This is a genomic window from Pseudomonas sp. AM14(2022) (genome assembly GCF_036346455.1).
Lineage (GTDB): Bacteria > Pseudomonadota > Gammaproteobacteria > Pseudomonadales > Pseudomonadaceae > Aquipseudomonas > Aquipseudomonas putida_A.
In genome coordinates, this window is sequence record NZ_JAOTNY010000012.1 from 109,163 (window position 1) to 166,698 (window position 57,536).

Genomic DNA, 57,536 nt, shown 5'->3' on the forward strand with positions numbered 1-57,536 from the left:
TTATCTGGGTTTCAGTCGTTCTTTCTGTCATTTATTGGATGTCGTAGTGAAGGTAATAGGTGGCTGATGTGGAAGGCGTGGTGCTGAGCGAGAAGATGCAAAGAGAGGCCGATCGGCTGCTGGCGCAGATTGTCCGGGCCGATTCGATGATCATCGCTGTGAAGGCGGGAGCACGGGCGGATGGCTTCGTGCTTGGACTGGAAACCGGCGGGGCTTTGCGCGCCGGCGATGCTGAAAGGCTGTACATCATTTTCGAAGCCGCCTTGGTGGAGCGGCTGAAAACGCTGACGCACAGTTGATCAATCGATGGGTTTAATCAGATCCGGGCCCTGATTCCGAACATTCCCCACGGCCCGATCAACCTTGAACCACTCGAAAACCTCTGTCGGTTCGCCCTGGTGCAGAACCATCTGTTCGGCGCGTTCTTTCGGCGTGGCCGGATCCAACCATTCCCGTGCGAGTTCAGGCGATAACGCCACCGGCCGCCGGTCGTGGATATCGACCATTCCCCCGGCGCTGTCGGCTGTAATGATCACAAAGCCGTCGTGCTCGCCCGGGTCGTGCTCTTCGTTCGGATATTGGCCGATGGCGGCACACAGGATTGGTGACTGGTCCCGGTGCCTGATCAAATAGGGCTGCTTTTTCGGCCCGCCTTCGTCGACCCACTCGAACCAGTTGTTGATGGCTATGATCGCCCGGTGCGGCCAGATCGCGCGGAAGAACGGACCGTGGGCGACTTTCTCGACCCTAGCGTTGATCGGTGCGGCGCGGTCTTTTGCCCAGTGCGGTCGCCATCCCCACCGAACCATGTCCGCGTGCAAGAATTGGCCTTCTTGGTGAAAAAGGGCGAGCTGGGCTTCGGCGCGGCGTTGTACCGCTCGAAACGCTGATCCCCGGTCGAATTGACCAGGGCGTTCGGCATGCTCAGCGCTGCCACGAAGTCGTGAATGCCACTGTACTGGGATAGTCGTCCGCATATTGCCCGATCCTCGCATGGTTTCTTCAGCGTAGACCCGCGGGCGCGGGCTTCGTCACAAAACCTTTTCCGGAGCAGGTTGGGCAGTCTTCCCGGGCGCCAAACTGATCGAGGCAGGCAGGGCACATGCAGAAGGCCGCCGACTCAATGTGAGGTCGCACCTTTTCAAAAGCGCGTAGGTCTCGCTCTTCTTTGGCGATTTGAGCCGCATCAACCAGAGCGCGGTAAGCGTCTGGATCATCCATTGGCTTGTAATCAACCCCGCGAACAACCCGCTCGGTTTCAACGAGCTGGTACCGGCGCCCATTCAGTTCCAGAAACAGGCCCGAGATTGTCCCGATCTTTCGGGAAAGCCCCAAGGTCAGCCGCACTCCGTCCGCGCCAGAGTAAACCTTGCCGTCGTAGGGAAACGAGGCGCCGCGTGGTTCGTCGCTTTCGAAGTTGAAGATGGAACGGCTGATATTGCCAAGCAGCCTACCGGTGTCGACCTGCACGACATCGTAGGTCGACGCTCCGCGGTACTGGCCCGGCGAGTTTTGCAGCTCTTCTACAGAATGCCAGTAGGCGGCATCTGCCATCTCGTTCATATCGAACTGCTCAAGCTGGTCGATCAGTCCCTCTGTATGCAGGGCGTCCGCCATTTGATGAAGCGTTTCCCGGTGTGCCTCCGGGTTCTGCATGCGAAAGTCCTGGTCGTCTAGAGTCGCGCGCCATTGCTGGAGCCGAAGGGATTTGGCTTGGTCGAAATTCATGGAAGGAGATTCGCTGCACAGGAACTGTATGCATGTACAGTAATCGAGGAGCGCTATGTGAGCGAGGGGAAGGCGACGAGCTGTAAAAAGCGCTGGGTGCCTTGATCAAAAAAAGTTGTACATATAGATTAATTTTGTACGGCTTTTTTGGGCAAAAAACATGACACCGCTGGATAGGCTTTTGAATTGGCATGCAGAATGGTCGATTTCGAATGCAACCATAAGGTGCAAGCGCTGTGGCGCTTCTCAGCAAGAAAATGCTAAATCGGAGCGATTTGAGCATTCTTCGACCTGCACTCTTTACGGCTCAAGCATCAGTCCTTGGCAAGCGCTTTACGAAGTGACATCGGCCTTTCACCGGGTTGAGCCGGTCAATCAGGAGCCATCAAGACCGCCAGGCTCATCTTGATAAATTCCTCATTCTTGTCGATTGTCCAGAGTGCGCCACGCACGTTCTCGGCTACTTCTGCCGATCCGCGCTGTTCGACCCAGTTGGACAGCTCCATGATGGCGGCTTCGAGGGCGAGCTGGTTTTCGTTGATCTTGAAGAGCAGGGAAGGGAGCAGGTCGGAGTTGGGCATTTTGGTTTCCTTGGCAGCCAAGGAATCAGCGTAGCACCGTGTTACATGAAGAGTGTTTTAACGATTGGCAGGACGCCGGAGAGGGGGGGGAATCGGTCGGAGTTATGGAACGCGTCCACAAAAGTTATGGAACACATACCGAAAGGCAGAAATTTTCGTAAGCGCCAGAAACGACAAAGCCCTGAATAATCAGGGCTTTGTCGTATCAAATATGGCGGAGGCGATGGGATTCGAACTCATGGACCTGTTACAGTCGACGGTTTTCAAGACCGTTGCCTTAAACCACTCGGCCACACCTCCGTTTGCGTTGCGGGCGCCATAATACCTGAATGAAACACACTGTCAAACTCTGTGCATGGCTTGTTACAGAGCGTCTGTTATGATCTTTGCCACTGAACGTTTCAAACCAACAGGAGTGTCGCCATGCGCGAACAGGATTACGCAGTTCACAACAGCGTGCAGGCTGAGCAGCTAGAGGTTAGCCGCGTCCTGCGCAACACATACGGCTTGCTGGCGCTCACCCTCGCATTCAGCGGTGTGATGGCTTTCGTGGCGCAGCAGATGCGTGTCGGCTACCCGAACATTTTCGTGGTGCTGATCGGCTTCTACGGGCTGTTCTTCCTCACCAACAAACTCCGTGATTCCGCGTGGGGCCTGGTGTCCGCCTTTGCGCTGACCGGTTTCATGGGTTTCCTGCTCGGCCCGATCCTCAACCGTTACCTGGGCATGCAGGGCGGCGCAGAAGTGGTCAGTTCGGCATTCGCCATGACCGCGCTGGTGTTCGGTGGTCTCTCGGCCTATGTGCTGATCACCCGCAAGGACATGAGCTTCCTCGGTGGTTTCATCACCGCCGGTTTCTTCGTGTTGCTGGGTGCAACGCTGGCGAGCATGTTCTTCCAGATCAGCGGCCTGCAACTGGCGATCAGCGCCGGTTTCGTGCTGTTCTCGTCGGTGTGCATTCTGTTCCAGACCAGCGCGATCATCCACGGTGGCGAGCGCAACTACATCATGGCAACCATCAGCCTGTATGTATCGATCTACAACCTGTTCATCAGCTTGTTGCAGATCTTCGGCATCATGAGCCGCGACGACTGATCGCTGTTGTGAAATAACGAAAAACCCGCTTCGGCGGGTTTTTTGTTGTCTGCGAAAAGCGGATCAGTTGATCACGATGCTGCCATCGGCCTGTTGCTTGTAAATCGTGTAGGGCAGCAGAAACGTATCCAGCACACCTGAGACTGCTGCATCGACCACCAGGCCAAGGGAGGCGTTATTGTAATTGAACGCGTCGACGTCATCCGGCTTTTCGGCGTGCAGCATGCAGAAGTCGTAGGTTGCACCGCTGTAAATGCGCGGAACAGCGCCGCAGTAGCTCTTCTTGGTCTTCAGCTGGTCCACAGAAGCCTTGTCGCTGAGCACGACGGTCTGCACCGTCCCGCACCCGCTGAGCATCAACACTGTCAGCATCACTGCCTGAATTCTCATTACCGCCCAATCCTTTCGCCGGGAAAACCTCAATCTACGCCGCGCAGGCGCAAAAAGCACTCACGCCATCGGCGGTAACCGGCGTTTGACCGGGGTTTTCTTGACGATCGCGGTGTTGGTTTCGGCCAGCGTATTGAGGCGGTCGAGCAGGGTGTCCAGCTGTTCCATCGAACGCACATGCAATCGGGCGATGAAGCAGTCCTCGCCCGTGACCTTGTCGCACTCGGTGAACTCCGGGATCGACATGATCTGCCGTTCCACCTCCTGCAATTGCCCCGGCAGTGGTCGCACCCGGACGATGGCCTGGAGTTGATAACCAAAGCATTTGGGGTCGATCTCGACGGTATAGCCCTTGAGCACGCCGCGCTCCTCCAGGCGGCGCAGGCGTTCGGCCACGCTGGGTGAGGACAGGCCGCTGATTTGCGCCAATGCCTTGAGCGAGCGACGCGAGTCGTCCATCAAGGCGCTGATGAGGATCTGGTCGATATCGTCGGTCATGGGGCAACTCCGGTATTAGGCATTTGAGGGCAACCACCCACGATAAAAAAGGCAGAAATCGAGTTTAGCCTGCTTTTTGCGCTGGAGGCGCTCGTGGTCGGCTTGGCATACTTTTGCCACGCTTTCGTCAAACGCTTAGGGAGATCGATGATGGACAACACAATCCGCCGTGGTTCATTGGAAATGACCGCCGCCATGCTGATTTCCGGGACCATCGGCTGGTTCGTGCTGGTGTCCGGGCAACCGGTGCTGGATGTGGTGTTCTGGCGTTGCGTGTTCGGCGCCGGCACCTTGCTGCTGATATGCGCGGCGTTCGGCTTCTTGCGTCCGGGCATTCTGACCCGCACCACGTTCCTGCTCGCGGTGCTCAGTGGGGTGGCGATTGTCGGCAACTGGGTGTTGTTGTTCGGCTCCTATTCCCGGGCCTCGATTGCCATCGGGACGGCGGTCTACAACGTGCAGCCGTTCATGCTGGTCGGCTTGGCGGCGCTGTTTCTCGGCGAGAAAATCACCTTGCAAAAGCTGTTCTGGCTGGCGATTTCCTTTCTCGGCATGCTGGCGATCGTCAGTGCCCATGGCGGGCAGGGCGAGGGCGGTAGCGAATATCTGCTGGGGATTGCGCTGGCGTTGGGGGCGGCGTTGCTCTACGCGATGGCGGCGCTGATCATCAAGCGACTGACCGGCACGCCGCCGCATCTGATCGCGCTGATCCAGGTCTGCACCGGAGTGCTGTTGCTCGCGCCGTTCGCGCACTTCAACGGCCTGCCGCAAACCAACGGAGCCTGGGCCAGTCTGGTGACGCTGGGCATCGTCCACACCGGCCTGATGTACGTGCTGCTGTACGGTGCGATCCAGAAACTGCCGACTGCCCTGACCGGTGCGCTGTCCTTCATCTACCCGATTGCGGCGATTTTCGTCGACTGGTTCGCCTTCGGCCATCGCCTGCAGATCCTGCAGTGGATCGGGGTGGCAGCGATTCTGCTGGCCGCCGCCGGGATGCAACAGGGCTGGGGCCTGAAAGCCCGGCGCCAGCTCAAATCGGTTTGATCAGATCCTTGAACAGGCCTTTGAGCTGTTGATTGCCGGCATCCACCAGATGATTGTCGTCAAAGTACAGCGGCACGCCGTCCATGGAGCCCATGCAATTGCCGTTGGGGCACAGGTACGGCGTCGGGTCGATCACCGTCGCGTTGCAGCGGCTGGCGGCGGCTTCGATGGTTGCGATGGCGATGCGGTTGCGCTTTTCATAGGCCTGCAACGGCAAGGAAATGTCTGTGTTTTGCCGGAACAAGCGCTGATTCAGATTCAAGCCCTTGTAGACGCTGAAAGGCATCTCCGGGATCGGTTTGACGATGTACACCGGATGGTTTTCCGCGATCGAGCAGACCGTGCTGACGTACTCTTCGGTATACGCTTCGGCAAACGTGGCCTGGCGCTCGGGAAAGGAAATCCGGTAGCTGTTTTCCCGGCCTGAATCCGCGTACAGCGCCGCACGGCTGAACAGCACCACCGGCACCCCGGCGTACGCGGTTTTCAGTTGTTGCAGCTTTTCCTGATTGAAGCCCCGGCACTGGCTTTCGACGGTCTTGTCGTGCATGGCGAAGTGCGTCAGGGTCGGGCAACCGCCCCGTGACCATGACAGTGCCGCCTGAGGATTTTCCATCTGCACCGCCGCTGCGGTGGATTGCGCATGGCTGTCGCCGTACAGAATCACCGACACATCACCCGTGCCCAGTTTGCAATCCGCCGCCGCATAGGCATTCGGGTAGCACTCCTGCGGATACAGCTTGCTGGTGTATTCCGGCTGACCAAGTTCGACCAGTGCCGGGCGCCAGTCGGGGTGTTGCTTGACCAGCGACGACGTCGTTGCCGACACGGCCACCACCGCTACCGTCAGTGACGCGAACTTGATCACTGTTCGAGTAGCGCTCGTACCTTTTTTCACCTTCGATTCCACCAGATAGAAGGACAGGGTGCCGAGGGCGAACGAGGCGATGATTGCGCCAATCACATGCGGCCAGCTGCTCAACAGCCCGCACAGGTAAAGCAGTACCACCAGCGGCCAATGCCACAGGTACACCGAGTAGGAAATGCTCCCGACAAATTGCAGCGCAGGATTGCCGCTGAACATCGACCGGGTGTTGGCGTGAATCACCAGCATCGTCCCCAGCACCGGCACCAGTGCCAGGTAGCCCGGCCACAGATCCGCCTCAGAAAAAACCAGCACGCTGACGGCAATCGCCAGCAGGCCGAATCCTTCGCAAATCGCGCCGCCGCGCTGGCTCAATCGTAGTGGAAACAGAAAAACCAGGCCGCCAGCGATCATTTCCCAGGCGCGGGTGGGCAGCATGTAGAAGGCGAACGTCGGGTTGACGCGGGTCACGATGATGGACGCCAGCAGCGAAATCAGCGCCACGGCCAGCAAGGCAAAGCGAGTTTTATCGGTGCCGAAGAACCGGTGCAGCCCCATGATCAGCACGGGGTAAAGCAGGTAGAACTGCCATTCGACCGACAGCGACCAGGTATGCAGCAACCAGTTTTCATGCAGCGGCGCCGCGAAGTAATTGCCGCTTTGGGCAAAGCTGAAGTTCGAGCTGAACAGCAGACTGCTCTTGATCGTACGGATGGTTTCGCGCAAGTCATCCAGCGGCAGATAAAAGTAGCCGAAGATCAGCAGCGCAACGCACAGGACCAGCAGGGCGGGAATGATGCGGCGGGCGCGGGAGGCGTAGAAACCGAGGAGGGAAAAGTTCTGCTGCTGCACGCCATTGACGATGATGCCGGTCATCAGGAAGCCGGAGATGACGAAGAACACGTCTACGCCGACGAATCCGCCTTCAAACCCTGGCACCTTGAAATGAAACAGCACGACCGCGAGCACGGCCAGTGCCCGCAGGGCGTTGATACTCTTCCTGAATTGCATTTATGCGTCCATGTCACATCCATTGTGCGGCGCATTGTAGTGATGATGTCGGCTTTGTTACATGGGTTTTTTCCAACGGCTCAGATGTTCCAGCGTGGCGCAGTCATCGCCAGGCGTTGGCGCAGCTCGCCAATGTTCGCGACCAGTTGTCGGGTCAGTAACCGGTAACCGTCCAGCGTGTTGTAGACCGGGGTGTCGAGGCTCGCGTCAGGCAATTCCAGCGGGCGCTCCAGACGTTGCGTGGCGCCGGATTTCAAGGCCCGGGCCATGCCGATCAGTTGCACGCGGATCACCCGGTGCTCGGCCCGCAGTGCCGATTGCAGGTGTGCCATGGCGTCGGGGTCGTTGGCATCCGGGCGGGTGTTGCCGAGGATTTCCAGGGTACTGACGCACATTCGCAGGTTGCGTTGAATCGCGTCCAGCTCGGTCATGGAGATTTTCACTTCCTTGGACACCGAAGGCATCAGCGAGCGCAGTTGCACCATCACTGTGGTCACCCGGCCCATCAGCTTCAGATGTTCATCGGCGCTGACCGGTTGGCCGCTGATGATCCGCCCGTACAACGTGGCGCAGTCGCGCAAGGCATCGGCCAGGTTGTAGCGCCACGAATACACGGCGTACAGCGGCAGGGCGAAGGAAAATGCCAGGGCCAGGGCGATGCCGATCAGGATGTCGACCCCGCGCCACAAGCCGTCAGTGATCGGGTTGTCGCCATGTCCGGCAACGATGAACACGGTAATTGCCGAGAGCAGAGCGGTGTACCCGCCCTTGCCGATCGCGTGATAGGAGAAGAACCCGCAGACCACCGCCATGGCAAAGTAGGTCAGCCACGGCAGGCCCAGCCATGCCTGTTGCGCTACCAGCAGCAGACCGACGCCGGCACCGATCAGGGTGCCGGTGGCGCGTTCGGCGGCTTTCTTGCCGATGTTACCGTGGTGTTGCAGGCCGCCGATCACCACCAGCATGGTCACCGAAGCCCACTCGCCGTGGGGCAGGTTGATGCCGGTGGTCAGTAGGATGGTCGCCAGCAGCCCCAGCGCTACCCGCACCGCGTGAATCAGTCGGGCGTTCTGATAGCGGCGGTACGGGTCCAGCAACGGACGCAGGATTCGCCGCAGCAGCGGTGGCAGTCGTTGGGTGCTGAAGGTGCTCAGTGCAAAGTCCTCGTCAGAAGATGTAATCGGTGGTCAGGAAGCTCGAATCGCGGCCGCGAATGATTTCGCTGATCAGGTCCTTGTTGCTGTCCTGGAACTTGGTTGCCACCAGTGTGCGGATCGAAAACACCCGCAGGGCATCGTGTACCGACAGCGTGCCTTCGGCGGAGTTCTTGCGCCCGTTGAACGGGTAGGTGTCCGGGCCGCGCTGGCACTGGGCGTTGAGGTTGATCCGCCCGACCTGGTTGGCGAAAGTGTCGACCAGTCGGCCGATCGCCACCGGGTTGGTGCCGAACAGGCTCAGTTGCTGGCCGAAGTCCGATTCCAGCACGTAATCGATCACGGTATCGAGGTGACGGTACGGCACGATCGGCACCACCGGGCCGAACTGTTCTTCGTTGTACACGCGCATCTGCGGCGTCACCGGGTACAGCACGGCGGGGTAGAAGAACGACTCGCGACTCTCGCCGCCATTCGGGTTGACCACTTGTGCGCCCTTGCTCTGCGCGTCGGCCACCAGACCGTGCAGGTAATCGACCTTGCCCGACTCCGGCAGCGGCGTCAGTGCCACGCCGCTGTCCCATGGCATGCCCGGCTTGAGGGTGGCGAGTCTGGCGTTGAATTTTTCGATGAAGGCGTCGACCACGTCCTCGTGCACAAAGAGGATCTTCAGCGCGGTGCAGCGCTGGCCGTTGAACGACAGCGAACCGGTGACCGCTTCGCTGACCGCATTGTCCAGATCGACTTCCGGCAGGACGATGCCGGGGTTCTTCGCATCCAGGCCCAGCGCGGCGCGCAAGCGGTGTGGTTTCGGGTGCAGTTTTTTCAGGTCGCTGGCGGCCTTGTTGGTGCCGATGAAGGCGAAGATGTCGATCTTGCCGCTGGCCATCAGCGCGCTGACGGTTTCGCGGCCGCTGCCGTAGATCACGTTGATCACGCCGGTCGGGAAACTGTCGCGGAACGCTTCGAGCAACGGGCGGATCAGCAACACGCCGAGCTTGGCCGGTTTGAACACCACGGTGTTGCCCATGATCAGCGCCGGAATCAGCGTGGTGAAGGTTTCGTTCAGCGGATAGTTGTAAGGCCCCATGCACAGTGCCACGCCGAGCGGCACGCGGCGGATCTGGCCGAGGGTGTCCTGTTCCAGTTCGAAACGGCTGGAGCGACGGTCGAGTTCTTTCAGTGCATTGATGGTGTCGACGATGTAGTCGCAGGTGCGGTCGAACTCTTTTTCCGAGTCCTTGAGGTTCTTGCCGATCTCCCACATCAGCAGTTTGACCACGGCTTCGCGCTGCTGGCGCATCCGGCCGAGGAACGCTTCGACGTGCTGGATGCGTTCGGCCACGCGCATGGTCGGCCACAGGCCCTGACCACGATCGTAGGCACGCACGGCGGCGTCGAGGGCGGTGAGCGCGGTGTCGGCGTCGAGCAGTGGGGTGCTGCCGAGAATCACTTGTTCATCGCCGTTTTCGCCGTGCAGATACACCGGGCTGCGCACGGTGGCGAGTGGGCCGTCCCAGCGCCGCAGTTGGCCATCGACGAGGTATTCGCGCTGCTCGACCTGACCGTCGAGGCGGTATTTTTCCGGGATGTCGCTGACAGAAGGGAACAGATTGCCAAGGATGTTTGCTGTGGTCATGTCGCTACCCCGTGTTGATGTCCGTATTCAGATCAAAAAGTCTTTACAGGTTATACGCCTGAATGCGCCGACATTTAAACCCGCCAATGTCACGCGAATGTCACGCAGAGCCCCAGAGCAGAGCTCTGACTGGTTTATGAGATCCACTGTGGGAGCGGGCTTGCTCGCGAATGCGTCCTTTCAACTGACATCCTCATTTGCTGACACACCGCATTCGCGAGCAAGCCCGCTCCCACAGTTGAATCGGGTTGCCTGAACACTCTCTACTGGCCCCGTTTGCCCCCATCGTTGTCCGGCAATGCCCTCAACCCGCTGCCGTGCCTGCCTTAAGGTGTGATCACAACAAAAAGCGCTGCCACCCTCGAGGATCGTTATGCGGGCAATCCGACTCACTTTACTGCTGGCGCTGATGATGACGCTGTGCGGCTGCGACGAAAAATCCGCACCGCCGGCGACCACTCACAATGCCACACCCTCTGACCCGGCCCTGGCGCAGATCTACACCAACAGCTGCCAGCTGTGCCACGCCAACCCGGCCGCCAATGCGCCGCTGACTGGCGATCGTCAAGCCTGGGAACCACGCATCCGCCAGGGCGCCGACACGCTGCTCGACCACGCCATCAACGGCTACAACGGCATGCCGCCGATGGGCCAGTGCGTCGAGTGCACCGAAGAACAATTCCTGCAACTGATCGGCTTCATGGCCGACCAGCCCCTCCCACAATAAGGGCGTGCGCATGAGCATGGATCTGACACGGCGTCAGGTGTTGCAACGGGCAAGCATCGTCGGCGCGTTCAGTGCATTGGCGGCCAATCCCGCGCTGGGACAATTGATGCGCGCCCCGCGACTGATTCCCTGGCGCAACTGGTCGGGCGGGCAGAGTTGCCTGCCGGCGGCACGGCTGGCGCCGAAGAATCTTGATGAGCTGAGCGCTGCGATTCGCCAGGCCCAGGGCAAAATCCGCCCGGTCGGTTCGGCGCATTCGTTCAGCGCACTGGTGCCCACCGACGGCACTTTGCTGTCGCTGAGCTACTTCACCGGGCTGCTCGACCACGATCCGAACACCCTGCAGGCCGAATTCGGCGCCGGTACGCCAATGTCGCGCATGGGCGTACCGCTGAAGGACGTCGGCCAGGCCCTGCAGAACATGGCCGATATCGATTACCAGACTCTCGCCGGGGCAATTTCCACCTCGACCCACGGCACCGGGAAAACCTTTCAGTCGTACTCGGCGCATGTCTGCGGCCTGCAACTGGTGACGGCCAACGGCGAGGTGCTGGACTGCGACAGTCAGCGCCACCCGGAAGTGTTCAATTCCGCCCGGGTATCCCTTGGGGCACTGGGCGTGGCGACGAAAATCCGTCTGCAAAATCGCCCGGCCTACCGCCTGCGCGAACGCCAGTGGATCGCCAAGACCGAAGAGCTGCTGGAAGACCTCGACAAAAACACCCGGGAAAACCAGCACTGGGAAATGCTCGTCGTCACCCATTCCGACTACGCGCTGTCCATCGCCCTCAACGAAACCAGCGACCCGGCCACGCCGCCGATCCCGCCCGAAGAGGAGGGCGGCAACGAGTTCGTGACCCTGATCGAGAAGATCGACAAATACGGCAGCGACTTCCCCGAGTTGCGCCGCACGCTGCTCAACAGCCTGCGGCATATGGCGAGTTTCGATGATCGGGTCGGCGACTCGTTCGACATCTACGCCAACGTGCGCACCGTGCGCTTCAACGAGATGGAATACTCGGTGCCCGCCGAACACGGCCCGGCGTGTCTGCGTGAAATCCTCAAGCTGATTCAGGACAAGGACCTGCGCACCTGGTTTCCCATCGAGTACCGCTACGTCAAGGCCGACGACATTCCGCTGAGCATGTTCGAGGGCCGCGACAGCTGTTCGATCTCGGTGCACCAGCATTACCAGATGGATCATCACAACTTCTTCGCCGCGGTCGAGCCGATCTTCTGGAAGTACAACGGTCGCCCGCACTGGGGCAAGTTACACACGCTCAACGCGAAGAATCTGCAACCGCTGTATCCGCGCTGGCGCGAATTTGTTGACGTGCGCCAGGCGCTGGATCCGAGCGGGCGTTTTCTCAATGCGCATCTGTCGTCGATTCTGGGGGTGAGCTGATGGCGGTCAATCGACGCAATTTTCTCCTCGGCACGCTGGGTGTCGGCGCTTTGTTAGTGGGCGTGGGCGCCTGGCTGCGACCGAGTGATCGTGGTGGCCCGTACAGCGAGTATTTTCGCGCGCTGAATAAAGAGTTGAAGGACAACGGCCCGATGCGCCCGGTGTTGTTGATCGATCTGGATCGCCTCGATCACAACATCGACGTGGTGATGCAGTCGGTCAAACGCGGCGGCAAGCAATTGCGTCTGGTGGAAAAATCCCTGCCGTCGCCGGGCTTGTTGAGCTACATCGCGCAACGGGCCGGGACGCAAAAACTCATGTCGTTTCACCAGCCGTTTCTCAATCACGATGCTGTAGCGTTTCCGCAGTCCGACATCCTGCTCGGCAAGCCGTTGCCGGTGCGTTCGGCCGAGCTGTTTTATCAGACTCACAAAGGCCCGTTCGATCCTTCCAGGCAACTGCAATGGCTGCTCGACGGGCCTGTACGGCTGCAGCAATACCTGGCGTTGGCGCAAGGGCTGGGCACGCGGATGCGCATCAACATCGAACTGGATGTCGGCCTGCATCGCGGCGGGGTCAGTGATGTGAATGTGTTGGGGCAGATGCTCACGCTGATCAGCGCCAATCCACAGCATCTGCAGTTCGCCGGGTTCATGGGCTACGACCCGTTCGTGGGCATGGGCGTGCCGGGGATTCTCGGTTCGCCCGAGGAACTGTTCGCCAAGGTGATGGTGATTTATCAGCGCTGCGTCGATTTCACCCGCCAGCAGTATCCGACGTTGTGGAATGACAACCTGTGCCTGAACACCGCCGGCAGCCCGAGTTATCGCATCCATGAAAACGAGAAACTGAGCACTGAGGTGTCGGTGGGCACGGCGATGCTCAAACCGACGCATTACGACTTGCCGTCGCTGGTCGAACATGTGCCGGCGACCTACATCGCCACGCCGGTACTGAAAAGCACTGGCGCGGTGAACATTCCGGCGCTGGATGACAATTCCAAATTGTTTTCGTGGTGGGATCCGAATCAGCGGCAGACTTATTTCATCTATGGCGGCAACTGGATGGCCGAGTTCGAATCGCCGCCGGGGTTGCAGAGCAATGGGGTGTATGGGCGCAGTTCGAATCAAGAGATGGTCAACGGCTCCCACGCCGTCGGCCTGACCATCGAGGATCAAGTGTTTCTGCGCCCGACCCAGACCGAAGCTGTCCTCCTGCAATTCGGTGATCTGCTGGCGGTGCGTGACGGCAAGATCGTCGATACCTGGCCGGTCTACACCTGACCCAAAAACACCTCAGATCCCCCTGTGGGAGCGGGCTTGCTCGCGAAGGCGTCCTGTCAGTCAGCATCTATTTGACTGGCACACCGCATTCGCGAGCAGGCTCGCTCCCACAGGGTTTTGTGTTGTCTGTCAAATCTCGATCAATTTCTGTAATGAAGCTTTTATGACAAAAGTTCGGTAGCACATAGCCAGTCCGGTCATGCCTATGTAACGCGCTTGAGGGGCCCAACGGGGCGCTTTTCACAAGCCGAGGCGGGACGCCGGGAGTGAGGCAATGGGGACTATGGAACGCTACTCGAAAGTGGGCATGCAGGAACTCGATCAGCGCCTGTCGAAGATCGTCGAGGCCGCGCGCAAGAAGCCGGTTTCGGTATATCGCTACGGCGCGCCGTGGGTCTGGATCGTCTCGCAGGATGACTGGCAGGGCGCCTTGAAAGAGGTCTCCAGCTACATTCCGCCCGGCCATTCGCTGGTGTTGCTGCGCCCGCAGATCGACGACTTGCTCGATGCCCACCAAGGCTTGCTGCACGAACTCAATGCCGAACCGGGCATGCTCATCCCCGCGCAAACGGTCATGCACATCCTGCTCCTGCAACTGCTGTATTCGGTGCCCAGCGAGCAGCAACTGTATGAACAGCTCAATTACAACCTGCTGTTCCGCTGGTTCGTCGGTCTTGGCCTGAACCAGAAAGTCTGGAGCTTCAACGTCCTCAGTCGCGACATCGCCACGCTGCTCAACAACCCGCGTGCGGTGCAGCTCATCCAGAAAATCATCGGCGAAGTGTTCTGCGGTGCCTTGCTGCAAATGCCCGAGTTCTCGTTGAACTTCGCGCTGCTGCACACCTGGCTCGGCAAGCACAGCGGTGCCTCGACGGTCAGCAACTGACGCAACACACAAGGCGCGCGACAGCGCCAACAGGTCATCGCGAATTCAGGGGGTAGTGTGGATCAGATTTTCACGTCACGGCTGGCGCTGTGGGGCTGGCTGCTGGTGACGGCCGGCGCGCAACCGGCATTCGCCGAAGAGGCCGCCGAAAGCGTAGCGCCGCAACGTCTGGTGGACGTCAACGAATACTTCGTGCGCGGCAACACCGTGCTCGACGCCCGGGCAATTGAAGAAGCGGTGTATCCGTTTCTCGGCCCGCAAAAAGCCATGACTGACATCGAAGGCGCCCGCGATGCCTTGCAGAAGGTTTATCAGGAACGCGGCTACCAATCGGTGTTCGTCGAACTGCCGGAGCAAGCGGTGGCGGACGGCATCGTCTATCTGCAAGTCAGCGAAACCAAGGTCGGCCGGGTGCGTGTGGTCGGCGCCAAACACTATTCGCCGCTGGACATCCGCGACAACGTCCCGGCGCTGAAAGAGGGTGAGGTGCCGGACTTCGCCAAGGTTCAGGGCGAACTGGCGCAGCTCAATAAAACCCCGGGCCGCCAGGTCATGCCGCTGGTGCGCGAAGGTCAACGCCCCGGCACCATGGACGTCGATTTGCAGGTCGAAGACCAGAACCCGTGGAGCGCCAGCGTCGGCCTCAACAACGATTACAGCGCCGACACCGAGAAACTGCGCGCCGTGACCAGCCTCGGCTACAACAACCTGTGGCAGCTTGGTCACAGCATCAACCTGACGTACTTCACCGCACCGCAAGACACCGACAACGCCAAGGTCTGGTCGGCTTCCTACACCGCGCCGCTGAGCGAGCGCTGGAGCGTGCAATTCTCCGGTTATCAATCCGACAGCAATGTCGCCACCATCGGCGGCAGTAACGTGTTGGGCAAGGGGCACTCCTACGGGGTGTCGGCGATCTACACGCTGCCGTCCAGCGGCAGTTGGTCGAACTCGCTGTCGGCCGGTATCGACTTCAAGGACTTCGACGAACGCCTGACCCTGTCCGGCGAGAGCGACAAGGTGCCGCTGAAATACGCGCCGTTCACCTTCGCCTACAACGGCTTCCGCTATACCGAAAAAAGTCAGCTCGGTCTCGGCCTGAGCCTGGTTGCGGCCACTCGCAGCATCTTCGGCTACGGCAGCTCCGACGAAGACTTCGACTACAAACGCTACCGGGCCAACCCGAGTTTCGCCGTGCTCAAGGGCGACAGCAACTTCACCTGGACCTTCGACAACGACTGGCAGAGCGCGAGCAAAGGCGCGTTCCAGCTGGCGTCGGGGCCACTGGTCTCCAACGAACAGTTTTCCGCTGGCGGCGCGACCTCGGTGCGCGGCTATCTGGCGGCCGAGCGCACCGGCGATGACGGCGTGCTGCTCAGTCAGGAGCTGCGCACGCCGTCGCTGGCGAAATACGCCGGCAGCTGGATGCAGGAATGGCGCTTCTATGCCTTTGCCGAAGGCGCGCAACTGTACCTGCGCGACGAACTGCCGGACCAGGACGCCAGTTACGCCCTGGCCAGCGTCGGCCTCGGCACCCGCGCCAGCCTCAGCAAATGGCTGTCCGGCAGCCTCGACTGGGGCTACCCGCTACTCGAAGGGCCGAACACCTCGAAACAGGAATCGCGCCTGCACTTCAACCTTCAAGCCACTTTCTAAAGGAGCACGTTCATGCAGCGCCTCATTCTTTCGTTGTTGATTTGCCTGGGCTTCGTGCTCCCGGCCACGGCGCAGGCCTGGTGGCAGGACGACTGGCATTACCGCAAACAGATCGCCGTCGACACCACGCCGCAGGGCGCCGGGATCAATCAGGCCCTGGGCCGCACTGCGCTGCTGGTGCGCCTGCACACCGGCAATTTCACCTTCGACGGGGTCAAGGAAGATGGCGCGGATTTGCGCTTCGTCGCCGCCGATGACAAGACCGTGCTTAACCACCAGATCGAAAGCTTCGATGCGCTGATGGGCATGGCGCTGATCTGGGTCGATGTGCCGAATGTCGAGGGCGGCCAGCGTCAGGACATCTGGATGTACTACGGCAACCAGAAGGCCCCGGCCACCGGCAACGGCCAGTTGACCTTCGATCCGAATTACACCGCGCTGTACCACTTCGACGGCGCCACCGGCACGCCGGCCAAGGACACCACCGCCTACGGCAACACCGCCCAAAGCGCCACTGGCGCGGCGATTGACGGTGTGGTCGGACGCGCCTTGCAGTTCAGCGGCCAGCCGTTGCTGCTGCCGGCCAGTCCGTCGTTGCAGCACAGTGCTGGCGGCGCGTTCACCTTTAGCGCCTGGCTGCGTCTGGATCAGGCCAATGGCGAACAACTGATTCTGGCCCGCCGTGAAGGCGCCAACAGTCTGCTGGTCGGGGTCAATCAGGGCGTGCCGTTTGTGGAAATCGACGGTCAGCGCGCGGCGGCTACTCAACCATTGAACCCCGGCCAATGGCAGCATGTCGCGCTGACCGCCGAAGGTTCGAAAGTCAGCCTGTACATCAACGGTCGTGAGGGCGCGACGCTGGCTCAGGCGATGCCGGCGTTCAATTCAGTGATGGCGATTGGCGGCGATCTGGCCGCAGGCCCGTACCAGCCATTCGTGGGCGCCATCGACGAACTGCGCCTGTCGAAAGTCGCGCGTCCGGCGCCGTTGCTGCTGGCTGATGCGACCTCGCAAGGCGCCGAGTCGAAACTGGTGGCCTACGGCGTCGATGAAGAACAGTCCGGTTTCGGTTTCGGCAGCCTCGGTTTCCTGCTCAACGCGGTACCGGTGGACGCCTGGGTGATCATCGCCGTGCTGGTGCTGATGATGTTCCAGTCGTGGATCATCATGCTGCGCAAGAACCGCACCCTCAGCCGCGTGAGCAAGGCCAACGAGGACTTCCGCGAGCAGTTCGCCAAGGTCGGTACCCGTCTGGAGATGTTCGCCGACGACGCGCAACTCGCCCAGCGTCTGCAGCATTCGCCGCTGTGGCGCCTGTACTCGGTGGCGGTCAAGGAAATCCGTACCCGCCGCGAGCAGGGCGCCGATACCTCTTCGGTGTCCGCAGCGACCATTGAAGCGATCCGCTGCTCGATGGACGGCGTGCGCACCCGTGAGAACCAGGCGCTCAGTTCGAAACTCTCGACCCTGTCCAACGCTATCGCCGGCGGCCCGTACATCGGCCTGCTCGGCACCGTGCTGGGGATCATGGTGGTGTTCCTCGGCACGGCCATGGCCGGCGACGTCAACATCAACGCCATCGCGCCCGGCATGGCCGCCGCATTGCTCGCCACCGCCATGGGCCTGTTCGTCGCGATCCCGGCGCTGTTTGGCTACAACCGCCTGATCACCCGCAACAAGGAAGTCAGCGCCGACATGCGCGTGTTCGTCGACGAGTTCATCACTCGTCTGGCGGAGATGCACGGCGAAGGCCAGTCCAGCGAAGCGGCGCATCAGCGCGGCCTTCACGCCAACCACTCCGTACCGGCCTGAGGAACACTGCCATGGCGTCCGTAAATGCCTCCCACGACGATGACGAAGATGCAGCGGTGGACAGCATCAACATCACCCCGCTGGTCGACGTGCTGATGGTGGTGCTGGTGATGTTCATCCTCACCGCCACTGCGCAGGTCTCCGGGATCCAGATCAACCTGCCCAAGGCCAGTGCATCGGTGTCGCTGTCGGAAGCCAAGACCAAGGCGATTTCGGTCAACGACGGCGGTCAGGTGTTCCTCGACGCCTACCCGGTGACCCTTGCGGAGCTGGAAGAGCGCCTGCGTATCGAGAAGGCGCAGAGCCCGGACTTCCCGGTGATCGTGCGCGGCGACGCCACGGTGCAGTACCAGAAGGTCATTGAAGTGCTGGATCTGTTGCGCCGGCTCGAACTGTCTCAGGTCGGTCTTGTGACCGGCAAACCGACGCAGGGCTGAGTGATGACCGCACAACTTCCGATCGAGCCGCTGCCGATGAAAAGGTCGCCGATGCGCTTTGTAAAGTGGGGCGCCGGGCTGCTGCTCGGCGCGCTCGCCGCGTGGTTCCTGTGGCAGTGGGCCAATGACATGAGCGGCGTGCGCCGTGAAGCGCCGAAGGTGCCGACGATCATTCCGTTGCCGCCTCCGCCGCCGCCACCTCCGGAAAAACCACCGGAGCCGGAAACCCCGGTGGAAGAAAAAGTCGTCGAGCCCGAGCCCACGCCCGAGCCGCAAGAGGTCAAGCCCGAGGAAGAGGCGCCGCCATCGCCGGCGGACGATCTGGCCAACCCGATGCAAATGGACGGTGACGCGCAGAGTGGCAACGACGCTTTCAACATCGGCGCCGGCAAGGGTGGCGGCATGGCCGGTGCGGGTGGCGGACGCCTGGGCACCGGCACTTACAGCCAGTTCCTCGCGTTCACTTTTCAGCGCTTGCTGCGCGAGAACTCCGATCTGCGCAACCTCGCATTCTCGCTGCAGGCGGATGTGTGGCTGAGCAGCGTCGGCGAAATCACCCGGGTCGAGCTGGTCAAGTCCAGCGGCAAGCCCGAGATCGATACCCAGGTGCTGGCGGCGCTGCGTAACGCACCGCACCTGAGCGAACGGCCACCGGCCTCCATCACCTTGCCTGTGCGCCTGTCCCTGCAAGGGCGGCGTCCGGGTTAACCGAATTCATAAAGCTGTATGAAAAGGAGTTGTGTGCAGATGATTTCCAACGTGAATCGATTGTCCCTGGCGGTCGGCATGGTCATCGCGACCCTGGTCGGTCAGGCAGCGGCAGCGCCTGCGCCCTCGGAGAACGCCACGATCAATCTGATCCGCTTGCTGGTCGAGCAGGGCATTCTGAAACAGGACAAGGCTGACGCGCTGATCGCCCAGGCGCAGAACGAAGCCGCCCAGGCCAAGCAGGCAGCGGCTTCTACTGCGGTGGCGGCAGGTCCGGTCGCAGCACCGGGCGATGTGCGCGTGCAGTACGTACCGGCCGCGGTGCGCGACCAGATCCGCGATCAGGTCAAGGCCGAAGTCATGGCCACCGCCAAGCAGGAAAACTGGGCGGCGCCCAATACCTTCCCGGACTGGGCTTCGCGTATCAGCTTCGACGGCGACATCCGCCTGCGCGATGAATCGCGTTACTACTCGGGCAGCAACAGCAACGAAATCGTCGACTTCGCCAAACTCAACAACAACGGTCCGTACGACGTGAACCCCAACAGCAGCACCAGTCTGCCGCCGTTGCTCAACACCCGTGAGGACCGCACCAATCAATTTCGCATTCGTGCGCGGCTGGGCATGAAAGCGGTGATCTCGCCGGAATGGACCGCCGGCATCCGCATCGGCACCGGCTCGGACAACAACCCGGTGTCGACCACGCAGAACCTCGGCGGCGGGTTTGCCAAGAAAGACATCTGGCTCGATCAGGGCTACCTGAACTGGAAGCCGACCGATGAGCTGACCCTGACCGGCGGGCGCTTCGCCAACCCGTTCATGTCCACCGACATGCTGTATTCCAACGACCTGAATTTCGACGGCGTGGCGGCGATTTTCGACCACAAGCTCAACCGCGACTGGGGCGTGTTCGGCACCGTTGGTGCGTTCCCGGTGGATTACACTAACGACACCAGCACCAGCAACGGTTTCGACAAGGAAGAAAGCGACAACAAGTGGCTGTACGGCGCGCAGCTCGGCGCCAAGTGGGCGATCAACAGCAACAACCGCCTCAAAGGTGCGCTGGCCTACTACCGCTTCGACGACATTCAAGGCCAACGCTCCAGCCCTTGCGAACCGTGGGCCGGCGCTCCGGGTTGCGACACCGATGGCACTCGAGCGGCGTTCATGCAGAAGGGCAACAGCGTGTTCCTGCTGCGCGACATCACGCCGAACCCGGCCAACCCGACCACCACGCCGCAGCCGCAATTCGTCGGCCTGGCGTCGGAGTTCAACCTGCTCGACCTGAACCTGGTGTGGGACGCCGATCTGCCAGAGGACTTCAAGCTGCGCAGCCAGGGCAACTACATCCACAACCTCGGATACGACGAAGGCGACATGCGCAAGCGCTCCGAGGGGCAGATCGTCAACAACCTCAACAGCAACGGCGAGATCGAAAGCGGCGCCAATGCATGGATGGTGCAGTTCACCCTCGGCAACGCGCTGGACCTGAAGAAGCAGGGCGACTGGAATATGTTCGCCGGCTACAAGTACATCCAGCCGGACGCCTTGCCCGACGGCTTCAACGATTCCTCGTTCCACCTCGGCGGCACCAACGCCAAGGGCTATTTCCTCGGTGGCAATTACGGTCTGGCGAAGAACGTCTACGCCACCGGCCGCTGGCTGAGCACCGAGGCGGTGTACGGCGCGCCGTTCGACATCGATGTCTTGCAGCTTGAGATCAACACGCGCTTCTAAGGCGCCGGGAGTACGGTCATGCACGCACGAGTTTTTCTGTTGGGGCTGAGTTTTTTCATCGCACAAGGCGCGCACGCCGAAGGCATGGAGGAGCGTCTGCGTACCCAGTTGCGCAGCACCACTCAACAGTTGCAGGCCCTGCAGAGCCAGCAGGCTCAGGCCAGCGCCGCGCAACTGGCGGCGCAGAACGAGGCCAAGGCCGCGCAGGCGCAGATCAAGCAATTGACCGCCGAACTGGCCAAGGCCAAAGGCGTCGCCGAGCAGTTGGCCGGCCAGCAGCAGAGCCTGCACAGCCAGGCGCAAGCGCAAGTCGCCGCCAGCAGCGAACAGGTCGGCAAGTTCAAGAAGGCCTACGACGAGTTGCTGGTCATGGCCCGTGCCAAAGAGGCAGAACGGTCTAAGCTTCAAACGCAATTGGCTGAACGTGACACACAAGTGCAGCAATGTTCAGTCAAGAATCAGCAGATGTATGGCGTCGCCAAGCAGATCCTCAGCGCTTACGAAAACATTGATGTGGCCGAGGTGATGAAGATCCGCCAGCCCTTTGCGGGCAGCGCCCGGGTCAAGTTCGATGAGCTGGCTCAGGGCTTTGGCGATGAACTGTACAAGACTCAATTCGATGCGCCACAAGCTGCGCTCTCGCACTGATAAACAAGGAAGAAGTCATGACTCAATTGATCAGCCATGTGTCCCCACAATCCCTGACCGACGTCCTGCAAGCGGCCGGTTATCGCGTCAACCAGACCGAACAGAACGGCATCGTGCAGTTGCTCAGCGCCAGTCAGGGCATCGGTTATGCCGTGCGTTTCGGCAACCCGGCGGTGGAGCAGGGCAGCTACGTCGATTTCACTTTCAGCTGCGCGCTGCGGGTGCAAGGTGAGTTGCCGCAGGGCGTGGCCGAACAGTGGAACGCCACCCGGCGTTTTGCGCGGTTGTCGTTGCAGGGCGAGTTTCTGGTGATGGAAATGGACGTGGTGCTGGCGGCCGGTGTGAGCAACGATCACCTGCGCGGCAATCTGGAATTGTGGGATCGCCTGTTGCAGGAGTTCATCGTCTACCTGCGTGATTTCAGCCAGGCCGCGCAAGCCTCGCCGGCCAAAGTCGCTACCGCTGAGCAAGAGGAAGTCGCGCTGTGAAAAAGCCTGCCATGGTGATCGGCGCCGGGGCAGTGGCGCTGTTGGTGGTAGCCGTGGCGCTGGTGCTGCGACCGGGCACAGACCCGGTTGCCGCCCAGCAATCGTCGCCGTTGGCGGCGGTTGCTGCGGGGCCTGCGGTAGCGCGGTTGGGCAATCAGCAGGTGACGCCGCAGGAATTGCAGGCGCTGCTGGCTACCGTCCCGCCGGCGACTCGCGAGCAATTGCGCGGCAACCGTGAAGCGCTGGAGCGCTGGCTGCGTACGCGGTTGGCGGAGAAAGCCGTGCTGGAACAGGCCGATGCTCAGGGCTGGGCGCAGCGTCCGGACGTGGTGCGGCAAACCCGCGCGGCCACCGAGCAGATCGTCTTTCGCGATTACCTGCGCTCGGTCAGCACGGTGCCGGCGGACTACCCGAGTACGAGCGAGTTGCAGCAGGCGTATGACGCTGGCAAGGGCAACTGGCAGACGCCGGCGTTGTATCGGGTAAGCCAGATTTTCCTCGCTGTGAATGACCCGCAGAACCTCGAAACGGTGCGCAAGCAGGCGACCGAGCTAAGCAAGAAAGCCCAGGGCACGCCGGCGGATTTTGCCGCGCTGGCGACTCAGTATTCGCAGGACCGGCAGACTGCCGAACGTGGCGGCGACACCGGGCTGCAACCGTTGCAGCAACTGGTGCCAGAGGTGCGGGGTGCGGTGGCGAAGTTGAAGGTCGGCGCGGTGTCCGATCCACTGCAGAGCGCAGCCGGTTTCCATGTGATCAAACTCACCGAACAGCAACCGGCACGTACTGCAACCCTCGACGAGCTGCGCGATCAACTGACCCAGGCCTTGCGTGCGCAACGGCAGGAGCAGATTGCCCAGGCGTATCTGGACGGGATGCTCAATACCGCAACGCTGAGTATCGATGGGGCCGAGCTGAACAAGGTCCTCGAATCCAACCATTAGAGCACTGGCACACCACAAACCCTGTAGGAGTGAGCCTGCTCGCGATAGCGATGTGTCAGGCAAAGAGATGTCAGCTGTGCCGACGCCATCGCGAGCAGGCTCACTCCTACAGGGGATCTGCGCAATGTCTAAATACAAAGATCGACAGGGAGTCATCGATGTCATTCACCGAACCCGCAGGACGACAGGGTAGCCCCGACTATCGCTGGGCACAGGGCGAACGCGAGCCGTGGCTGGCGCAAGCCGCGACCATTGATGCCGAGGTCGCGCAATATTTTCTGGTCAGTGCCCGCTGTGGTTGCTTCATGCAGGCGGCGCGCAGTCTCAACGTGCGTTCGACTCTGCTGCGCAAGCAGTTGGCGCAGCTTGAGCAGGAGCTGCAGCACTCGCTGTTCAGCTTTCAGGGCAGCGCCCTGAGCCTGACCCGCGAAGGTCAGCAGTTGCAGGCGCAATTGGTCGCGCTGGCTCACGAACGCAAACTGCCGGTGGTCGAGCAGCCACTGGTGCGTTTGGCGGTAGCCGAATCGATCCTGCATGACATCCTCGGTCGCGACCTGATCGCGTTGCTGCGGCGCAATGCCAGCGTGCGCCTGGAGATCATTGCGCTGGACAGCGAGTTGGCCTTGCGCGCAGTCAGCGCCGACGTGGTGCTGTGGCTGGCTCACGGCGAAACCCCCAGCCCCGGCCCGACCTTCACCACCAGTCAGCCGCAGGCCCTGGCGCGTCTGGATTACCTGCCGCACATCGCCAAACGCTATTCCCGGGTCACCGCGCGCCCGGCGAGTGCCGATGATCTGAGCGATTTCATGCTGGTGCAATGGCAGCACGACCGGCAGATCGACAGCTTCCGGCCGTGGAATGAACTGGTCGAACAACGTCTGGCCGGCGTGGTGCAGATGCAATCCTATGAGCTGATGCTGGAAATGATCCGCTGCAGCGCTTGCATCGGGTTGCTGCCGGCGTACATGAGCCGTTTCGATCGCGGGCTGGTGGCGTTGCCGGGGCTGTTTGATGAACCGATGCAGCTACAGGCGTGGCTGGCGGTGAATGCTGATTCCCGGGACGTCGCCGAGGTGCAAACCCTGGTCGAGCTGATCCAGCACACCTTCAACGAACGCCAGGAATGGTTCCAGACCTGATCCGATTCTGCCAACACCCCAATCCCCTGTGGGAGCGGGCTTGCTCGCGAAGGCGGTGTGTCAGGTGACAGAGATGTTGAATTTCAGACCGCTTTCGCGAGCAAGCCCGCTCCCACATTTTGATATTCGCCAGCCAGAGGCTCAACGGTTTAGAGTAAGCGGCCACCCATCGATCCAGGAAGGATCTGCCATGCCCGACCACGCTCCCACCATCAAAATCGAACGCTTCAATGAGTCGCACCTTGAGGGCATCACCGCGCTGTACAACGATCCGGCCGTGACCCGGCAGGTGCTGCAGATGCCGTTTCAGCCCACTGAGGTTTGGCGCAAACGCCTTGCGCCAGATAACGAACGGGTGGTGCAACTGGTGGCGCTGCATGAGGGTGTGGTCATTGGCAATCTGGGGCTGGAAAACTATTCGCGGATCCGCCGCGCCCACGCCGGCAGTGTCGGCATGGCGGTCGCCGTGGCCTGGCAGGGCAAAGGTGTCGGGTCGAAACTGCTGGCGGCGGCGCTGGACGTCGCCGACAACTGGATGAACCTGCACCGGGTCGAACTCTCGGTGTACGCCGACAACCAGGCGGCTATCGGTCTCTACCGCAAGTTCGGCTTCGAGAACGAAGGCCTGTTCCGTGACTACGCCGTGCGCGACGGGCAATGGGTCGACACCCTGAGCATGGCCCGTCTGCGTCGTCGATAAGCCAAAAAATCCTGTGGGAGTCAGTTGCCCAGCGCGAACGCCACCGCCGACTGCGCATGCAGCTCGGTGGTGTCGAGCAGGGGCAGGGCGCTGTGTTCGGGTTTGACCAGCAGGCCGATTTCCGTGCAGCCGAGGATGATCGCCTGGGCGCCGCGCGCGGTCAGCGCTTCGATCACCCGTTGATAGATTTTGCGTGATTCGTCACTGATCACTCCGACGCACAATTCGTCGTAGATGATCCGGTGCACGTCCTTGCGCTCGGCGTCGTCCGGCACCAGTACCGTCAGACCCTGCGCAATCAGGCGCTGCTTGAGAAAGTCCTGCTCCATGGTGAACGCCGTGCCGAGCAGACCGACCGTGCGCGCATCGATGGCCAATGCCGCCTGCGCCGCCGGTTCGGCGATGTGCAGAAACGGAATGCTGATCGCTGCCTGAATCTGCTGCGCGACCTTGTGCATGGTGTTGGTACACAGCACCACGCATTCGGCGCCGCCGGCCTCGAGCCTGCGCGCGGCATCCACCAGAATCGCCGCCGCATCGTCCCAGCGCCCGGCGTGCTGCGCCTGTTCGACCGGGCCGAAGTCGACGCTGTACATCAGGATTTGCGCCGAGCGCAGCGAGCCGAGGCGGTCGCGGACCTGCTGATTGATGAGTCGATAGTATTCAGCGCTGGATTCCCAGCTCATGCCGCCGATAAGGCCGATGGTGCGCATTGAAATTCCTCGAACAATGGCCCGTATTGGAAAAGTCGGGCTCTGGCCGAGTGTCCATCGGTTCAATGACGGATGCCAGTACAAAGCAACTGTACCGTTGATCCTGTTGCCAAGTGTCCCGGTGCCGGCGATCGAGGTTTAACGTACGCCGGCGCCTCGATCTGTCACTATCGACTATCGCAGGCTCTCCCCGAGGAACGTACCGATGAACGACGTACAACAACTGGGCGAAATGCTTCGTCACTATGCCGAGAGTGAAGCGCACAAGAAGCAATTGTTCGAAACGCAGTCACAGGCGTGGGCCAGCCGCATCACCGAGCTGTTCGGCCAGATCCAGCAATGGCTGGAACCGGTACAGGCACCGAACCTGCTGGAGGTGAGCCGCGAGGCTTACGTCGCGTTCGGCCCGAGCACACCGGTGGAAACCTCGACCTTCAAGACCGAGAAACTGAGCATCGTGATCGCCGGCAAAGCGGTGGAGTTCGTGCCGGACGTGATGGGCAGCGCCGGGCAGATTTCCCTGGCGGTGATGGGCCTGACGGCGGCGCGCTATGGCAGCATTTCGTTGGTGGGATTGCCGGGCGGCGAGTGGCAATGGCGCAAGACCAATGGCTTGAAGGATCCGGACACCTTCGTGTTTGATGCGGATTTTCTCGCACAGCAGTTGCAGAGCCTGATCCCGCGCGATCGCAGCTGATATCAGGGCTTCACCCATTTCCCATTGTGGGAGCGGGCTTGCTCGCGAAGGCGGCAGCCCATTCGACATTGATGGCGACTGATAGACCGCTTTCTCGAGCAAGCCCGCTCCCACAGGGGATTGAGGGTGATCCTACATATCGAGGTTGATCCAGCCCGGTTTCGCCTCTTCCGGCGCCACGGCTTTCACGGTTTTACCGGTGGCCAACTCAACCCGCCGTGCCACCTCCGGATCATCAGCAAACGGCACCATGCTCGCATCGTCGAGGCTCTCTGAAGTCTGATGGCGCAGGCAGTACTCCACCGCCAGCCACAGAAACACCACCCCCAGCACATTCAAGAAAATATCCATCCTCTGCGGCTCCCTGCCTCAGGCGATCTGCGCCTGGCTGCGTGCCAGCGCCACGTCGGCGACCCGCACCGTGCGCCAGACGTTGTAGGCCATCAGCAGCATGCCGCTGAGGAAGAACACCCCGCCGGCAAAACGCACGATGAACCCCGGATGACTGGCCTGCAGCGCCTCGACAAACGAATAAGTCAGCGTGCCGTCCTCGTTGATCGCCCGCCACATCAGGCCCTGGGTGATGCCGTTGACCCACATCGAAGCGATGTACAACACCGTGCCGATGGTCGCCAGCCAGAAGTGCAGGTTGATCAGCGGCGTGCTGTACATCTGCTCGCGGCCGAAGACTTTCGGCACCATATGGTAGGTCGCGCCGAAGGTGATCATCGCCACCCAGCCCAAGGCCCCGGCGTGAACGTGGCCGATGGTCCAGTCGGTGTAGTGGGAGAGGGCGTTGACCGTTTTGATCGCCATCATCGGGCCTTCGAAGGTCGACATGCCGTAGAACGCCAGCGACAGCACCAGGAAGCGCAAAATCGGGTCGGTGCGCAACTTATGCCAGGCGCCCGACAAGGTCATCATGCCGTTGATCATCCCGCCCCAGCTCGGCGCCAGCAGGATCAGCGACATCGCCATGCCCAGCGACTGCGCCCAGTCCGGCAGCGCGGTGTAGTGCAAGTGGTGCGGGCCGGCCCAGATGTACAGGGTGATCAGCGCCCAGAAATGCACGATCGACAACCGATACGAATAGACCGGGCGATTCACCTGTTTCGGCACGAAGTAATACATCATTCCGAGAAAGCCCGTGGTCAGGAAGAAACCCACCGCGTTATGGCCGTACCACCACTGCACCATGGCGTCGGTCGCCCCGGAATACACCGGATAGGATTTGAACCAGTCCACCGGGATCGACAGGTGATTGACCACGTGCAGCATGGCGATCACCAGAATGAACGCGCCGAAGAACCAGTTGCCGACATAGATGTGTTTGGTCTTGCGCTGCACCACGGTGGTGAAAAACACGATGGCGTACGCGACCCAGACCACCGCCATCCACACCGCGCCGGAGAATTCGATTTCGGCGTATTCCTTGGTGGTGGTGTAGCCCAGCGGCAGGGTGATCAGCATGATCACGATCACCGATTGCCAGCCCCAGAAGGTGAAGGCCGCGAGCTTGTCCGAATACAGCCGCACCTGGCAGGTGCGCTGCACCGCGTAGTAACTGGCGGCGAATTGCGCGCTGCCGGCGAAACCGAAAATCACCAGACTGGTGTGCAATGGCCGCAAGCGGCCGAAGGTGGTCCAGGGCAGGTCGAGGTTCATGTCCGGCCATACCAGTTGCGAGGCGATCCATACCCCCATCGCCATGCCGACGACACCCCAGAAAACCGTCGCGATAACGAATTGGCGGACGACCTTGTAGTTATACGCCTGTCCGATTGTTGCTGTGCTCATGGTCAGTTCATCCACGGTTGCAAAGTCTTGCCAGGCCACCCTGGTCTGGCACGAGCTGCACTGTAGGAACACCACTGAAAACAAAACAGGCTCAGGGATCTTTCATTTGTACGGATCAGATTCAAGTCCTGCCTGCGGCGTTCTGCCGCGCCCTGATATGGTTTTTATGACTTCAGGTGAATCTGTTGCGTGCTGCGCTGCTCGTCCATAGTCGGGGAAAATCTGTAGGAGTGAGCCTGCTCGCGATTGCGGTGTGTCAGTCAACAAAGCAGTTGCCTGACACACCGCAATCGCGAGCAGGCTCACTCCTACAGGAATTGCGCACAATTCTGATGGGGTAGCCTCTGAATGTATCAATACGATGATTACGACCGGGCGTTGGTGTTCGAGCGCGTTGTGCAATTTCGCGATCAGGTCGAGCGCTTCATGGCTGGAGAGTTGAGCGAGGAAGAGTTCCTGCCGCTGCGTCTGCAAAACGGCCTGTACCTGCAGAAGCACGCGTACATGCTGCGGGTGGCGATTCCCTACGGGACATTGAGTGCCGAACAGATGCGTACGCTGGCGAGCATCGCCGCCGATTACGATCGCGGCTACGGCCACTTCACCACGCGGCAAAACCTGCAATTCAACTGGATCGAACTGGCGCAGGTGCCGGACATCCTTGAACGCCTGGCGCAGGTCAACATGCACGCGATCCAGACCTCCGGCAACTGCGTGCGCAACATCACCACCGAAGCCTTCGCCGGGGTCGCGGCGGACGAGTTGATCGACCCGCGCCCGTTGGCAGAAATCCTCCGCCAATGGTCGACGATCAACCCGGAATTCCTCTTCCTGCCACGCAAGTTCAAGATCGCCATCTGCTCGGCGAAGCAGGACCGTGCGGCGATCATGATGCATGACATCGGCCTGTATCTTTATCCGGGGCGAGACGGGCAGATGCTGCTGCGGGTGATCGTCGGCGGCGGGTTGGGGCGCACGCCGATCCTCGGTCTGCAGATTCGCGAAGGCTTGCCGTGGCAGCATCTGCTGTCCTACGTCGAAGCGATCCTGCGGGTCTACAACCGCCATGGCCGGCGCGACAACAAGTACAAGGCGCGGATCAAGATTCTGGTCAAGGCGCTGGGCATCGAGGCGTTCGCCAAAGAGGTCGAGGAAGAATGGCAACACCTCAAGGACGGCCCGGCGCAGCTGACCGAGGCTGAATACGAGCGGGTCGCCAGTGCCTTCGTGCCGCCGATCTATCACACCCTGGCCGATACCGATCTGGATTTCGGCACGCATCTGGCTGAAAGCCCGGCGTTCGCCCGCTGGGTCGCGCGCAACGTGCAGCCGCACAAGAAACCGGGTTACACCAGCGTAGTGCTGTCGACCAAACCGGGTCTGAGCGCGCCGCCAGGGGATGTCACCGGCCAGCAGATGCTCGCGGTGGCCGACTGGTCGGAGCAATTCGGTTTTGGCGAGATTCGCATTGCCCATGAGCAAAATATCGTCCTGCCCGACGTAAAAAAGTCTGACCTGTATGAGCTCTGGCAACTGGCCTGTGAGCACAATCTGGGCAGCGCCAACGTCGGCCTGCTGACCGACATCATCGCCTGCCCGGGCGGGGATTTCTGTGCGCTGGCCAACGCCAAGTCGATCCCGATTGCCCAGGCGATTCAGGCGCGTTTCGACAACCTCGACTACCTGCACGACCTGGGCGACATCAGCCTGAACATCTCCGGCTGCATGAACGCCTGCGGCCACCACCACATCGGCAATATCGGCATTCTCGGCGTCGATAAAAACGGCAGCGAGTGGTACCAGATCACCCTCGGCGGCGCGCAGGGCAAGCACAGCGCACTGGGCAAGGTCATCGGCCCGTCGTTCAGCGCGACCGAAGTGCCACAGGTGATCGAACGGATCATCGGTACGTTTGTGCGTTACCGCGAAAGCGATGAGTTGTTTGTCGACACCGTGGCGCGCATCGGCCTGGAGCCGTTCAAGGAGCGGGTCTACCCGAAAGCGCTGGAGGTGTCGGCATGAACAATCTGCTGCGCCTGGAGCAAGGTGTCGCACGCCTGATCGAGGACGATCCGTGGACGCTGGTCCGCGAGCCAGAGCAGCGCAGGCCGCAAGGATTGCTGATCCTGCCGCTGGCGCACTGGCTGCAATCGCCTTCGACTCACGCGGTGTGGCTGGGGCCGGACGATGAAGTTGAAAGCGTGGTGCCGTGGCTGGCCTCACTGCCGCTGATTGCCCTGGATTTCCCGAGCTTTCGCGACGGTCGCGCCTACAGCCAGGCGTACCTGCTGCGCAGCCGGTTTGGCTGGGCTGGCGAGTTGCGCGCGATTGGTGATGTTTTGCGTGATCAGCTCAGTCATATGCGCCAGTGCGGGTTCGACAGCTTTGCGGTGCGCGAGGACAAATCGGCCGAGGATGCGCTGAAGGGGCTGGCGGGGATGAGCGTGTTGTACGGCCGCTCGGTGATCGAGCCGCGCCCGTTATTCCGTAGACGCTGAAGACTCTGTGGCGAGGGAGCTTGCTCCCGCTGGAGTGCGCAGCACTCCCCAGTAGGCATGATGCAATCGGTCAGATAAATCGCGTTGTCTGGTTTGGGGCGGCTTCGCCACCCAGCGGGAGCAAGCTCCCTCGCCACAAGTGTTTTGCAGTGACATGCAGGGGAAACCCTTACATCCCGCACCATTCCCGGATTTTTCCTTGGGTCGATGCTGGCCTTTTGGTAGAGTCCCCGTCGCCAGCGGGTTTTCGGCTGGACGACGGAACGAAGAAGGGAGTCTGGGTAGTGAGTGCGGGCAAAAAAATTTTGGGCCTCACCGCGTTGCTATTGATGCTGACGCTGTGGGCCAGTTACTTCTATGTGTTCAAGGAAAACCGCGACGGCCAGTTGGGCGGCGCCGGTGAAAGCACCGCGTGGTGCGGCGCGCCGCCGTCCACCGAAGCGGCGCTGTTGGGCAAGGATCAACTGACCTTGCGCGTCACCAACAACCTGCGCGGCGAGTTCATGCTCAGTGGCTCGCTGGTGGTCTCCGAACGCACCTTCAACCGTTACGACCTGGGCCGCAACGAACTGCGTCTGCGCCTGGAACCGTTGCAGTGGTCGTACGGCGTGACGCCGATCTTCCTCGAACAGGTCAAGGTTCAGCCGCTGAGCCGCAACCTCGCCTCACCGACCAAAAGCGCCTACGCCGAGCTTGAGCCGCGGCCGATCGGCGTCCAGGGCCAGGTCACCGAATTTCCCTTCGACACCTATCGCTACGGCTACAAACCGGTGCTGTATTACCTCAAGGGCAGCGAGCGCATCGACCTGCGCTTCAAGAACATCACCACGCTGATGGAGATGTCCAACACCTTCACGCCGATTCAGAAATACAACCGCGTCGAGTACATCAACGAGAAAAACTCGATGATCCGCGACGAGGACTACAAGGCCTACGGCCCGCACGAATGCGCGTTCAGCGTCGAGCGCAAAGGCTCGTTCAAGGTCGTGGTGCTGTTGTTCCTGCTGGTGCTGTGCCTGCCGCTGTTGCACGTGTTCTATCGCGACGAGCCGGGGATCGACTTCCTCGCCACGCTGGTGACGATTGCCGTGGTGCGGGTGCTGCTGGTCGGGCCGGTGCAGGACTTCCAGCTGTACAACATCGACTTCCTGTTCGGCGCGGCGGTTCTGCTGGTGGGCTCGGTGTCGCTGATCAAGGCGATGCGCGCCAACAGCCGGCGCGAGATGGCGTTGAAGAGCGGGGCGACGTCGTCCTGGTAACACTCAGTGTTTGAGACCAATCACTGACCCTGTGGGAGCGGGCTTGCTCGCGGATGCGGTACATCAGTCACCCTTGATGTTGGCTGAGAGAATGCATTCGCGAGCAAGCCCGCTCCCACAAGGGATCAGCGGTTATTTCAGCGCCGGATCCCCCATGTTCATCTTCTTCCAGCCCTGCAACAGCACCTGCGCCTTCGGCTCCTGGCTGTTCTCCAGGTAGTACTGAATCAGCGACAGCCGTGCATTGCGGTTCGCCGGTTGCACCTTGAGCAAACGCTCCAGCTCATCACACGCCTCGCTCACCCTGCCGCTGTCGTGCAACGCCACCGCCAGCACGTAACCGTACTGCGCGTTCTGCGGCTCCAGTTGCGCGGCTTTGTGCAGCGCGGTCATGGCTTCGGCAGTCTTGCCGGCGCGGATCAAGGACAGGCCACGGGTGTGCTGCAACAACGCAGCCTCCGGGTGTGCCTTGAGGCTGTTGTCCAGCAGGCTCTGCGCTTCCTGACCTCGGCCATTGGCCTCCAGCCATTGCACCAGCGTCACCAGTGCCGGGTAGAAATCCGGATCGCGTTTGAGTGCCGTGCGCAGCAACCCTTCGACTTCGGATGCGCGGCCACTGGCCTGATACAACATCGCCAGGTTCAGGTTGGCCTCGGCCCGTTCCGCGAGACTGTTCTGCACCGCCTCATATTCGGCAATCGCCGCGTCCCAATTGTCCTGCGCGGCGCCGAGGCCGCTGTTGCGCGCAACGCTGAGCAGGTCGCGCGCCGCGACGATGCGCACGGCTTTCACTGGATCGCCGAGCAGCGGCGTCAACAACGATACGCGCTCGGCGGGCGGCAGGAAGGCACTGATCGCCCGCACTGCACTTTCGCGCACCTGCGGCGCCGGATTCTGCAGATCCCGGGTTGCCAGTTTCAGCGATTGATCGCTTGGGTACAGCGGCAGTTCGGCGAGTAACGTCGCACGCTGAATCGCCGGCAGATCGCTGCGCTGCAATTGCTCATGCAAAGCGTCCGCCGCGCCCGGCTGGCCGTTGCGGATCAGCCACAGGCTTTCGTCATAGCGTGGTGCCTGCGGTGTCGAGGCGGAGGCATTCCACAACTTGAACTGCGCGGTGATCTTGTCGCCGGCCTTGCCCTGATGGCAGCTCAGGCACGCATCGGGCGTACCGAGTTTTTGCGCGCGTTCCGGGTTGGGGATGCTGAAACTGTGGTCATGGCGCCAGTCGTTGCCCATGTAGAACTTGCCGGGCATGTGGCAATCCACGCACTGCGAGCCGGGCTGGCCCGGGGTGTGGCGGGTGTGTTCGATGGAATCGTAGTTCTTCGCTCGCAGGCCCTTGCCGTCGACGCCAGCGACCGAAGTCTTGCCCGCCGTGTTGTGGCATTGCAGACACACGGCGTTGCCCGGCGCCTTGAGTTCAGTGCTGTGCGGATTGTGGCAGTTACTGCAGCGCACACCCTTGTCGAACATCTTGCTTTGCAGGAACGAGCCGTGTTCGAACACCTCATCCTTGATCTTGCCGTCCAGCGCATACAGTTCGCGGGTGAGGGTGCTCGGCAGGTAGTCGTCCATCAAGCGCTTGCCGACGGTGTAGCCATCGCCCAGCGGCGCCCGGCGCGCATGGCAGCGGGCGCAGGTTTCGATCTCGACGCTGGCGTTCTTGTCCTTGAGGTCGACGACGAAACCCTTGTGGATCAGGTCGTCTTTTTTCTGCGCCCATTGCAGGTGATTGGAGGCCGGACCGTGGCAGGCCTGACAGCCGACGCCGAGGCTGTTCCACTGACTGTTGAACGTGTTGCTGGCCGCATCGAAATTGCGCTTGAAGCCGGTGGTGTGGCACTCGACGCACATGAAGTTGGCGTTCTGACTGGGCTTGCTCCAGTGCAGAGGATTCTTGAAGTTCACGCCCTGGCCGGGGTAGAGGTGAAACCAGCGGTGTTTCTCGGTATCCCACGCCACGCCAAGCGCCTGCAAACGGCCTTCGCCGACCTCGATCAGGTATTGCTGCAACGGCGCAATGCCGAAGGTGTAGGCGACTTTGAAGTCAGCGTTCTTGCCATCGATGCCGGGGGTATTGACCCAGAACTCGTCGCCCTTGCGTGAGAAACGGGTGGTCTCGTTTTCGGCCTTGAAGGTGACGTTATTGAAGTCGCCAAGCATGGTTTCGCCATTCGCGGCCTGCATCGCCAATTGGTGATGCGAGCCTTGCCAGTCCTTGACCTGCTCGGTGTGACAGCCTTGGCATTGTTGCTCATCGACCATGGTCGCGGGCTTCTGCGCCACAGGTTGCGGTCTGGCGACGACAGGCGCCGCCGCGCTGATCGGCGGTGCCGTGTACGGCGCGGGCGCGGGGCTGAACAGAAACCAGCCAATCCCCGCCACAGCGGCCAGCAGCACGCCGATGGTGAGGGGGAACAGGTAACGTGAAAGGGGCTGTCGGGATGAATCAGGATCAGGCTGTACGACTTTATTTTTATGCTTGGGCATTACGACTTCCGTGGTCAGATGCATTGGCCTGCTGGCATGCGTTCAAGCTCGATGCAGCTTTGCCGGATGCCCGGCGTCTGTCAAACGTCGGTTGTGAAGCAGGCCCCGAAGTTGTGTGAATTTTCCGGTTTTGCAGCGCAATCGGCGGGGTTTTAGCTATACCTGTAACTCCCCCATACGCAATACATTCAGGCCTTCTGACAGGAGTTACAGCATGAAGCTAGCAGTAATGATGGGCACCCTCTGCATCGCCACCCTGGGCGTGGTGGGTTGCTCCAGCAAAACCGTCGCTCCCGATGAGTATTCCGGCTTTCTCAAGGACTACAGCCAGCTCAAGGAGGCCAAATCGCCTTCCGGTGCCGAAGTGATGCGCTGGATTGATCCGAAGGTCGACATCAGCAGGTTCACCAGCGTGTACATCGAGCCGACCCAGCTCTATCCAAAGCCGCAACCGACCGCGAAGATTTCTCAGCAGACCCTCAACGGCATCACCTCCTATTACGACCAGGCGCTCAAGCGTGAAATCAGCAAGGATCTGCCATTGGCCAACGGCCCCGGCCCAGGGGTGATAGTGGTGCGGGCGGCGATCACTGCCGTGAGCAGCAAGACCGAAGGCCTGCACGCGTATGAAGTGATCCCGGTCGCTCTGGTCGCCGCAGCGGTCAGCACCGCCAGCGGTATTCGCGATCAGGAAACCACCCTGGCGACCGAAGCGGTGTTCCTCGATGGCGGCAACAACAAAGTGGTTGCGCAAGTGGTGCGCAAAGGCACCGGCAAACCACTGGAAAATGACACCCAGGCGATGAAGGCCAGCGACGTCAAACCGGTGATTGATGGCTGGGCCAATGACATGCATCAGATGTATCTGAAGCTCAAGGCCAGCTCCAAATAATCCAGCGAGGCGTGGGCCCGTTCGCGAGCAAGCCCGCTCCCACCTTGAGATCTGCGCCGGACACACAGCCTGTGTCCACTGTAGATCCCCTGTGGGAGCGGGCTTGCTCGCGAAAGCGGTCTTTCAGGCACCCCATTACTGCCCGGTAAACCAACGGAAGTACGGGTTGCCGCCATCCCAACGCATCACTTCACGCATATCCCGCCCCCAGGCATCCCGATCCCCGTCATACGCATGCAGGCTCGCGCGGTAGAACTGCATCAGGCGCTGGCGCTGCGTCTCCAGTCGCTCAGTGAACCCGGCATCGGCATTCACCAGTGGCGGTGGCTGATACAAGTCCAGCAGCGCCGGCAGCACCCGGGTGATTTCCTTGCTGCGCACCCACGGCGCGTATTCGATTCGGGGCCGATCGTCAGTCACCGCCGGCGCGTTTACCGCAAAGCGTTCAAGGCCTGCGCGGTCGGTGACCCAGGTCGCGAGCAACGCTGGTGCCGAGCCAATCCCGACATCCTGCAAGGTGCTGCGTACGCTGGCCTGCTGGAAGCGCTCGGTGATTTTCGCCGCGTCCAGTTGCATCGGCTGCAGCGAACCGACCAGCAGCATCTCGTGGAACTCACTGGTCCACAGCGAGGCATACGGGAACACGTCGAGGAAGCTGCGTACCAGTGCGCGCGAATCGTCGATGTTCTGGGTCGGCAGCGGCAGCCACTGCGCGACGATGCCTTGTTGCTCCAGGCGACTGGCCGCTAGTTGATAGAAATCCCGCGAGTACAGATTGACCACACCGGCCGCCGATGGCGGTGGCGGTTCGAGGGTGATCAGGTCGTAGGTCTGCGGGCTGCGCAACAGTTCCTGACGACCATCGCGCAGGCGCACCTCGACGCCGGGATCGTTGGCAGCGTTGAAGTTGCCCTTGAACAGAGGCGCGGCCTTGACCACCGATGGCAGCAGTTCGGCGACCACCCGCTGTTCCAGGCCCGGATAGCGCAGCAGGGCGCCGGCGGTGATCCCGGTGCCGAAGCCGATCACCAGCGTCGAGCGCGGCTCGCCGTTATGGATCAGCAGTGGCAGCAGCGCCTGGATGCGCATGTAGCGCAGCGACGGCATGGCGTCGCCGGTGTTGGACACGCCTTGAATGTACAGGCGGTGGAAGCTGTTCTCACCACGGCCCTGAGCGACCACCGCCACGGTGCCGCCACGGCCTTCCTCGTAGAACGCCAGCGTGCCGTTACGCGCACCGGGCAGCAGACTGGCGAGTTTGTCCACTGGCGTCAGCACGGCGAGCACGACCGACAGCAGCCCCAGCGCGACCACGGCCTGACGCCGGCCTTTTTTGACGTGATGACCCTTGCGGACGGCCACGTAGCCGATGCCGGCCGCGATGATCGCCAGCAAGCCCAGCGTGCGCACCAGCCCCAGCAGCGGGATCAGCAGAAAACCGCAGAACATCACCCCGACAATCCCGCCCAGGGTGTTGAACGCAACCACGGCCCCGACATCGCGGCCGACCCGCTCACGACCGACACTCAAGCGCAGCGCCAGTGGAAACGCCGCGCCGAGCAACAGCGTCGGCACGAACACGATGCTCAGCGCCGCCACGGCGAAACGTGCGCTCATACCGGCCAGTTCGCTGGCACCCAAGGCCAGCAGCCAGCTCTCGGCCTGACTTTGGGCCAACACCAGCCAGCGCCCGAGCAGGGCAATTTCCAGCAAGGCGATCAGCCCGGCGCCGGCAATCAACAGACCGAACACGCCCCACGGATCGCGAATGCGCTCGACGCGACGGGCGAGCAGGGCGCTGCCGATGAACAGCCCGGTCAGGTACGTCGCGAGCACCACGGCGAACGCGTAGGTGCGGGTGCTCATGAACTGCACGATCGACTGCGACCAGACCACTTCATACCCCAGCGCCACGCCGCCGGCGATGGAGTACAGCCACAGTGCGGTGTGGTCTGCGGCTTGCTCGGTGTGATGTTTGACCGGGGCCGCAATCGGCATCGGATGCTGACGCTGCAGCCACAGCGCGCCGGCGGCGGCCAGCAGGTTGAGCATCGCGGCAAACAGCGCGCTGCCACGCACACCGAGGGTGGCGATCAGCACAAACGCGGCGAGCAGGGTGCCGGCAATTGCGCCCAGGGTGTTGGCCGCATACAGCTGACCGCCGGCCCTGCCCGGATCAGCCGCCAGCGAGCGCACCAATACCGGCAGCGTGCCGCCCATCAATACCGCCGGAATCCCCACCAGCGCGAATGGCAACAGCCAGGCCAGCAGGCCGACATGACTTTGCAGCCAGGCAAACGGATTCGCCGCCAGGCTCATCGCGACCGTCGCGCCAACCCCGAGTATCGCCACCAGCACTTCCAGCCCGGCATAGAGCAACACCGGTTGCTGCAAGCGATCGGCCCAGCGCCCGAACAGCCAGCCGCCAATGGCCAGACCGGCAAAAAACGCGCTGATGCCGGTGGTGATGGCATAGACCTCGACGCCGACCACCAGCGACAACTGCTTGATCCACAGCACCTGATACACCAGCGCGGCGGCGCCGGAGATGCACAGCAGCAGGGCGGGGATCAGCAGCGCCGGGGTGGCGGCTTGAGTGGTGGGTATGGCCGACGGCTTGCTGGCGATACGTGAGGACATGCGGATTGCCTTATTTCAATTCGGAAAATGCTGTGTCGGTGCCGGCCTCTTCGCGAGCAGGCTCGCTCCTACACTGGACTTGTGTCCACCACAAATCCCCTGTGGGAGCGAGCCTGCTCGCGAATGGGCCGACATGGTCCCAAGTTCGAAACAGGGCGCCCGCCGCTGAGGGCGGGCGGCGGTTCAACGGTCTTACTGTGCAGCTGGAGCCGCTTTCATTTTCTCTTCAATCTTCGCGTCAACCGCAGCACGGATCTGGTCGATGCTGAAGCTCGCCGGTTTCTGGCTCGGCGGATACTCGATGAAGGTCTGCAGGAAGCGCGCTGCCTTGGTTGTCGCAACGGCGACCAGGTAAACGTTTTTGGTCGACCAGTCGTAGTATTGATCGGAAACCACGTCGGCCCGCTCGTACGGGTCCATTCTCAGGTTGAAGATCTTGGGCACGCGCAAGGGCGTGAACGGATTGCTCCAGACCGCAAAACCACCCGGCGCTCGCTGCTCGGCGAAAACGGCCTTCCAGTTGCCAAAGCGCATTGAAACCAGCATGCCGTCGTCGTTGAAGTAGTAGAACTCCTTACGCTCACCGTTGGGTTGCTGGCCGGTCAGGTAGGGCAACTGGTTGTAACCGTCCAGATGCACTTTGAAGTTGTTGCCTCCGGAAGTCGGCGCCCAGCCCTTGAGCAGCTTGTCTTTCACCTCGGTGTCACCGGCAGCAGCGAGCAAAGTCGGGAACCAGTCCAGGCCCGAGAACATCTCGTTGGAGACTTCCCCCGGCTTGATCTTGCCCGGCCAGCGAATCATCGCCGGTACACGGTAGGCGCCTTCCCAGTTGGAGTTTTTCTCGTTACGGAACGGCGTGGTCGCCGCGTCCGGCCAGGAGAACTGGTTCGGGCCGTTGTCGGTGGTGTAGACCACGATCGTGTTGTCGGTGATTTTCAGGTCGTCGAGGGTCTTGAGCAGTTTGCCGACATCTCCGTCGTGTTCCAGCATGCCGTCGGCGTATTCGTTGCCGGGCATGCCGCTCTGGCCCTTCATCGAATCACGCACGTGGGTGAACAGGTGCATGCGCGTGGTGTTCATCCAGACGAAGAACGGCTTGTCGGCCTTGGCCTGTTTCTCGATGAACGCTTGTGCGGCGGCGGTAGTTTCGTCGTCGATGGTTTCCATGCGCTTGGTGGTCAGCGCGCCGGTGTCCTCAATCTTGCCGTCGGCGAAACTGTGGATTACGCCCCGTGGCGAGTTGGCTTTGACAAAGTCCGGGTCATCCTTGGGCCAGTAGGGGCGTTCGGGTTCTTCTTCGGCGTTAAGGTGATAAAGGTTGCCGAAGAATTCGTCGAAACCATGGTTGGTCGGCAGGTATTCATCTTTGTCCCCAAGGTGGTTCTTACCGAACTGGCCGGTGGCGTATCCCTGAGACTTGAGCGCCTGAGCGATGGTGATATCGCGCTTTTGCAGGCCGACAGTCGCTCCTGGCGCACCGACTTTCGACAGGCCGGTACGCAGCGGCGTCTGGCCGGTGATGAACGAGGAGCGTCCGGCGGTGCAGCTGTTCTCCGCGTAATAGTCGGTGAACATCATGCCTTCTTTGGCAATCCGGTCGATGTTCGGAGTCTTGTAGCCCACCACGCCCATGGAGTAGGCGCTGATGTTGGTCTGGCCGATATCGTCGCCGAAGATCACCAGAATGTTGGGTTTCTCAGCCGCTGTGGCGGTTGCCGACAGCGCCATCACCGAGGTTGCCACCAAGGCGAGTTTCGGTAGCCACTTGCGTATGCGAGTCATCTGACTTGCTCCTTATCGCGGGGGTCGTTGTTGCGACGTACGTTTCTTGCAGTCCTGCATCACGCTTTTTCTTATTGCACCTGCCCGGTTGCCGGTGGATCGAACGGGTAGATCCGGCGCCATTCGGTCGCCATGTCCACCACGGTCCAGCCACGGGAATTCGCTTCGTCGAGGGCTTTGTCGAGTCGCCCGATATCGGATTTTCGGTCGTAGGCCCACTCGCGTCTGGCGTCGGTGTGGTGCACCAGCCCCATGAAGCGTTTACCGGGACCGGCGGCGGTCCACTGCAGCATCTGCAGGTCGCCGTCGGAGTTGCCGAACGCGAGGATCGGCCGTTTGCCGATCACTGCATCAATGCTCTCCGGTTTACCCGGGCCGTCATCGTTGTGCGCCAGTTTTCGGGTGCGCAGGATCGAAGCCTTGCCGTCCTTGAACTGGAACGCGGTGACGAACGTGGTGCCGATCACCTGTTCCGGCGGGATGCCGTAAACCTTCTCGGCAAATGCGCGCATGAACCCTGTGTCGCCGCCGGAAACAATGTAGGTCTTGAAGTCCTGGCTGCGCAGGTAGTCGAGCATTTCCAGCATCGGTTGGAAGATCATTTCGGTGTAGGGCTTGCCGGTCTTCGGATGTCGGGCCTGACTCAGCCAGGTCTTGGCGTAGTCGTCGAAAGCCTCGGTGGTCATGCCGGTGTGGGTGGCGCCGAAGATCTTGATAATCCCGTCCATGCCGGCGGCGGCCAGGGCCTTATGATCATTTTCCAGCACGGCTTTGAATGGCTGGGTGGTTTGCCATTCCGGGTGCTGCGGCGCATTGCGCTTGACTTCGTCGAGGGCGAACAGCAACTCGAAATACATCGGCTGCTCGCTCCACAGGGTGCCGTCGTTGTCGAACACGGCAATGCGATCGGCGGGTTTGACGAAATCTTTGCCGGACTGATCGGTGACCGCTTGCACAAACTCGATGATGTGTTTTTTGGCCGGGCCGTCGTTCCATGACGGCAGTGGCTCGCTGGCCTGGGCCAGTAGTGGCAATGCCAGCGCAAACCACAGCGCAAGGCTGAAACGTTGACGCTGCTGCGGTGGATTGGTCATGGGAAATCCCTTTCATGAACGGGGTTGAGCGGGCGCAGGGCCGGGGCCGGTTTGTGCGCCTGTTGTTCGGCCTGACTGTGAAGCGTAGTCAACGATTCATGCAGTTGAGCGAGTGTTTGTGCAGTCTGTGGATCACGTCCATAAAGCCCGCGCAACAGGCCCTGCAGGCGCGGGCCGGCATTCACCAGTTGCAGCCCGAGGCGACTGCGCCGCAGCCACAGATACAAGGCGCTCAATTGCGCCGGTTGAGCTTGCAGTTGCGGGTTGATCTGCTGCCAGGCGAAGTCCGCCGATTGCTCCCAGGCCAGTCGACGCGCGTGCTTGCGTGCCTGCCATTGGTGCCGGGTGCGCATCAGCGCCGGACGCAGCCAATAACCGGCGCCAATGCACACGACGAGCAGCGCCAGCCACAGCAGCCCGCGTGTGGAAAAGTGCGGGTTGTTGCGGCCGAGCTGCCGGAGATCGTCGGTGATCGAAAACACCGGTTTGTAGGCGCTGTTGGCTGCGGCTTCGAAGGTCACTGCCGGCACTTGCGCAATGCGGCTCTGCTGCGTTTTGACGTCCCACCATTTCACCGCGATGGCCGGCAGGGTGTAGGCGCCAGCCTTGTCGATGCGGTAGATGACGGCGTCGATCCGCTGCCCACCGAGCACGTTGCCGCGACCGTCGTCCAGGCGGGTAACTTGTGGGGCCAGCAGGTAACGACTCAGGCCGGCCACGTCAGCCAATGGCGGAACCGGAAGCGCCATCGCCAGTGCGCCATCGGCTTGCAGGATCAGTTGCCGGGTGATGCTGTCGCCGGTTTTCAACGGGGTTGCCGAGTTGATCAGGCTTTGGCTCAAGCGCACATCGCTGGCCACCAGCGGTGTTTCTCCGGGTTTGAAGCCGGGTGGCTGAGCGGCACTGAAGTGCAATGGCTGGCTGTGTGCGCTGAGCGCTGTGCTGGCCTGACCGGGTGTCGCACTGACCGTCAACGGCGGAATGTCGAAGCGGCGGGCGACATTCGGGGTGATCAGGTAGCTGTAGCGCAAGCCGCTGAAGGATTGCCCGTCGATGGTCTGATTCAGGTGTTGGGCCTGGCCGTCCGGCGGCGTGACCAGGGCGCCGTCGAGTTTCAGCTCGGGCAGGGTGGCGGCGCTGGTGAACCAGGTGTCGGTGAGCACGTCGACTTGCAGCTCGACCAGTCCGCCGACCATGGCGCCTTCGGCGGGTTGCAGGTGGGCCTGGATTTTCAGTTGGGGTTCGGCGGCAGAGGCCTGGATTGTGAACAGGCAACTGGTGAGCAGGGTCAGCAGGGTTGCGGTGATCAGGCGGGCGCCATCGCGAGCAGGCTCACTCCTACAGAAGATTTTCGGCGCGCACAAATCCCCTGTAGGAGTGAGCCTGCTCGCGATGGCCGCAACCCGGTTCATGGTCTGGCCCCCGACTGATCCTGCAAACTGAATTTCTGCCTGAGAAACTTCGCCGGCGAGGTGCTCAGGTTCTGCAGCCACAACGCGTCGGACGCTGCCTGCTCGGTCTCGACCTTTTTGCTCTGGCCCTTGCCCGGCGCCTTGTCGAATTTCACTTCGTCCGGTTTGGTCTCGGGGGCGTTCTTTTCGGCGCTGTCGGTGTCCTTGAGCAACGCCTGCGCCAGCGCCAGATTGGCTGTGGCCTCGGGGAATTGCGGTTGTCTTTGCAGGGCCTGGGTGTAAGCGGCAATCGCCTGATCGAACTTGAAACGCCGCACGTAAATGTTCCCCAGGTAGAACCACGCTTGCGCCGTGTCCAGCCGGGCAAAGGTCGCCAGTGCGAGGTCGTAGTCCGCCGCGTGATAGGCCGCCACGCCTTTCCAGTACGGATCGACAAACAGCGCCGCCGCTTGCGGCCAATGCTCATGCTCGGCGGCCCAGCGCCCTTGCTGATCGCGGGTGAAAAACGCGTCGGTCAGTGCGCTGGCCTGGGCGGGTGCGGCAGGCCAGCCAAGGCTTGTGACCAACAGCAGCGCCGGTACCCAGTTGATACTCCAGCCCTTGCGCACACCGAGCAGCGCCAACAATAGAAGAGGCCAGCACAGCCAGTAACCGGCGTCCTTCCAGTGCAATTGCTGCTGTTCAGCGCTGGCACTCTGGAAATGTTGTTGGGCGTGCAACTCGATCCAGTCCAGATCATCGTCGTCGAGGGTGAGGCTGCCCAGCGGGGCGTCGAGACCGGCGGCCAGTTTTTTGAGTGCCGCCGGATCGAAATGGCCAAGCAGCGGACGCCCGTTGCTGTCGACTGCCGGCTGGCCGTTGGCGCCCTGAATCACGCCGCCATCCGCGTTGCCGACCGCCAGTACCAGTACCTGCAATTGGTTGTCGTCGAGTTGTTTGTCGAGACCTTCGAGCTGTGCAACGTCAGCGCCGTCAGTGATCAGCAGCAGGCTGCCCGGGGTTTGCTCGGCGCTGAGCAGGCGTTTGGCCTGCTCGATGACGGCGCTAACGTCCTTGCCCGGTTTGTCGATGAGACCTGTGCCCAGCGCCTGAATGAAGGTGTCGAGCAGTGCCGGATCGTCGGTCGGCGGCAACACCAGATGCGCGCTGCCGGCGTAGGCGATCAGTGCGGTGCGGGCGCCGGCGCGACGCTGAATCAGGTCGTGGAGTTTGTGCTTGGCCGCTTCCAGGCGCGTCGGTGGCACGTCGCTGGCGTCCATCGATGGCGACAGATCCACGGCGACGATCAGCGGCGCGCGATCCTGCAGAAAGTCCGGGCGATCCTGCTCCCAGGTCGGCCCGGCGGCGGCGAGCGCCCCGAGTGCCAACACCGCGCACAGCCAGTGCACCGGGCGCAGGCGCTGCTGATCCGTTGGCGTGACCAGCAGGTGCGGCAGCAAGTGTTCGGCGATGTTGCTGCGCAGCCGCCGTTGCAAGTCGCGGCTGCGGCGCCAGAGCAGCGGCAGCAGCGCGGCGAACAGCGCGAGCAGCAACCACAGCGGGCGTAAAAAGTGGAAGTCGCTGAGATTGATCTCCATCTCAGGCCTCCTGCCGCTGGCGGGCCAGCGCCAGGCGCGGGCGCAGCAGGGCACCGAGGTGATACAGCGCCAACAACCCCAGTGCCGTGCCCAACGGCCAATGGAACAACTCGCGTTGCGGCTGATGGCTGAGGGTTTTCACCTGATGCGGCGTGAGGCGATCGAGGGTGCTGTAGACCTGATCCAGCGCCGTACGATCTTCGGCGCGGAAGAACTGCCCGCCAGTGGTTTGGGCAATCTGTTGCAGCCCGCGCAGATTGACCTGCGCTTCGCCGGAAGCCGTCGGGTCGCCGATGCCGATGGTGTGAATGACCACGCCCTTGTTGGCGGCCATCTCCGTGGCGTGGTCGGGGGTGATCGCGCTGCTGGTGTCATTGCCGTCGGTGAGCAGGATCAGCACTTTTTGCTGTTCGTGCGCCTGATCGAGCAGCTTCAGGCTCAAACCGATGGCATCGCCGATGGCGGTGTTCGGTCCGGCCATGCCGATACCGGTGTCGGCCAGCAACAGCGCAAGGCTGGCGTGGTCTAGGGTCAGCGGTGCCTGCGGATAGGCACCGCTGCCGAACACGATCAGACCGATGCGGTCATCCTTGCGCTTGTCGATGAAGCCTTGCACCACCTGCTTGACGGCGGCGAGGCGATTGATTTTCTGGCCATCGGCATTGCTGAAATCTTCGGTTTCCATCGATTGCGAGAGGTCGATGGCGAGCATCAGGTCGCGCACCGGTTGCTGGCGTTCGATGGGTTTTTCAACGAACACCGGGCGCGCGGCGGCGAGCAGGATCAACGTCCACACCAGCAGATTGAGCAGCATTTGCCAGGGGGTCTGACGGTTGCCGACCCGGCTCGGCGCTTCCCCGACGGCGCGGCTCATGGCGCCGAAAAACGGCACGCGCACGGCGCTGCGCGCTTCCTGATACGCGGGCAGATAACGCAAGGTCAGCCACGGCAGCGGCAGCAGGAGCAACAACCACGGATAATCAAGCTGCCACATGGTGCTGCTCCACCCAATGTTGGCAGGTGTCGAACAGCGCCTGGCGCTGTTCGGCGGGGAGGGCGCGCAAGGTGGCGTCGGGGGCGTAAGCGAGTTGGGCGAGTTGGGCGCTGAAGTCATCGGGCAGCCTGGTTTTGCAGTGCTGCTGCAGAAAGGCTTGCCACTCATCTCTCCCCAGCGCCGCAGGACTCTGTGGGAGCGGGCTTGCTCGCGAAAGCGCTGTGTCAGGCGCCATCAATGTTGGATGTGCTGACGCCTTCGCGAGCAAGCCCGCTCCCACAGGTCGTGTGTTCCTGTTCCGGGATTGGGTTGGCATCGAAAGGGCCACGCGTTTGAGTAGTTCGGGCAACTCGCGCAGGGCATTGAGGTCAGCACTGCGCCTACGTAATTGCGCCAGCCCTTGCCACTCATCTCCCCCCAGCGCCGCAGGACTCTGTGGGAGCGGGCTTGCTCGCGAAAGCGCTGTGTCAGGCGCCATCAATGTTGGATGTGCCGACGCCTTCGCGAGCAAGCCCGCTCCCACAGGTCGTGTGTTGCTGTTCCGGGATTGGGTTGGCATCGAAAGGGCCACTCGTTTGAGCAGTTCGGGCAACTCGCGCAGGGCATTGAGATCAGCACTGCGTTCACGCAACTGCGCCAGCCGCACCAGCGCTTCGCGCCGATACTGATCCCGTCGCCACTGCCCATAACGGCGCACGCCAACCATCAACGCCAGCACAACCAACAACGCCAGCAACAGCCACCAGCCCCAGGTCTGAGGCGCATAACTCACCGGCACCGGCAGGCTCAGCTCCTTGAGCTGGCTGATGTCGGGGATATTCGGGTTCATCGCCGTGGGCCGGCAGACTTGCCAAGCTCGGCGCGCAATTGCGCGTGGGCCTCTTCGGCGGTGCTGAACATCATCAGCGGCACCTGACTGCGGCGCAGCAGGGTGGCGACGTCCTTAAGGCGGCCACCGAGATAATCACCCAACGGCTGATGCACGCTGCGTTTCTCGACAGCCAGTTCCACCTGCAATTGGCCTTGGGTGACCAGCAGCCGGCCATCGCTCGGCAGCTTCAAGGCCAGTGGATCGTAGACTTGCAGGGCAATCACGTCGTTATGCGCGCGCAGTTGCCGCATCAACTGCAAGGTACGTTCGCCAGCCCCGGCGAAGTCGCTGACGATGCAGATCAAATGGTCATGCCCGGCCAGCGCCAGGCAACGCTGCAAGGCCTTGTCCAACTGGTCCTCGTCTTCGGCGTCGGGATTGGCCGCGTTCAGCGCCTGATTCTGTTGCGCCACGCGGCTGAGCAGGGCTTCGACCCGTTTGCGGCTGCGCAACGGCGCGATGCTGTCGATGCGCTGATCGTTGAACACCAGACCGCCGACCCGATCACCGGCGTTGAACACCATCCACGCCGCCAGCGCCGCGAGTTCTGCGGCCAGAGCGGATTTGAAACTGCGTTGCGAGCCGAAGAACATCGACATGCGCTGATCGACCACGATCAACGCCGGGCGATCGCGCTCTTCAGTAAAAGTGCGTACCACCGGTTTGCCGGTGCGCAGCGAAGCGCGCCAGTCGAGGTGACGTAAATCATCACCGGGCTGGTAGCGGCGCAGCTCATCGAAGTTCAAGCCACGGCCACGCAAGCGCGAAGCATGGTTGCCGGCAAGGATGCTGCCTTGAGGCTGACGCGCCAGAAAACTCAGGTCACGGGCCTTGAATTCCAGCGCCATCAATTGCGCCAGAGACACGTAGACCAGACCCTCCGTGTTCATGCCGGAATCGCCACTTTATCCAGCAAACGGTCGAGCACCTGATCGGCAGTCACGCCATCCGCGACCGCGTCGTAGCTCAATTGCAGGCGATGGCGCAGCACCGGATGCACCACGGCGCGCACGTTGTCCGGCGAGACGAAATCCTGGCCCTGCAACCACGCGTCGGCCCGCGCGCAACGATCCAGGCCGATGCCGCCCCGGGGACTGGCACCGATGCTGATCCAGCGTCCGAGGTCTTCATCGTAATCGGCCGGGTGGCGAGTGGCGTTGATCAGGTCGATCAGGTAGCGGTCGATGGCTGGTGATACGTGCACCGCGCTGACCTCCTTGCGCGCAGCGAAGATCACTTCCTGTGACAGGCTGAAGCCCTTGCTCGGCGCGGTGTTCGCGCCTTGGGCAAACTCCTCGGCGCGCAACAGGCGCAGCACCTGGCTTTCATTGTCGGCGCTGGGGTAATCCAGCAGCACCTTCATCAGGAACCGGTCCATCTGCGCTTCCGGCAACGGATAAGTGCCTTCCTGCTCGATCGGGTTTTGCGTGGCGACCACAATGAACAGCTCCGGCAGCACATGGCTGGTGCCGGCCACGGTAATCTGCCGTTCCTCCATGGCTTCCAGCAGCGCCGCCTGGACCTTGGCCGGGGCGCGGTTGATCTCGTCGGCGAGGATCAGATTGCCGAACAGCGGGCCGGGCTGGAAGCGGATCTCGTTTTGCCCGGCGACCTGATGCAGCACTTCGGCGCCGGTGATGTCCGAGGGCAGCAAGTCGGGGGTGAACTGGATGCGGCTCATCTTCGCGTCCAGATGCGTGGCCAGCGCCTTGACCGTGCGCGTCTTGGCCAGCCCCGGCAGGCTTTCCAGCAGCAAGTGCCCGTTGGCCAGCAGGCCGAGGAGGATCTGCCGAATGACCTGATCCTGGCCGAGTACGGCTTCGGCGATGCTCGCTTGCAGGGCGTTGAGGTCGGTGAGTGCGGTCATGGGACAGTCCTTTGTGGCCGGTCTAGAAAAACGCCAGGGTCATGTTGACGGCAATGCCGTTGCCTTCGGGTCGGTTCTTGGTGTCGAACTCCGGCACCCAGCGCGCACTGATGTTGGCCTGAGCGTCAGCGAATTTGCCGCTCCAGGCGACCACCGGCCCGGCGCCGACCGAGCGGCCACGGAAGCCATTCAGGCTGTCGGCGGTCTGGCCCTTGTCGTCGGTGACCTGCTGGATGTAGCCGGCCGCGAGACCGGCGCTCCAGCCACTGCCGAAGCCATGAGTCCACAAGGCGTCGAGGGTGAAAATATTGCCGTTGCGGTAATCGGTGGCAGTGTTTTCGGTGTAGAACTCCAGGCCACTGGACAGGGTGAACTCGCCACCCTTGCCATCCAGATGGGTGAAGGCCACGGTGGGCATGAACGTGTAATTGTTCTGCCCCGGGTTGGCCAGGCGATTGTCGTTGTAGGCGCCGGTCGGCACGTAGATCGGCAGGGAGAACGCGATGTGGTTCAACTCGTCGAAGTGGTAGCCGGCGGCAATCGGGGTGACCAGCGCGTCGGCGAACTGAGTCCCGGAATCGCTGGTGCCGAGGGTGCGTCCGCGCGGGCCGGTGATGGCCGCGTCAATGTCGGTGTACTGCACTGGAACGCCGATTGCCGAGGCGAAGTTCCATGGGCCTTTGCCGGTGTCCCAGATGTGCGTCAGGTTGGTCATGGTGTAGGAGACTTTCATGTCGATCCCGGCACTGACTTCACCGGAAATCGGCGCGCCGCGACTGCCCTTGAGCGATCCGTCGTACCAGATGCTGGTGACCGAGACTACCCAGCCCGGTTCGGGCGGGATGATCCCGGCGTTGGAATACACCTGTTGCCCGGTGATTGGCCGGCCCACGCCACCTTCAGCTGCATAGAGTTGAGTACTGCCGATCATGCACAGCGCCAGCAGCGGACGCACAACGTAAGGCTTGACCATCACTGGCTCCGTTTATTGTTTTGAGTTGACCGGGTTGAGCAGCGGCATCTTCCATTCGCCGCTGGCCACTTCCGGCTTCGGCAGGTACAGGCGCAACACGCCGTAGAACGGCCCGTTCGGTGCCGGCAGCCAGTTGGCCTGCTTGTCCTTGCCGGGATTTTTGTGCTGCACGTAGAGGGTCAGCCCGCCGTCGGCATCGAGCTTCAAGTCGGGCAGCATCCGCGAGTTGATCAGGTAGCGATTGAGCGGGTTGGCCACCAGCAATTTGCTCTTGCCGTCATACATGGTCAGCGACCAGAAGGCGTCGGCCGGGGGCAGGGCGCCTTTGTCGAAATGCAGGGTGTAGTCGTGTTTCGCCGCGTCGACCGGCTGGCCGTCCTTGTCGACGAAATAACCGATGTAGTTCGCCTCTTCGGCAGAGTTGCCGAAAATGCCCATGTTGGCGCCGGCGTAGCGATACAGGTAATTGCCCTTGAGGTGATCGCGGGTGCCGAACAGGTCACCGCTGCTGATTTCGTGCGTGTCGACCTTGTCTTTCTTGAACGCGGCGAATTCGGCCTTGGCGTCACTGATGCCGTCTTCAAGGGCCTTGCGTTGCTCGGCGCTGAGCTGTTTCAGGTCGAATGGCTGACCGGCACCGATGCCGATTTTGGCGAAGCGCGCGAGCAGGTCTTTTTCGACGTCCTGCGGCGGAGTGAAGGCGAGCATGAAGTTCAGGTAGCGGAACAGCTCCGGCGTTTCGCTCATGGTCGGCGTCGGTTTCGGCCAACTGACTTTCGGTGCTGGCGCCGGAGCTTTCTGTTTCACGTATTTGCTCAGCGGCTCGACCTTGTAGCCTTTCTGGATCTGCCTGACCTTGCCCAGATCTTTTTCGTCGAACAGCTGCGTGCGGTACAGCGCGTAGGCGATGTTGCTTTCGCTGCGCACCAGGCGGTCGATGTTGATCGGTTGCTGACCCTGCCAGTCAGGCCCGGCGATCATGAAATGGCCACCGTTATTCCCGGTGCTGCGGGTGCCCAGATAAGCGAAGTTCTGCGTGTAGGCGTCGATCAGTTGTACCGAGTAATAACGGTGCTCTTCGATCGGCGGCAAGGTCAGGATCAGCGGTTCGCTGCGCAAGTCCATCCAGACGAACGAGTAGGGCGTGTCGGCGTTCGGCGTGACGAACGCGGTGTCCTTGGCGGTGAAGGCCTTGGCGGTGTTGCCGATCTGGTTGAACGGTGCCTTGAAGTTCGGGCTCTTGCTGTCCACGGCCTGGGTGTAGAGGGTCTTGTACATCTCCACGACCGGGAAGCCATACAGATAAGCGTCCTTGGCGATGCCTCGGGCTTCTTCGGGGCTGGCGCTGAAATCGGCCCAGGCGCTACTGCTCAGGGCGAGGGTGATACCGGTCAGCCATAGATTGCGTGTGTTCATGCGGCGTCCTTATTCATTGCACGACCGTGATGTCGTCGAGTTTCCAGCTCTTGTCGAAATAGGCTTCGGTCGGCGCGTACAGGCGGAAGTAGCTGAACCAGTGCTTGCCGGGCACGGTTTGCACCCAGTTGTTTTCGAAGCCTTTGGGCGCACTCGGGCCGAAGTACAGGTCCACCGAGCCGTCGGCGTTTTTCTTCAGATCCTGGCGTGAGGACAGGTCGGCCTTGCGCTGCGGATTGTCGATCAGGCAACGGCTGTCGATGTCGTACACGGTCATCGACCAGAACTGCTTGGCCGGCGGGTTGGCGCCGACATGCAGGCGATAGGTCTTGCCGCCGTCGAGCCAGTCGCCCTTGGCATCGGTGTAGGCACCGAGGTAGGTCTGGCCGAGGCCCGGGGTTTTGGAGACCATGCCTTTGGTGTTGGTCACCGCTTCATAGAACCAGGCGCTGCGTTCCCACAACTGGTCGTAATAGGCCACGCGTTGCGACGGTTCGGCGATGTTCAGCACCGTGTCCCAATGCCGGTCGGGCCAGTACTGCGCGTCAGGAAAGCGCTTGGCAAAGGTGTTGGCCTTGGCGATCAGTTCACCGACCTGCGCGCCGGACTCCAGGGCCTGACGCTGCTGGGTGTTGGGGTTGAAGGGTTTGTCCTTCTCGATGCCGAGACTGGCGAGCATGGCCATGTAGAAGCGGTCACGTTCATTCACCGGTTCTTTCTGGATGATCTGGTGCAGCCGCTGCCAGTAAGCGATGCCGCGCGGCTGGGTGCCCGACCACTTTTTACCGTCAGGCGACAGCAGGCGGGTCTTGCTCGGCTCCGCACGTTTGGCGTACGGGTACATCTTGAATTTCTCGACCAGCGCCTTGCCTTTGGCCGGATCCGGATCCAGCACCCGGAAGCCCACCAGCACGTTCATGGTTTCCGATTTGGCCAGGTAATACTTGTCGGCATCGGCCGGTGGCTCCGCGCCCGGCGGCAGCACCAGGTATTTGCCGCCCTGGCCTTTGTCCGGGCCGGTCTGGCCCATGTCGATGATCGCCCGCTGCCAGAAATCGCCGATGCCGCCGGCGGTCGGTCCCGGTGGCAGTTCAATCACCAGCGGCCCGGTTTCGCTGAGGTCGACGAAGCCGAGAATGTACGGCGTGGTGGCATTGGCGGTGATCACGCCGAGCTTGTCTTCGTAGCTGTTGAGCACCAGCAGATCGCCGCTGCGCGCGCCGAGCTTGTCGCGAAATTCTTCCTGCCACTGCGCGTAGGACACCAGCGGCAAGGCCCACAGGTAACTCTGGGTCGCTTGCTGGAAATCCAGCTCGGCGTAGAGTTTGGCGATCGACTCATGCGCCGGCAGTTCGCCCTCCATGGCGATCTTGCCGATACGGGTTTCGAGCTCCTGAGCACCGACGCCGCAGCTGGCGAACAGGGTCATCAGGCTGAAACCGGCGGCGCGTAAAGCGATGTGCATGGCGATGTCCTTATTTTCCGAATGTCACGTTGATCCCGGCGAACAGGGTGAATTGCGGCACGCCATCGCCTTTGCGTTCGACGGTCCACTGCGGTTCGAGGAAGGCGTTGAGAATATTGCTCCCGGACTTCCAGACTTTGCCCGCACCCAGGCCGATCGGGATGTAGTGAGTGTTGTTCTTCAGGTCGAACGTCCAGGTGCCGGTGGAGCGCAGGTACCAGCCTTTTTCCAGGTTATGAATGATGAACGGCTGCAGGGTTGCCGTTTCGACATGCGCGCGGTCGTGGTCGCCGGCGAACGAGCTCTGGTACTGCACCAGCGCACCGAGCAGGCCGCGGGGTGACGAATCGATCGCTACCGCAGCGAGGCCGGCCTGCCACTTGCCGGTGCCCAGTTCGTCCTCGGCAGCGGTCGGCGCGGTGATCTGTGGGCCGATGCCCAACTGCACGCCGTCGGTCTTGAGCAGGAAGATGTCGAACAGGTTGAGGTCGCCAATCCCCGTGCTGTAGCCGCCGTGCGGATCGGGGCGGGTGCTGATCGGCATCGTTGCGCGCAGTAGCTGCGGTACTCCGATGAAATCGTTGGGCGCAATCGGCAAAGTACCGCGCAGCAAGGCATCGTTGGTGTGCAGGTTGCTGTCGAACAGCTTCGGCGTGTAGTAATCCTGCAGGTTGGCGCCGGGCGCCAAGTTCAGCGGATTGTTGCTTTTGTTGGCCTCTTCGGCGTTATTCGCGAGAGCACAGAACACAGGCGCCAGCGAGCTCGCCAGCAGCAGGGCGCGAATCCCCAATTTTTTCGACATGATCCCCGTTTCCCTGGTGGCTACTGCATGGACGTCCTGGCGCTTCTCGGCCGTTGGACGTATTTCCTTTTTTATCAAGCCTGTAGGACACGTCTGATTGACGCTAGCAGCTAATGGGGAGTTAGCCAGTCGAAGGGATTAATTCTTTGGTTTTGTCTACGGGGTCTCAGTCGGGTGGTGAGCTGATCAATCAAATGTGTGGTGTCAGTGCAGACGCTTTCGCGGGCAAGCCACGCTCCCACAGGTATTGAAGCGCTCACAAATCCTGTGACCGACTCGATGCCTGTGGGAGCGTGGCTTGCCCGCGATGGCAATTTCAAATTCAACGTGGCGTTGGGTCAGGCATTTTTCTTTGCTTGCTCGCGCACACGCTCTTCCTGCGCTCGGGCTTCGGGGGTGAATTCGGCGCCGAAATCCTCGGCAGAGAAGATCTGGCGGATTTCGATATCAGAATCGCCCGGCATGGGATTGGGGCAGCGCTTGACCCATTCGATGGCTTCTTCTTTCGACTTCACTTCCCAGATCCAGTAGCCGGCCACCAGCTCCTTGGTTTCGATGAACGGGCCGTCGATGACCGTGCGCTTGTCGCCGGAGAAATGCACGCGCGCGCCTTTGCTGCTCGGATGCAGGCCATCGGCGTCGATGAGGATGCCGGCCTTGACCAGCTCTTCGTTGAAGTTGCCCATGGCGGTGATCAGCTCTTCACTGGGCATGATGCCGGCTTCGGAATCGGCGCTGGCTTTGACAAGGATCATGAATCGCATGGTGGTTTCTCCAGGGACTGGGGGGATTCATGGTTTAGTCGAATGGGCCGCGCATGAATCGACAGGTGTCTGAATAAAAGATGCAGTCCGGCGTTTTAACAAGCAGCAAAAGCACTACAGACCACACGGATCCTCTGTAGGAGTGAGCCTGCTCGCGATGGCGTCATTTCAGTTAGCGAATAGCTGCCTGATACACCGCCATCGCGAGCAGGCTCACTCCTACAGAGGATCGTTGCGCGGTTGTATACAATTTTTTGCGCAGGCCCCTGACAATTTTCTGTCAGGGCATAGGTCGTCGGACAATTTCGTGGTTAACTTCGGCCTCTTGCATGCTCAATAACCACGTTAAGAAGGACTAAAGTCATGGCTCAAGTCACCCTCAAAGGCAACCCGGTTCAAGTCAACGGCCAGTTGCCACAAGCCGGTTCCAAGGCGCCAGCCTTTTCTCTGGTTGCCGGCAATCTGTCCGACGTTACCCTGAAAGACTTTGCCGGCAAGCGCAAAGTGCTGAACATCTTCCCAAGCGTCGACACTCCGACCTGCGCCACTTCGGTACGCAAGTTCAACGCTCAGGCCAACGAACTGGCCAACACCGTGGTGCTGTGCATCTCGGCTGACCTGCCATTCGCCCAGGCCCGCTTCTGCGGCGCCGAAGGTCTGGAAAACGTGCAGAACCTGTCGACCCTGCGCGGTGCCGAATTCATCGAAAACTACGGCGTAGCCATCGCTGACGGCCCGCTCAAAGGCCTGACCGCCCGTGCCGTGGTAGTGCTGGACGAGAACGACAACGTCCTGCACAGCGAACTGGTCAAGGAAATCGCTGAAGAGCCGAACTACGACGCAGCACTCGCCGTTCTGAAATAAGCGCTTTTACAATTGTTAACGGCCTGGCCCTGTCCAGGCCGTTTTCATTTGTGTATCAGTGTTTTGCCTCACACCTTGAAACGTAAGTTGAAGGTAAATTGCCGGTAAAGCTGCTTTGCTTAAATCCGATCAGTGCTTATCGTTCAGCCTCCCGTAAAAGAAGCCCACGCGCCCAATGGTTAATCAATCCATGCAATCGTCCCCTCGCAATTCCCGTCGCTGGCTAATCAGCCTGCTCGTCCTGTTGGTCATCGCCGTTTTGTGCTGGAAATTCTGGCCCGCCGGTTCGGCCCACAAGGAGGGCGCCGACAAGGCTGCGAGCGGCCATGCCGGACGTTCGGGGATGATGCGGCCGGGCTTCGGTGGCGCGGCCGGGCCGATTCCGGTGCGTGTGGCGCCGGCGGTCACGGGCGACTTCCCGCTGTATTACAAGGCACTGGGCACGGTGACTGCGCTCAACACCATCAACGTGCGCAGCCGGGTCGGCGGTGAACTGGTGAAGATCAATTTCGAGGAAGGGCAGATGGTCAAGGCTGGCGACCTGCTGGCAGAGATCGATCCGCGTCCGTACCAGAACGCCTTGCTCCAGGCTGAAGGCACCTTGCTGCAGAATCAGGCGCAGTTGAAAAACGCTCAGGTCGATGTCGAGCGTTATCGCGGTCTGTACAAGGAAGACAGCATCGCCAAGCAGACCCTGGACACCGCCGAAGCGCTGGTCGGCCAGTACCTGGGCACGGTCAAGACCAATCAGGCAGCGGTCAACGACGCCAAGCTCAATCTCGAATTCACCAAGATCCGCGCGCCGATTGCCGGTCGCGTCGGTCTGCGTCAGGTCGACGTCGGCAACCTCGTCGCCGCCAACGACACCACGTTCCTTGCGGTGATCACTCAGACCCAACCGATCAGCGTGGTCTTCACCTTGCCGGAAAACAGCCTCGAAACCGTATTGGCGCGCTACCACAGCGGCGCCAAACTGCCGGCCGAGGCCTGGGATCGCGGCGATACCAAGATCCAGGCCAGCGGCGTGCTGCAAAGCCTCGACAACCAGATCGACGTCGCCACCGGCACCCTGAAATTCAAGGCCCGTTACGATAACCGCGACCAGTCGCTGTTCCCCAATCAGTTCGTCAACGTCCATCTGCTGGCCGACACCTTGAAAGGCGTGGTGCTGGCACCTTCGGCGGCGATTCAGTTCGGCACCAACGGCACGTTCGTTTACGCATTGGACGGCGACAAGAAAGTCACCATCCGCCAGTTGAAGATCGGCGCCAGTGACGGCACCAACACCGTGATCACCGAAGGCCTCGCCGCGGGCGATCGCGTGGTGCTGGAAGGCACCGACCGCCTGAAGGAAGGCAGCGAAGTGGAAGTGGTCAACGACAGCAATGACGTGCCGACCACCCCGACCGGCCACCTGCAGGGCAAACCCGCCGCCAGTGCGCCGGACGCCGCCGCGGCTGACAAGGCCAAGAAGGGCGCATGAACATTTCGCGGCTGTTCATCCTCCGTCCGGTAGCCACTACCCTGAGCATGCTGGCCATTGTTCTGGCCGGCCTGATTGCCTATCGCCTGCTGCCGGTCTCGGCATTGCCGCAGGTCGATTATCCGACCATTCGCGTCATGACCCTGTACCCCGGCGCCAGTCCGGACGTGATGACCAGTGCTGTTACCGCGCCGCTCGAACGCCAGTTCGGGCAGATGCCGGGCCTGACGCAAATGGCCTCGACCAGCTCCGGCGGCGCTTCGGTTCTGACCCTGCGTTTCAGCCTCGACATCAACATGGACGTCGCCGAACAGCAGGTGCAAGCCGCGATCAACGCCGCGACCAACCTGCTGCCGACCGACCTGCCGGCGCCGCCGGTGTACAACAAGGTCAACCCGGCGGATACCCCGGTGCTGACCTTGGCGATCACCTCGAAAACCATGCTCCTGCCCAAGCTTAATGATCTGGTCGATACGCGCATGGCGCAGAAGATCGCCCAGATCAGCGGCGTCGGCATGGTCAGCATTGCCGGCGGTCAGCGTCAGGCGGTGCGGATCAAGGTCAACCCGGAAGCATTGGCGGCGAACAGCCTGAACCTGGAAGACGTGCGCACCCTGATCGGTGCGTCAAACGTCAACCAGCCCAAGGGTAACTTCGACGGCCCGACCCGGGTCTCGATGCTCGATGCCAACGACCAGCTGACGTCGCCCAAGGACTACGCCAACCTGATCCTCGCCTACAAGAATGGCGCGCCGCTGCGTCTGAAGGATGTGGCGGAAATCGTCGACGGTGCGGAAAACGAGCGTCTCGCCGCGTGGGCCAACCAGAATCAGGCAGTGCTGCTGAACATTCAGCGTCAGCCGGGCGCCAACGTGATCGAGGTGGTCGACCGGATCAAGGCGTTGCTGCCGAGCATCACCGACAACCTGCCGGCCGGCCTCGACGTTACCGTGCTCACCGACCGCACCCAGACCATCCGCGCCTCGGTCACCGACGTACAACACGAACTGCTGATCGCCATTGCGTTGGTGGTGATGGTGACGTTCCTGTTTCTGCGGCGTGCCAGCGCGACGATCATCCCGTCGGTTGCGGTGCCGCTATCGTTGATCGGTACGTTTGGCGTGATGTATCTCGCCGGGTTCTCGGTCAACAATCTGACCTTGATGGCGCTGACCATCGCCACCGGTTTTGTGGTCGACGATGCGATTGTGATGCTGGAAAACATCGCGCGCTTCATCGAGGAGGGTGACAGCCCGATGCAGGCGGCGCTCAAAGGCGCGAAGCAGATCGGCTTCACCCTGATCTCCCTGACCCTGTCGCTGATCGCGGTACTGATTCCGCTGCTGTTCATGGCTGACGTGGTCGGGCGGCTGTTCCGCGAGTTCGCCATCACTCTGGCGGTGGCGATCCTTATTTCCCTGGTGGTCTCGCTGACCCTGACGCCGATGATGTGCGCGCGCTTGCTCAAGCGTGAGCCGGAAGCCCACGAGCAGGGCCGCTTCTACCGTGCCAGCGGCGCGGTCATCGACTGGATGATAGCCGCGTACGGGCGCAAGTTGCAGTGGGTGCTCAAACACCAGCCGCTGACCCTGTTGGTGGCTATCGGTACGCTGGCGCTGACCGTGTTCCTTTATATGGTGGTGCCCAAGGGCTTTTTCCCAGTGCAGGACACCGGGGTGATCCAGGGCATTTCCGAGGCGCCGCAGTCGATTTCCTTCGCCGCCATGGGCGAGCGCCAGCAGGCGCTGGCCAAGGTGATTCTCGAAGATCCGGCGGTGGAGAGCCTGTCGTCCTACATCGGTGTCGACGGCGACAACGCCACGCTCAACAGCGGTCGCCTGCTGATCAACCTCAAGCCGCATGGTCAGCGTGACCTGAGCGCCACCGAGGTGATCGCGCGCCTGCAACCGCAACTGGACAAACTGGTCGGCATCCGCCTGTTTATGCAGCCGGTGCAGGATTTGACCATCGAGGATCGAGTCAGCCGTACCCAGTACCAATTCAGTATGTCCTCGCCGGATTCTGAACTGCTCAGCCAGTGGAGCGGGCGTCTGGTCGAGGCACTGGCCCAGCGTCCGGAGCTGACCGACGTCGCCAGCGATTTGCAGGACAAGGGTTTGCAGGTCTATCTGGTGATCGACCGCGATGCGGCTTCGCGCCTCGGTGTGTCGGTGCAGAACATTACCGATGCGTTGTATGACGCCTTCGGCCAGCGGCAGATCTCGACCATTTACACCCAGGCCAGCCAGTATCGTGTGGTGCTGCAGGCACAGGCCGGGGAGAAGATCGGCCCGGCGGCGCTGGATCAGATTCACGTCAAGACCACTGACGGTGCGCAAGTGCGTCTGTCGAGCCTGGCCCATGTCGAGGAACGTCAGGCGCAACTGGCAATCACCCACATCGGCCAGTTCCCCGCCGTGATGATGTCGTTCAACCTCGCACCCGGCGTGGCGCTGGGGCATGCGGTGGACATCATCGAACAGGTGCAGCAGGACATCGGCATGCCGATTGGCGTGCAGACCCAGTTCCAGGGTGCGGCCGAAGCGTTTCAGGCCTCGCTGTCGAGCACCTTGCTGCTGATTCTGGCGGCGGTGGTGACCATGTA

Annotated in this window: 49 protein-coding genes, 1 tRNA gene and 3 pseudogenes (1 of these 53 cut by a window edge); 25 read left to right on the forward strand and 28 right to left on the reverse strand. The window is 61.5% G+C overall.

The window, feature by feature from the left end:
- Positions 1-68 precede the first annotated feature (68 nt).
- Positions 69-299, forward strand: a complete 231-nt coding sequence (locus tag V3W27_RS21950) for a hypothetical protein (RefSeq protein ID WP_098968401.1) — start codon at positions 69-71, stop codon at positions 297-299.
- Here V3W27_RS21950 and V3W27_RS21955 read toward each other — a convergent pair.
- From V3W27_RS21955 to V3W27_RS21970, 4 genes and pseudogenes are all read right to left on the reverse strand, one after another.
- Positions 300-979, reverse strand: a pseudogene (locus V3W27_RS21955) (SOS response-associated peptidase family protein). It lies immediately after the preceding gene.
- A 23-nt stretch (positions 980-1,002) separates the two neighbouring features.
- Positions 1,003-1,728, reverse strand: a complete 726-nt coding sequence (locus V3W27_RS21960; RefSeq protein ID WP_330207543.1) for a hypothetical protein — start codon at positions 1,726-1,728, stop codon at positions 1,003-1,005.
- Positions 1,729-2,099: 371 nt separating this feature from the next.
- Positions 2,100-2,309, reverse strand: coding sequence for a hypothetical protein (locus V3W27_RS21965; protein ID WP_103367493.1), 210 nt, complete (start codon positions 2,307-2,309; stop codon positions 2,100-2,102).
- Positions 2,310-2,521: 212 nt separating this feature from the next.
- A tRNA-Ser gene (locus V3W27_RS21970) sits at positions 2,522-2,609 on the reverse strand.
- 123 nt (positions 2,610-2,732) lie between these two features.
- On the opposite strand from V3W27_RS21970, the gene V3W27_RS21975 reads away from it, so the two are divergent.
- Positions 2,733-3,404: a Bax inhibitor-1/YccA family protein gene (locus V3W27_RS21975; RefSeq protein ID WP_027613775.1), complete on the forward strand. Its 672-nt coding sequence runs from the start codon at positions 2,733-2,735 to the stop codon at positions 3,402-3,404.
- Between the two features lie 63 nt (positions 3,405-3,467).
- Here V3W27_RS21975 and V3W27_RS21980 read toward each other — a convergent pair whose 3' ends face one another.
- A complete protein-coding gene (locus tag V3W27_RS21980; RefSeq protein ID WP_247269078.1) occupies positions 3,468-3,794 on the reverse strand; it encodes a YceK/YidQ family lipoprotein in 327 nt (108 codons plus the stop codon).
- A gap of 60 nt (positions 3,795-3,854) precedes the next feature.
- Positions 3,855-4,292, reverse strand: a complete 438-nt coding sequence (locus V3W27_RS21985) for an Lrp/AsnC family transcriptional regulator (RefSeq protein ID WP_027613772.1) — start codon at positions 4,290-4,292, stop codon at positions 3,855-3,857.
- Positions 4,293-4,442: 150 nt separating this feature from the next.
- Here V3W27_RS21985 and V3W27_RS21990 point away from each other — a divergent pair, with 150 nt between their 5' ends.
- Positions 4,443-5,339, forward strand: coding sequence for a DMT family transporter (locus tag V3W27_RS21990; RefSeq protein ID WP_027613771.1), 897 nt, complete (start codon positions 4,443-4,445; stop codon positions 5,337-5,339).
- Here V3W27_RS21990 and V3W27_RS21995 read toward each other — a convergent pair.
- The 3 genes from V3W27_RS21995 to V3W27_RS22005 all read right to left on the reverse strand — a co-directional run bounded on the left by V3W27_RS21995 (position 5,326) and on the right by V3W27_RS22005 (position 10,008).
- Complete coding sequence (locus V3W27_RS21995) at positions 5,326-7,215, reverse strand: acyltransferase family protein (RefSeq protein ID WP_330207544.1); 1,890 nt, start codon at positions 7,213-7,215, stop codon at positions 5,326-5,328. The genes V3W27_RS21990 and V3W27_RS21995 overlap by 14 nt on opposite strands.
- An 80-nt stretch (positions 7,216-7,295) precedes the next feature.
- Positions 7,296-8,336: an FUSC family protein gene (locus V3W27_RS22000; RefSeq protein WP_330207576.1), complete on the reverse strand. Its 1,041-nt coding sequence runs from the start codon at positions 8,334-8,336 to the stop codon at positions 7,296-7,298.
- 46 nt (positions 8,337-8,382) lie between these two features.
- Positions 8,383-10,008 (reverse strand): NADP-dependent glyceraldehyde-3-phosphate dehydrogenase, encoded by a 1,626-nt coding sequence (locus V3W27_RS22005; RefSeq protein WP_330207545.1) that lies wholly within the window; start codon positions 10,006-10,008, stop codon positions 8,383-8,385.
- Positions 10,009-10,381: 373 nt separating this feature from the next.
- Here V3W27_RS22005 and V3W27_RS22015 point away from each other — a divergent pair, with 373 nt between their 5' ends.
- From V3W27_RS22015 to V3W27_RS22080, 14 genes are all read left to right on the forward strand, one after another.
- A complete protein-coding gene (locus V3W27_RS22015; protein WP_247269081.1) occupies positions 10,382-10,735 on the forward strand; it encodes a c-type cytochrome in 354 nt (117 codons plus the stop codon).
- A gap of 76 nt (positions 10,736-10,811) precedes the next feature.
- The gene (locus tag V3W27_RS22020; RefSeq protein ID WP_330207577.1) at positions 10,812-12,140 is read left to right on the forward strand and encodes a D-arabinono-1,4-lactone oxidase; all 1,329 of its coding nucleotides are present in this window, start codon (positions 10,812-10,814) and stop codon (positions 12,138-12,140) included.
- A 74-nt stretch (positions 12,141-12,214) separates the two neighbouring features.
- The gene (locus tag V3W27_RS22025) at positions 12,215-13,423 is read left to right on the forward strand and encodes a DSD1 family PLP-dependent enzyme (protein WP_330207578.1); all 1,209 of its coding nucleotides are present in this window, start codon (positions 12,215-12,217) and stop codon (positions 13,421-13,423) included.
- A 274-nt stretch (positions 13,424-13,697) separates the two neighbouring features.
- Entirely contained in the window at positions 13,698-14,309 is a 612-nt protein-coding gene (locus tag V3W27_RS22030; RefSeq protein WP_007969141.1) for a transposase, read from the forward strand.
- 57 nt (positions 14,310-14,366) lie between these two features.
- Entirely contained in the window at positions 14,367-15,965 is a 1,599-nt protein-coding gene (locus V3W27_RS22035) for a ShlB/FhaC/HecB family hemolysin secretion/activation protein (RefSeq protein WP_330207546.1), read from the forward strand.
- A gap of 12 nt (positions 15,966-15,977) precedes the next feature.
- Complete coding sequence (locus tag V3W27_RS22040; protein WP_330207547.1) at positions 15,978-17,777, forward strand: DUF2341 domain-containing protein; 1,800 nt, start codon at positions 15,978-15,980, stop codon at positions 17,775-17,777.
- Positions 17,778-17,788: 11 nt separating this feature from the next.
- Positions 17,789-18,214: an ExbD/TolR family protein gene (locus V3W27_RS22045; protein WP_003224462.1), complete on the forward strand. Its 426-nt coding sequence runs from the start codon at positions 17,789-17,791 to the stop codon at positions 18,212-18,214.
- Between the two features lie 3 nt (positions 18,215-18,217).
- Positions 18,218-18,922 carry an energy transducer TonB family protein gene (locus V3W27_RS22050; protein ID WP_330207548.1) on the forward strand — a complete coding sequence of 235 codons (705 nt, stop codon included), beginning with the start codon at positions 18,218-18,220 and terminating at the stop codon, positions 18,920-18,922.
- 39 nt (positions 18,923-18,961) lie between these two features.
- Entirely contained in the window at positions 18,962-20,659 is a 1,698-nt protein-coding gene (locus V3W27_RS22055; RefSeq protein ID WP_330207549.1) for a putative porin, read from the forward strand.
- A gap of 18 nt (positions 20,660-20,677) precedes the next feature.
- On the forward strand, positions 20,678-21,307 hold the full coding sequence (locus tag V3W27_RS22060) for a DNA repair protein (protein ID WP_285375709.1): 630 nt from the start codon (positions 20,678-20,680) through the stop codon (positions 21,305-21,307).
- 17 nt (positions 21,308-21,324) lie between these two features.
- Positions 21,325-21,795 carry a YbjN domain-containing protein gene (locus tag V3W27_RS22065; RefSeq protein WP_330207550.1) on the forward strand — a complete coding sequence of 157 codons (471 nt, stop codon included), beginning with the start codon at positions 21,325-21,327 and terminating at the stop codon, positions 21,793-21,795.
- Entirely contained in the window at positions 21,792-22,739 is a 948-nt protein-coding gene (locus V3W27_RS22070; RefSeq protein ID WP_330207551.1) for a peptidylprolyl isomerase, read from the forward strand. The genes V3W27_RS22065 and V3W27_RS22070 overlap by 4 nt, the downstream gene beginning before the upstream one ends.
- Positions 22,740-22,897: 158 nt before the next feature.
- Entirely contained in the window at positions 22,898-23,878 is a 981-nt protein-coding gene (locus tag V3W27_RS22075; RefSeq protein ID WP_330207552.1) for a LysR family transcriptional regulator, read from the forward strand.
- 190 nt (positions 23,879-24,068) lie between these two features.
- Entirely contained in the window at positions 24,069-24,578 is a 510-nt protein-coding gene (locus V3W27_RS22080; protein ID WP_097090075.1) for a GNAT family N-acetyltransferase, read from the forward strand.
- 20 nt (positions 24,579-24,598) lie between these two features.
- On the opposite strand, the gene V3W27_RS22085 is transcribed toward V3W27_RS22080, so the two are convergent.
- A complete protein-coding gene (locus V3W27_RS22085) occupies positions 24,599-25,291 on the reverse strand; it encodes an aspartate/glutamate racemase family protein (protein ID WP_330207553.1) in 693 nt (230 codons plus the stop codon).
- A gap of 205 nt (positions 25,292-25,496) precedes the next feature.
- Between V3W27_RS22085 and V3W27_RS22090 the strand changes: the two genes are divergently transcribed.
- A complete protein-coding gene (locus V3W27_RS22090; RefSeq protein WP_330207554.1) occupies positions 25,497-25,988 on the forward strand; it encodes a hypothetical protein in 492 nt (163 codons plus the stop codon).
- Positions 25,989-26,120: 132 nt separating this feature from the next.
- On the opposite strand, the gene V3W27_RS22095 is transcribed toward V3W27_RS22090, so the two are convergent.
- Both V3W27_RS22095 and ccoN read right to left on the reverse strand, forming a co-directional pair.
- Positions 26,121-26,339 (reverse strand): CcoQ/FixQ family Cbb3-type cytochrome c oxidase assembly chaperone, encoded by a 219-nt coding sequence (locus tag V3W27_RS22095; protein ID WP_096797626.1) that lies wholly within the window; start codon positions 26,337-26,339, stop codon positions 26,121-26,123.
- 18 nt (positions 26,340-26,357) lie between these two features.
- The gene (gene ccoN / locus V3W27_RS22100; protein WP_047294666.1) at positions 26,358-27,785 is read right to left on the reverse strand and encodes a cytochrome-c oxidase, cbb3-type subunit I; all 1,428 of its coding nucleotides are present in this window, start codon (positions 27,783-27,785) and stop codon (positions 26,358-26,360) included.
- A gap of 348 nt (positions 27,786-28,133) precedes the next feature.
- Between ccoN and V3W27_RS22105 the strand changes: the two genes are divergently transcribed.
- The 3 genes from V3W27_RS22105 to V3W27_RS22115 all read left to right on the forward strand — a co-directional run bounded on the left by V3W27_RS22105 (position 28,134) and on the right by V3W27_RS22115 (position 31,542).
- The gene (locus tag V3W27_RS22105) at positions 28,134-29,807 is read left to right on the forward strand and encodes a nitrite/sulfite reductase (RefSeq protein ID WP_330207555.1); all 1,674 of its coding nucleotides are present in this window, start codon (positions 28,134-28,136) and stop codon (positions 29,805-29,807) included.
- A complete protein-coding gene (locus tag V3W27_RS22110; RefSeq protein ID WP_330207556.1) occupies positions 29,804-30,283 on the forward strand; it encodes a DUF934 domain-containing protein in 480 nt (159 codons plus the stop codon). Before V3W27_RS22105 ends, V3W27_RS22110 begins: the two co-directional genes overlap by 4 nt.
- 284 nt (positions 30,284-30,567) lie before the next feature.
- The gene (locus V3W27_RS22115) at positions 30,568-31,542 is read left to right on the forward strand and encodes a hypothetical protein (RefSeq protein WP_330207557.1); all 975 of its coding nucleotides are present in this window, start codon (positions 30,568-30,570) and stop codon (positions 31,540-31,542) included.
- 132 nt (positions 31,543-31,674) lie between these two features.
- Here V3W27_RS22115 and V3W27_RS22120 read toward each other — a convergent pair whose 3' ends face one another.
- A complete protein-coding gene (locus V3W27_RS22120; protein WP_330207558.1) occupies positions 31,675-34,035 on the reverse strand; it encodes a tetratricopeptide repeat protein in 2,361 nt (786 codons plus the stop codon).
- A gap of 214 nt (positions 34,036-34,249) precedes the next feature.
- Here V3W27_RS22120 and V3W27_RS22125 point away from each other — a divergent pair, with 214 nt between their 5' ends.
- Positions 34,250-34,927, forward strand: coding sequence for a DUF3313 domain-containing protein (locus V3W27_RS22125; protein WP_330207559.1), 678 nt, complete (start codon positions 34,250-34,252; stop codon positions 34,925-34,927).
- Positions 34,928-35,062: 135 nt separating this feature from the next.
- On the opposite strand, the gene V3W27_RS22130 is transcribed toward V3W27_RS22125, so the two are convergent.
- The 15 genes and pseudogenes from V3W27_RS22130 to V3W27_RS22200 all read right to left on the reverse strand — a co-directional run bounded on the left by V3W27_RS22130 (position 35,063) and on the right by V3W27_RS22200 (position 52,584).
- Positions 35,063-37,567 (reverse strand): fused MFS/spermidine synthase, encoded by a 2,505-nt coding sequence (locus V3W27_RS22130; protein ID WP_330207560.1) that lies wholly within the window; start codon positions 37,565-37,567, stop codon positions 35,063-35,065.
- A gap of 192 nt (positions 37,568-37,759) precedes the next feature.
- Positions 37,760-39,349, reverse strand: a complete 1,590-nt coding sequence (locus V3W27_RS22135) for an arylsulfatase (RefSeq protein WP_183785252.1) — start codon at positions 39,347-39,349, stop codon at positions 37,760-37,762.
- Between the two features lie 71 nt (positions 39,350-39,420).
- Positions 39,421-40,443: an HAD family hydrolase gene (locus tag V3W27_RS22140; protein ID WP_330207561.1), complete on the reverse strand. Its 1,023-nt coding sequence runs from the start codon at positions 40,441-40,443 to the stop codon at positions 39,421-39,423.
- Positions 40,440-41,855, reverse strand: a complete 1,416-nt coding sequence (locus V3W27_RS22145) for a hypothetical protein (protein ID WP_330207562.1) — start codon at positions 41,853-41,855, stop codon at positions 40,440-40,442. The genes V3W27_RS22140 and V3W27_RS22145 overlap by 4 nt, the downstream gene beginning before the upstream one ends.
- Positions 41,852-43,432: a VWA domain-containing protein gene (locus V3W27_RS22150; protein WP_330207563.1), complete on the reverse strand. Its 1,581-nt coding sequence runs from the start codon at positions 43,430-43,432 to the stop codon at positions 41,852-41,854. The genes V3W27_RS22145 and V3W27_RS22150 overlap by 4 nt, the downstream gene beginning before the upstream one ends.
- Position 43,433: 1 nt before the next feature.
- A complete protein-coding gene (locus V3W27_RS22155; RefSeq protein ID WP_330207564.1) occupies positions 43,434-44,426 on the reverse strand; it encodes a vWA domain-containing protein in 993 nt (330 codons plus the stop codon).
- A pseudogene (locus V3W27_RS22160) lies at positions 44,413-44,823 on the reverse strand (DUF4381 family protein); the annotation flags it as partial. The pseudogene V3W27_RS22160 and the gene V3W27_RS22155, both read right to left, overlap by 14 nt.
- Positions 44,815-45,255, reverse strand: a pseudogene (locus tag V3W27_RS22165) (DUF4381 domain-containing protein); the annotation flags it as partial. The pseudogenes V3W27_RS22160 and V3W27_RS22165, both read right to left, overlap by 9 nt.
- Positions 45,252-46,187: a DUF58 domain-containing protein gene (locus V3W27_RS22170; RefSeq protein WP_330207565.1), complete on the reverse strand. Its 936-nt coding sequence runs from the start codon at positions 46,185-46,187 to the stop codon at positions 45,252-45,254. The gene V3W27_RS22170 and the pseudogene V3W27_RS22165, both read right to left, overlap by 4 nt.
- Positions 46,184-47,164 carry an AAA family ATPase gene (locus V3W27_RS22175; RefSeq protein ID WP_330207566.1) on the reverse strand — a complete coding sequence of 327 codons (981 nt, stop codon included), beginning with the start codon at positions 47,162-47,164 and terminating at the stop codon, positions 46,184-46,186. Before V3W27_RS22175 ends, V3W27_RS22170 begins: the two co-directional genes overlap by 4 nt.
- Positions 47,165-47,186: 22 nt before the next feature.
- Positions 47,187-48,137 carry a transporter gene (locus V3W27_RS22180; protein WP_115989893.1) on the reverse strand — a complete coding sequence of 317 codons (951 nt, stop codon included), beginning with the start codon at positions 48,135-48,137 and terminating at the stop codon, positions 47,187-47,189.
- 12 nt (positions 48,138-48,149) lie between these two features.
- Positions 48,150-49,553 (reverse strand): DUF1254 domain-containing protein, encoded by a 1,404-nt coding sequence (locus tag V3W27_RS22185; protein ID WP_330207567.1) that lies wholly within the window; start codon positions 49,551-49,553, stop codon positions 48,150-48,152.
- A 13-nt stretch (positions 49,554-49,566) separates the two neighbouring features.
- Complete coding sequence (locus V3W27_RS22190) at positions 49,567-51,018, reverse strand: DUF1254 domain-containing protein (protein ID WP_330207568.1); 1,452 nt, start codon at positions 51,016-51,018, stop codon at positions 49,567-49,569.
- A 10-nt stretch (positions 51,019-51,028) separates the two neighbouring features.
- Positions 51,029-51,820, reverse strand: a complete 792-nt coding sequence (locus V3W27_RS22195; protein WP_247269106.1) for a hypothetical protein — start codon at positions 51,818-51,820, stop codon at positions 51,029-51,031.
- Between the two features lie 338 nt (positions 51,821-52,158).
- Positions 52,159-52,584: a YciI family protein gene (locus V3W27_RS22200; protein WP_096797339.1), complete on the reverse strand. Its 426-nt coding sequence runs from the start codon at positions 52,582-52,584 to the stop codon at positions 52,159-52,161.
- Between the two features lie 363 nt (positions 52,585-52,947).
- Here V3W27_RS22200 and tpx point away from each other — a divergent pair, with 363 nt between their 5' ends.
- From tpx to V3W27_RS22215, 3 genes are all read left to right on the forward strand, one after another.
- A complete protein-coding gene (tpx, locus tag V3W27_RS22205; protein ID WP_007968505.1) occupies positions 52,948-53,448 on the forward strand; it encodes a thiol peroxidase in 501 nt (166 codons plus the stop codon).
- A 175-nt stretch (positions 53,449-53,623) separates the two neighbouring features.
- A complete protein-coding gene (locus V3W27_RS22210) occupies positions 53,624-54,931 on the forward strand; it encodes an MdtA/MuxA family multidrug efflux RND transporter periplasmic adaptor subunit (protein WP_115989888.1) in 1,308 nt (435 codons plus the stop codon).
- Positions 54,928-57,536 carry the 5' portion of an MdtB/MuxB family multidrug efflux RND transporter permease subunit gene (locus tag V3W27_RS22215; RefSeq protein WP_330207569.1) on the forward strand. The gene runs 493 nt beyond the window's last position, so only the first 2,609 of its 3,102 coding nucleotides appear in the window; its start codon is at positions 54,928-54,930; the stop codon falls past the right edge of the window. Before V3W27_RS22210 ends, V3W27_RS22215 begins: the two co-directional genes overlap by 4 nt.

Excerpts from the sequence above, each read along its gene's own strand:
- V3W27_RS21960 (WP_330207543.1), bottom strand. The coding sequence starts at position 1,728 with ATGAATTTCGACCAAGCCAAATCCCTTCGGCTCCAGCAATGGCGCGCG.
- V3W27_RS21965 (WP_103367493.1), bottom strand. The coding sequence starts at position 2,309 with ATGCCCAACTCCGACCTGCTCCCTTCCCTGCTCTTCAAGATCAACGAA.
- V3W27_RS21975 (WP_027613775.1), top strand. The coding sequence starts at position 2,733 with ATGCGCGAACAGGATTACGCAGTTCACAACAGCGTGCAGGCTGAGCAG.
- V3W27_RS21980 (WP_247269078.1), bottom strand. The coding sequence starts at position 3,794 with ATGAGAATTCAGGCAGTGATGCTGACAGTGTTGATGCTCAGCGGGTGC.
- V3W27_RS21985 (WP_027613772.1), bottom strand. The coding sequence starts at position 4,292 with ATGACCGACGATATCGACCAGATCCTCATCAGCGCCTTGATGGACGAC.
- V3W27_RS21990 (WP_027613771.1), top strand. The coding sequence starts at position 4,443 with ATGGACAACACAATCCGCCGTGGTTCATTGGAAATGACCGCCGCCATG.
- V3W27_RS21995 (WP_330207544.1), bottom strand. The coding sequence starts at position 7,215 with ATGCAATTCAGGAAGAGTATCAACGCCCTGCGGGCACTGGCCGTGCTC.
- V3W27_RS22005 (WP_330207545.1), bottom strand. The coding sequence starts at position 10,008 with ATGACCACAGCAAACATCCTTGGCAATCTGTTCCCTTCTGTCAGCGAC.
- V3W27_RS22015 (WP_247269081.1), top strand. The coding sequence starts at position 10,382 with ATGCGGGCAATCCGACTCACTTTACTGCTGGCGCTGATGATGACGCTG.
- V3W27_RS22030 (WP_007969141.1), top strand. The coding sequence starts at position 13,698 with ATGGGGACTATGGAACGCTACTCGAAAGTGGGCATGCAGGAACTCGAT.
- V3W27_RS22040 (WP_330207547.1), top strand. The coding sequence starts at position 15,978 with ATGCAGCGCCTCATTCTTTCGTTGTTGATTTGCCTGGGCTTCGTGCTC.
- V3W27_RS22045 (WP_003224462.1), top strand. The coding sequence starts at position 17,789 with ATGGCGTCCGTAAATGCCTCCCACGACGATGACGAAGATGCAGCGGTG.
- V3W27_RS22050 (WP_330207548.1), top strand. The coding sequence starts at position 18,218 with ATGACCGCACAACTTCCGATCGAGCCGCTGCCGATGAAAAGGTCGCCG.
- V3W27_RS22055 (WP_330207549.1), top strand. The coding sequence starts at position 18,962 with ATGATTTCCAACGTGAATCGATTGTCCCTGGCGGTCGGCATGGTCATC.
- V3W27_RS22060 (WP_285375709.1), top strand. The coding sequence starts at position 20,678 with ATGCACGCACGAGTTTTTCTGTTGGGGCTGAGTTTTTTCATCGCACAA.
- V3W27_RS22065 (WP_330207550.1), top strand. The coding sequence starts at position 21,325 with ATGACTCAATTGATCAGCCATGTGTCCCCACAATCCCTGACCGACGTC.
- V3W27_RS22075 (WP_330207552.1), top strand. The coding sequence starts at position 22,898 with ATGTCATTCACCGAACCCGCAGGACGACAGGGTAGCCCCGACTATCGC.
- V3W27_RS22080 (WP_097090075.1), top strand. The coding sequence starts at position 24,069 with ATGCCCGACCACGCTCCCACCATCAAAATCGAACGCTTCAATGAGTCG.
- V3W27_RS22085 (WP_330207553.1), bottom strand. The coding sequence starts at position 25,291 with ATGCGCACCATCGGCCTTATCGGCGGCATGAGCTGGGAATCCAGCGCT.
- V3W27_RS22090 (WP_330207554.1), top strand. The coding sequence starts at position 25,497 with ATGAACGACGTACAACAACTGGGCGAAATGCTTCGTCACTATGCCGAG.
- V3W27_RS22095 (WP_096797626.1), bottom strand. The coding sequence starts at position 26,339 with ATGGATATTTTCTTGAATGTGCTGGGGGTGGTGTTTCTGTGGCTGGCG.
- ccoN (WP_047294666.1), bottom strand. The coding sequence starts at position 27,785 with ATGAGCACAGCAACAATCGGACAGGCGTATAACTACAAGGTCGTCCGC.
- V3W27_RS22105 (WP_330207555.1), top strand. The coding sequence starts at position 28,134 with ATGTATCAATACGATGATTACGACCGGGCGTTGGTGTTCGAGCGCGTT.
- V3W27_RS22110 (WP_330207556.1), top strand. The coding sequence starts at position 29,804 with ATGAACAATCTGCTGCGCCTGGAGCAAGGTGTCGCACGCCTGATCGAG.
- V3W27_RS22120 (WP_330207558.1), bottom strand. The coding sequence starts at position 34,035 with ATGCCCAAGCATAAAAATAAAGTCGTACAGCCTGATCCTGATTCATCC.
- V3W27_RS22125 (WP_330207559.1), top strand. The coding sequence starts at position 34,250 with ATGAAGCTAGCAGTAATGATGGGCACCCTCTGCATCGCCACCCTGGGC.
- V3W27_RS22130 (WP_330207560.1), bottom strand. The coding sequence starts at position 37,567 with ATGTCCTCACGTATCGCCAGCAAGCCGTCGGCCATACCCACCACTCAA.
- V3W27_RS22135 (WP_183785252.1), bottom strand. The coding sequence starts at position 39,349 with ATGACTCGCATACGCAAGTGGCTACCGAAACTCGCCTTGGTGGCAACC.
- V3W27_RS22140 (WP_330207561.1), bottom strand. The coding sequence starts at position 40,443 with ATGACCAATCCACCGCAGCAGCGTCAACGTTTCAGCCTTGCGCTGTGG.
- V3W27_RS22145 (WP_330207562.1), bottom strand. The coding sequence starts at position 41,855 with ATGAACCGGGTTGCGGCCATCGCGAGCAGGCTCACTCCTACAGGGGAT.
- V3W27_RS22150 (WP_330207563.1), bottom strand. The coding sequence starts at position 43,432 with ATGGAGATCAATCTCAGCGACTTCCACTTTTTACGCCCGCTGTGGTTG.
- V3W27_RS22155 (WP_330207564.1), bottom strand. The coding sequence starts at position 44,426 with ATGTGGCAGCTTGATTATCCGTGGTTGTTGCTCCTGCTGCCGCTGCCG.
- V3W27_RS22170 (WP_330207565.1), bottom strand. The coding sequence starts at position 46,187 with ATGAACACGGAGGGTCTGGTCTACGTGTCTCTGGCGCAATTGATGGCG.
- V3W27_RS22175 (WP_330207566.1), bottom strand. The coding sequence starts at position 47,164 with ATGACCGCACTCACCGACCTCAACGCCCTGCAAGCGAGCATCGCCGAA.
- V3W27_RS22180 (WP_115989893.1), bottom strand. The coding sequence starts at position 48,137 with ATGGTCAAGCCTTACGTTGTGCGTCCGCTGCTGGCGCTGTGCATGATC.
- V3W27_RS22185 (WP_330207567.1), bottom strand. The coding sequence starts at position 49,553 with ATGAACACACGCAATCTATGGCTGACCGGTATCACCCTCGCCCTGAGC.
- V3W27_RS22190 (WP_330207568.1), bottom strand. The coding sequence starts at position 51,018 with ATGCACATCGCTTTACGCGCCGCCGGTTTCAGCCTGATGACCCTGTTC.
- V3W27_RS22195 (WP_247269106.1), bottom strand. The coding sequence starts at position 51,820 with ATGTCGAAAAAATTGGGGATTCGCGCCCTGCTGCTGGCGAGCTCGCTG.
- V3W27_RS22200 (WP_096797339.1), bottom strand. The coding sequence starts at position 52,584 with ATGCGATTCATGATCCTTGTCAAAGCCAGCGCCGATTCCGAAGCCGGC.
- tpx (WP_007968505.1), top strand. The coding sequence starts at position 52,948 with ATGGCTCAAGTCACCCTCAAAGGCAACCCGGTTCAAGTCAACGGCCAG.
- V3W27_RS22210 (WP_115989888.1), top strand. The coding sequence starts at position 53,624 with ATGGTTAATCAATCCATGCAATCGTCCCCTCGCAATTCCCGTCGCTGG.